Genomic DNA, 43,475 nt, shown 5'->3' with positions numbered 1-43,475 from the left:
TGTTCAAATGGCGATTCAGCGTTTAATTGGTTTTGGGAAAAAAGAAGAGTTTAAGGAGATTTTGGCAATTTTAAGAAGGCAGAAGCCTGATAGGATAAGGGTTCTGTGAAATTTGTCGTGTACAGAGATAAATTATAAGAAAACTTTGGCATGTTTAGCTGTAGCAGTATCATTTACCGGTTGTACCACGATTGCCGATTTAGCAGGTGCAGATTCTGCAACTTTAAATCTACAAGCAACACAGTCGTATAATGCGATGTTAAAGGACGCGCAAAGTAAACAAGTATTGGATACGAAGTCTGCAACATATCAAAAAGTAAATCGCGTCTTCCTGAAAATGAAACCTTTCGCTGATCAAATGAACCAGACTGGGCAGGCTTTTGATTGGAAAGTGGCAGTAATTAAATCAAAAGAAATTAATGCCTATGTCGCTCCGGGCGGAAAAGTGGTGTTTTATACTGGTATCGTTGAAACCTTAAAACTGACGGATGATGAAGTTGCAGCCATTATGGGGCATGAGATGGTTCATGCTTTAGAAGAGCATTCAAAAAATAAAATTGGTGCAACTGCATTAACGAATCTTGCTGTCGGTATTGGTGCGCAATACGTTGGAAATGCAGCAGGTGGTTATGGTGCGACCTTATTGGACTTGGGGAGTCAATTTGGCGTTGGACTGCCATATTCACGTAATTTAGAAAGCCGCGCAGACAAAGGCGGTCTCGTGATGATGGCGAAAGCGGGTTATAACCCAGAAGCTGCAATTTCACTTTGGACAAAAATGAACGCGAATGACAATCGTGGTAATGACGCACTGAGCAAGTTTATGTCAACGCATCCAAGTAACAATGACCGGATTGCAGCCATGAAAAAAATGATGCCTGAAGCGCAGCAATATTATAAAAATGCATCGCCAGCAGTGGTACGTCGTTAATTTATTTTGATGATTGTCTAAAGTTTCGAGACTAAAGTTGCATTTTGGTGAGCTATACACGGTATGTGGACTTGCTAAAATGCAAACTTGAAAGAGGAGTGTAGTGCAGGATGCAGAAAAATATTTCCACCACAATTTTTTATTCATTATTGTTTGCGATGGGCGGCGCACCAACCATCGCCATGATGATTATTCGTGGACAAACACAAGATCCACAAGTGATCTATCAAGCACTAATTGGTTTATCTGTCATTATTGCTTGTATTTTGGTGCCTATAGTTTTAATTCAAAATGCTTATCTATTTCTTAAACGTAATGACGTCGTGCTTGAGCAAAAAATTAAGCCCGTGTTACATGTATATTTGGTGTTGAATGTAATTTGCTTGGCGTATTGGTTGATCATTCAGTTTTTGGCTAAATAAAGTTACATAAATACTATTATAAGTCGCTATATCTTCGTTTTCTGCTTCTGACCTTCAGAATATAATGTCACAATTATTTACTTATATTTTAACGGTCTGGAGTAATTTCAGTGAAGAAAATAATTCTAACAAGCTTATGCGTAGCAGGCGTATTGACTGTTTCTGGTTGTGCAACTGTTGCAGATATGGCAGGTGCTGATACTGCGACATTAAATGCTCAGGCAACTCAAAGTTATAACCAAATGGTTACCGACGCACGTTCTAAAAATCAGCTCGATACCTCTTCGAGTACATATAAGCGCATTAATACTGTATTCCAAAAACTGCGTCCTTATGCAGATCAAATGAATCAAACCGGTCAGGCTTTCCAATGGCAACTGGCTGTGATGAAATCAGATCAAGTTAATGCCTTTGTAGCACCAGGAGGTAAAGTGGTGTTCTATACAGGTATTGTAAATAAATTAAACCTGACTGATGCTGAAATTGCAGCAGTTATGGGACATGAGATGGTGCATGCTTTAGAAGAACATGCGAAAAGTAAGTTGGGTGCGCAAGCCTTAACGGATTTAGCGTTAAATATTGGTTTAAGTGCAGCAGGTAATAATGTTGGTCAATTGGGTACAGCTGCTGCGCAGTTGGGTAGTCAAATTGGTGTAGGTTTGCCATATTCACGTTCATTAGAAAGTCGTGCTGACCAAGGTGGTTTAATGTTGATGGCACGTGCAGGTTATAACCCGCAGGCGGCAATTACACTTTGGGAAAAAATGAACAAACTTGAAGGGGCTGGTGGTTCGTCTTTCCTTTCTACTCACCCTTCAAACTCACAACGTATCGAAGCTATGCGTAAAAACTTGCCAGCGGCACAACAACTCTATAACCAACGTAAATAATTGTTTGGTGTAAAAAAAAGCAGGCTTCGGTCTGCCTTTTTTATTTATAAATCGTCTAACATTGAATTGCTTTTTTGAAAGCAATAAAAAGGCAAAGTAAAAACTTTGCCTTTTTGGTGTAGATCTAAAAGATCTTAGTGATGGTGACCACCTGCACCGTGTACGTGACCGTGGTCAAGTTCTTCAGCAGAAGCTTCACGGATTTCAACGATTTCAACTTCGAAAGTTAAATCTTGGCCAGCAAGTGGGAAGTTCGCATCAACGATTACGTTGTCGCCTTCAACAGATTTAACAGTAACGATTTGAACGCCATCATCAGTTTGAGCTTGGAATTGCATGCCCGCTTGGATGTTGTCTACGCCTTGGAACATTTGCGCAGGAACTTCTTGAACTAGGTCTGGGTTGTATTCGCCATAACCTTCAGCAGCAGGTACATTTACAGTGAATTTTTCACCAACTGTTTTACCTTCAAGTGCTTTTTCAAGACCTGGGATGATGTTGCCAGCGCCGTGCAAATACGCTAGTGGTTCACCTTGAGATTGGTCAAGAGTTTCACCCTCAGCATTAGTCAATGTGTAGTGGAAAGAAACCACAGAGTTATTTGCAATAGCAGTCATGTTATTGATCCATTCAATTTTTTAAGGGTTACATCATAAAGTGAAATTGCATTTTTGTAGACTAAATTTATCAAAAAAATGCAATTTTTGGACATTTATAATGCTTTCATCTTAAATAGGGACGATTATTTGAATTTCAATGCAATTTTATTTTTGGTGCAATTTTTCGTGTAACAAAATCTTTAGCTGTCAGCAAACCTGCATGGGTATAACCATAAATCGTCGCTTGATGCATACGATAAAGGGAAACGTACATTGATTTTGCAACAAAGCCTTGTACATTGACTTGACCTAATAATTCACCGACCGCTTTATGTTTACTCAGTGAAACCAACGAACCTTTGTCTGAGAATACAAACATAGGGAGCTGTTCTCCGCGTAAACGTGCCTTTAAGCAGTCTACTAGGAACGATGCTTGCTGACTTGCAACCTGCGCTCTCGGGCCTAATACAGGCTCATCTGCGCGCGGTTGGCAGTGTGCACAATCACCAAAGGCGAAAATATCTGGATGTGCTTTGGTTTGTAAGGTGGCATAAACACTGAGACGGCCCATACGATCTTTTTCAAAGCCATCTAATTTATGAATTACTTCAGGGGTTTTTATACCAGCTGCCCATACTTTGAGTTCAGCATTAATGCTGCTGCCATCATTAAAATAAACTTTTTCAGCATCTACTTTTTCAACACGCTTCGCAGTTAATACTTCAACTTTCATGCGTTCTAGTTGTTGTTTGGCATGCTCAGCCATTTTTTCCGGCAGGGCAGGTAAAATTCTATCTGCACCTTCAATCAGATTAATTTGAACACTTTTCGGATGAATTTTGTTTAAACCATATTTATAAAAATTGTGCTTGGCTTGCACAAGTTCTGCTGACAACTCTACGCCAGTCGCGCCTGCGCCAATAATGGCAATTTTAAGTTCACGTTGAGCATCGCTATTTTGTGCATCTAGATACAGCTGTAGAAGGTCTTGTTGAAAAACTTCAGCTTGTTGCAAGCTGTCGAGGTAATGACAATGTTCATAAACCCCTGGTGTGTTGAAGTCATTTGAAACAGAGCCTACCGCAAGCACAAGTGTGTCATAAGCTAAATCAAGTTGCTCATTTTGGGCTTCGTATTTACCTTGCTGGACTTTACTGAGTTGAATTGTTTTTTTGGATGGATCAACGTTTTCAAGTTTAGCTAAAACAAATTCATAATGATGTTTTGCCGCATGTGCATAGTAGTTAATTTCTTCATCACTAATTGACATCGTTCCTGCTGCAATTTCATGTAGCAGTGGTTTCCAAACATGGGTCAGTTTCATGTCAACCAGTGTTATACGTGCTTTTTTTTTCTTACCGAGTAAGTCGCCTAGTTGTGTGACCAGCTCCAGACCGCCCGCACCACCACCGACAATAACGATATGATGTAACTTGGAATTATCCGCGTTATTCATTGATATACCTATTTATTATTTTAAGAAAAGGAAGATGACAAGAGTATGCCATCTTCTTTTTTAGCTGAATAACGAATTGTCTTACAAGTTACATAATCACATCACTGACCAATTGGGTAGGTTTTCAGTTCAGTAGTTTCATTTGAAAAAATACTGAATAAGCTTTTAATCCACATAAAGAAACGTTCAAAAATATTAGCTTCTTCAATTTGAACATTATCTTCAATATCAAAGGTATTGATTAATTTATTATTTTGATAGACCGAAACAGTGGCTAATTTCATCACTTCAGCAAGTGGCGCAGTGAGTTCCTGTTTGTTCATTTCTACATTCATTTTGGTTTGCGTTTCATGCAGTGGTTCAATAGCTTGAATTTGTCCATTGCCTGTATTGAGCATAATGCGTTGTTGAAGTTGATCAAATGCTTGAAGATCAATGGCATAAGCCTGATCGTATAAAGAGGTGGTGATAAGTTTAGGTTTTTTGGTTTCAACTTTAAACATTTTCAAGGTTGATTTCACTACAGGCAATTCAGCAATCAATTGTTTATCTTTAATCGCAACTTCATTACGTGTGTAGGTATAAGCTAGGTTCATTAAACGATGAGCAACTTCAGCACGTTTAATTCCGCTTTTAGCACCCATGACTACCACAATTAAACGACGCTCTGGTGCTTCTATATTTGCCATAGGTCGATTGGCGGTAAGTGCTAAATTGTAGCCAGCTGCTTTTGTAAAGCCCGTTTTAAGACCATCTACTGAAGGATCTTGTTTGAGTAAAATATTGGTGGCGCGATGAAATCGCTGGTTATAGCTAAAACTTTGTTGTTTTGAATAATAAAGATAATCTGGTGTTTCGGTAACCAGTGCTTGAGCTAAACGCGCAAGATCAGCTGCTGAAGAGTAATGATCAGGCATGGTAATGCCAGCTGGATTTTGAAAGTGTGTATCCTTCATACCTAAAGCTTTTGCTTCTTTGTTCATGCGATCAATAAAGCGAGGAACATCACCTGAAATACGTTCCGCTAAAGTAACGGCTGCATCATTTGCAGACATAACCACTAAACCAGCAAGCAACTGATCTACAGATATTTGCTCACCTTGTTTAAGGTACATTTGCGATTCATCCCATTGCACGATTTGTACCACAGGCGTTGCGGTTAAAATTTCATCTTTACGTAGATGGCCAGCTTGAATTTCTTTTAATGCGATATAACCCACCATCATTTTGGTTAGGGATGCTGGTGCACGTTGCACATGACTATTATGCTCCGCAATCACTTGGCCAGATTGAGGGTCTAAAATGGTCCAAGCTTCTGCTTCGACAGTTTCAGGCATAACATTTAATAGGGTGGCATTTGCTATCGTGGAGCATAGAAAACTAAGCAACGCGATGAGGTAGATCACGGGTTTCAATGAGGTTCCTTAACCAACCATTCCGTTGGTGGTAAAACGAAAAAATTTTTAGGCATGCTATGCCTTTTTTTTTCTGCTGACTAGTCAAAATTGTAGACAATTGCGACAGTTCCGCATTCAGTTGTAAAAAATGTTAAGCTAATTGATAAGTTATCTTTCAATTATTTTATATTGCCCATGATGTTGCATTATCAAATCGAATTCGACGATTATCGTCAGCATTTAGTCCATGTGACTGCGCGTTTTCTAGCGAACCCTACGCAAGTGCTTTCTTTGCCTACTTGGATACCGGGAAGCTACCTGATTCGCGAATTTTCAAAGCATATTGAAGCTGTTCGTGCTTATGATGAAGATGGTCGATTATTACAAATTGAAAAATTTGAAAAGAATAAATGGCGCTTATTTAATACCGACCATGAGCTAATTACAGTTGAATACGATGTATATGCTTATGACTTGTCTGTACGTGGTGCTTATGTTGATCAAACACGTTTGTATGTCAATCCAGCATGTGCATGTTTAGGTCTGGATGGGCAGGAAAATACGCCTATTGAAGTCGAAGTATTTTTACCTCCAGAACTTAAACATTTCCAATTGGCAACTGGTCTAAAATCGAAGAGCTTTGTAAAAGGTCGCTATACTTTATATGCGGACAATTATGCTCAATTAATTGATGCACCTTTTGAATTAGCAGAACAAACGCGTTTTAGCTTTGAAGCTAGCGGTATTCCGCATGAGTTTGTGGTATCTGGTCAGCATGCAATGAATGCTGAGCGTATGCAGCAAGACATTGAAAAAATCTGTACTACAGAAATTAGCATGTTTGGTTCAGCACCATTCAAAGACTATACCTTTATGACCATGGCGACAGGCAATAGCTATGGTGGGCTTGAGCATCCAAATAGCACAAGTTTGATTAGTCCGCGTGATGACTTGCCTAAAGCAGATGAACCTGTTGAGCCATCTGCAGATTATCAACGTTTCCTAGGTTTATGCAGTCATGAATACTTCCATTCATGGTTGGTAAAATTTATTCGTCCAGAAAATTTTGTGAATTATGATCTTAACAAGGAAAGTTATACGTCTTTGTTATGGATCTTTGAAGGATTTACTTCATATTATGATGACTTGATTTTGCTGCGTAGTGGTGTGATTAATCAAGATTCATATCTGAAATTGTTAAAAGCACAGATTGATCGTTATTTGCAAAATCCAGGCCGTGGAATTCAAACGGTGGCTGAGTCGAGTTTTGATGCTTGGGTGAAATTCTACCGTCAAGATGAGAACTCAAATAATGCGGGCACGAGCTATTACAACAAAGGCTGTTTAGTTGCACTTTGCTTAGACCTTGGCTTACGCTTACGTGGTTCGAGCCTTGATGCTTTAATGCGTAAGTTGTTTGAAAATGCGCAAAATGGCATTCAGGTAAATGAACGTACAATTTTCAATTTATGTAATGAATTGACGGGCGATAACTGGTTGGAGCAAATCAACCATCTGATTAATACTACTGATGAGCTGCCACTTGATCAATTATTCCCTGAGTTTGGGGTGTCATATACATTCAAGCAGGACAAATCGCTCCCATTCGGCTTGAAACTTGCGGATAAGCCAGAAGGTGTATTGGTGCAACAGGCGCGCCGCGACTGCGTGGCCGCAAAAGCAGGCCTTTCTGCAAATGATGTGATTATTGCTATTGATGGTATAAAAGCTACAACGAAATTATTGGAAAAATTTGCAAAACGTGAAGGTCGCTTTATCGTGTTTGCATTCCGACGAGATGAGCTGATGCAGTTTGAACTTCAAGGTGGTATTACTGAACTTGCAGAAGTTGAATTAAAGGTTGATGATCAGGCCAAAGCTGAAAAGTGGTTGAATATTTAATTCAATCAATTAACGAAATAAAAAACCCATATTTTTATGGGTTTTTTATTATCTATTGAGCGTCATAACATTTTTAACTTGCTCACATGGCTTTGATAAAAACTTAGATTTTTTGATTTTGCTTTTAAGTCATCTACAAGTTGTTGGGTAATAATCGTTTCTATAAGCTTAGGATCAATTTTAGTCGAAGTTAATTCAACATCTGTGAGTTGTGAAATAGTCTTTCTTTGAATGAATTGGTGATCCAAATAAGCTTGAATAATGTCATCTGTTTTTGAGTCCTCACGGCAAACAGAAATTACGACTCGACCAGTTTGAATTGATTCAGACAACATGGTTGAACTGTCGTCCTCGGTGACAAATATGAATTCGCTACGTTTGAATACATCACAAATTGAGGTTGAGGATTGAGGGCATACGAGTTCAATATTTTTACTTTGTAAATAACTGATGGTCTTAGAAGTCAGTGTTGGTGTACGTCGTGAGCATACCACCGTCGCTTTAAATTTATGTAACTCTGAAAATTGAACAAAATTTTCAATCATCTGAATAAAATCAAGTTCAGTGAATGGATATTCATGTGTAGGGCCGCCAATAAGCAGACATGCTTCATGATTTGAAGGGATATTGACTAAACGGGTAATTTTAGAAGGTACGGCACCCGTTGGAATAATAATCTGTCTCCCCCGCATGATTTTCAGGGATAGTCGTTATGGTCCAATCAATTAAACGCCAATTAAATTTTCTTGTTCCACCTGCATAGATGAGAGGGATGTTAAAGCGTTGCGACAAGTATGCTGCATAAATTAAATTCGGCATACCTGAGCATACGATAACATCTGTATGCTCCAAATTTGGTGTTGGAAATTTAAAAATAAGACGCGCCGCAGCTGTATATAAACGTGGGAAGTTCGATAGTTTTTTAAAAAGACTTACAAGATGTTTTGATAAAAATGGAATCTGAAATAATTCAGCTTGCAGGAAAAACCTTTTTTCAATCATTTCAGACACAGCAATAGACGGATTCAAATGACCAACACGGTTATCATGAATTACAAGCACTTTATTTCTATCGCGATTAAATGGCGTGTTCATAATTTCTGTTTAAATATTCAACGTTTAAATTGTTATAACTGATTTTAAACATAAAATATGAAAATAATCTTAAATAATTGTTACGTTCCTAAACTTTTGTGAAAAATAAAAAAGCCCACGAATGTGAGCTTTTAATAGTTTTTAAATGACTGGATTAACGACCATTACGTCCGCGTGCACGTGGCGCTTTGGTATTTGGGCGGGTTGTACCATTGGTGCGACGTTTTGGCTTTTCATGTTCTTCCATTTGCCAAATACGTTTAGTACCAGACTTTTTAACAGAACCATCTTTGTTCTTACGAACCATTGGCTTACCACCTGTACCACCAGGTTTTTTCACATAAGAACGTGAACGATATGGTTCTTCGGCAGGCACATTTTGGAAGTCTGGATAGAGTAAGGGTTCGATCTCTTTTGTTTCGCCTGGTTTTAGTTGCATCTGAACTAAACTAATGCCACCAATTTGCGTACGAATTAAACGTAAAGTTGGGAAACCAACCGCAGCAGTCATACGACGTACTTGACGGTTTCGACCTTCACAAATAGAAATTTCAACCCAAGACGTTGGAACTGAAGCGCGGAAACGAACAGGAGGATCGCGCTCCCATAACCATTCAGGCTGTTCAACTTTATGTGCTTTGGCTGGAAGTGTCATGCCATCCTTAAGCTCAACACCTTTACGAAGTTGCTCTAAAGCTTCTTCAGTAACATCACCTTCAACTTGCACCAAGTACGTTTTAAATTTTTTATTGGCAGGGTTGGTGATGTATTGATTGAGACCACCATGATCTGTGAGGAAAACCAGACCTTCCGAGTCCATATCTAGGCGACCTGCTAAACGCAAAGTAGGGTCGTCTACGAAGTCCGACATGGTCATGTGTGCTTCGTCTTTACGGAATTGGGAGAGCACGTCATATGGCTTGTTAAGAATGACGATTTTCATAAAAAATGACTTCTTTAAATGTATGAATATGGAAAATATGGTGATTTATTAAACAGAGAAATGATGTTATTTCTCATATAAATCTCCAAAAAAGGTAATTTCAATTAATCTATTATGCGATAAGAAAGGAGGAAAGTATTGCCTAATCGGTAAATATTTTCAAAATCGCGAGATATAGAGGGAGAACCTAGATAATGGGTTATCAGAAGATCGTTGTTCCTGCGGATGGTAGTAAAATTACCGTAAATGCAGATTTATCACTGAATGTACCAAAAAATCCAATTATCCCATTTATTGAGGGAGATGGAATTGGTGTGGATATTACACCAGCAATGAAAGCAGTGGTAGATGCTGCTGTGCAAAAAGCATACGGTGGTAAGCGCTCTATTGAGTGGATGGAAGTTTATTGCGGCGAAAAAGCCAACAAAATTTATGGCACGTATATGCCTGAAGAAACACTAGATGCCTTAAGAGATTATGTGGTTTCTATTAAAGGGCCATTAACCACACCTGTCGGTGGTGGGATTCGTTCACTTAATGTTGCACTGCGACAAGAATTAGATTTATACGTATGTGTCCGTCCAGTTCGTTGGTTTGAAGGTGTACCTTCACCAGTGCAACACCCTGAATTAACCGATATGGTGATTTTCCGAGAAAATTCAGAAGATATTTATGCGGGGATTGAGTGGAAAGCAGATTCACCCGAAGCGAAAAAAATTATTAAATTTTTAAAAGAAGAAATGGGTGTTACCAATATTCGTTTCGAAGAAAATTGCGGGATAGGCATTAAACCGGTGTCTAAAGAAGGCACACAGCGACTGGTGCGTAAAGCCATTCAGTTTGCTATTGATAATGACAAACCGAGTGTCACTTTAGTGCATAAAGGTAATATCATGAAATATACTGAAGGTGCATTTAAAGAGTGGGGCTATGAGGTTGCACTAGAGCGATTTGGTGGTGAACTTTTAGATGGTGGGCCGTGGGTGAAAATTAAAAACCCAAAAACTGGCAAAGATATCATTATTAAAGACGTTATTGCGGATGCATTCTTGCAGCAAATTTTAATGCGTCCTGCCGATTATTCAGTCATTGCGACATTAAACTTAAACGGTGATTATATTTCAGATGCTTTGGCGGCTGAAGTGGGTGGAATAGGTATTGCTCCAGGTGCAAATATTGGTGGGGCGGTGCAAGTATATGAAGCAACGCACGGTACAGCCCCAAAATATGCAGGACAAGATAAAGTGAATCCAGGTTCGATTATTTTGTCTGCGGAAATGATGCTCCGTAATATGGGCTGGATTGAAGCTGCCGATTTAATTATCAAAGGTATATCTGGTGCGATTGCAGCAAAAACGGTCACTTATGATTTTGAGCGCTTAATGCCAAATGCAACGTTATTGCGTTGCTCAGAGTTTGGGCAAGCGGTGATTGAAAATATGGAATAAATGCTTACATAGCGTGAAAAGACTCGTTTAGGCGGGTCTTTTTTTATCTCAAATTTTAAATATTCATTTAAAAAGAGGATGGGAAGTGTATGTAGCTACATACAGAAATAGATTTTCACATTGCTAGAATGTAACAAGACGTTTTGAAAAGCACCTATCCCGTGAATATTCGTAATTACAAAAAAGCTGTGATATTGATTTCTTAGTAAAAATTTCATGACGATTTTACAATGAAGTATTTGGACACATTTACTGGCTTGGCTTTGCAGGGATTGGGGGTACATTGGTTGATGTTCTTCAGTAGAAATACTTGATGACTCATCATGATGAAAAAGGAGAAATGAAATGTCTCGTAAACAGCATCAACAAAACCAGCAATCTGATCAGCAGCAACAACAAAATGATCAGCAACAGCAACAGCAACAGCAACAGCAACAAGACAACCAGCAGCAAAAGAAACAAAAACAGCAACCACATCAACGAAATCAAAAACAGCAACATTATTGATTTGACTGAGCTGTCATTTCAATCATTCGCGAGTGCTTTTAAATTTATCGATAGCAACAATCTTTATGGCGGACGAGAAGGAGAGTAATTTGTCTCAGAAAAAGAAATCTCTTAAAAAGGAAATTAAAGCGAGGTTAAACAAAATTTCAAAACATAATTCTGTTTTGAAGAAACTACAAAAACGACTGAAAAAGTTATAGTCCTAAACCATTCATCAACTGAAAAGCCTGCCTATCGCAGGCTTTTCTTATAGGTTTGCACTATATTATTCAAAGTACATTAACTATTTTTAAGTTCAGAGTGTCGGTGTTTTCGTGTGAAGTAAAACAATTGCAGTGTACCCATAAGAAGGACTGTAGCGGCAATAATGAACTGCTGGTGATAACTCACGCCATAATGTTGTAACAAGCTAAAGCTTAGTCCACCTAAAAGTTGAATACTTGCAAAACACAGTGTCGCAATACTCCAAAGCTTTTTATATGCAGTGCCATAAATTTGTAGAATGGTATAAGAAGTAAGAAAGACTACCGCAGGATTTAATAAGCCTGTAAAAAACGATGACATAAAGGTGAATAGTGGGCTGTCATTCAAAACTGCAACAAATATTCCAAGTACATATAGGCTATACAGCACCTTTAATGCACCAATATTACCTAACCTTTGAGCGAGTAAATAAGCCGAAAATGCGCCCAGCGCACTCCCTGTGCCATATAAAATCCAATTGAGATTAATTCCAAGTGGAAATAAATGTAGGGTATTGGTGAGATAATCAATCCAAAATAGTGAATGGGGCACGTATGCAAATGCACTGGTGCTATATACGATGAGTAGGCAATAGTACAAAGCGCTAATCTTTTCTGAATTTTGTTGTGCCAGCGTTGGTGCGTTTAAATATTGTTTAAAGCCTTTTAGTAAATAACTGAGTATTACGCAAATGAATGTGGCAAAAGAAAATAAAATGATCCATGCGTACTGTGTGGAAATGTCGTGAATATAAGGAAGGAATAAGGTGGCCATGAGTACACCTAAACCGATACCACTAAAACCAATAAAATTGATTCTGAATCGATCTTTGAGCTCACAGCATTGCGCAACCACACTCGGTGACAGGATCATTAATAGTCCACCGCTGATCCCTGAAATAATACGCCATCCCATATACCAGTATTCAGAAAAACCTGAGAAAGCGCAGCTTAATAAGCTGATCGTTCCTGCAATAGCTGCAATCTGAATGTAACGTGTCATACTTCGATCTTGAGGGAGTTTCATTGCCCAGAAAGCACCGGCAAGATAGCCTAATAAATTGGCACTGCCTAGAATACTTGCGAAACTCGTACTCCAGCCAAAAGCTTCACGGGTTGAGGGAAGTAATGCAGTATATGAAAAACGAAGAATACCAATCCCTAGGCACATGCTAAGGCAAAGAAATAGACTGAGTCTTATTTTGTTTGAGGACATCCTGTACTCATGAATTTTTTATGATTGGTTAAAAAGTAACATAAATAAGATATTGAAAAGTAAACCAAGCTCAAAATTTGACTAAAGTCTGAGTCAGTCTATGTGCGACATGGTAAAAATCAAGGCTATAAAAAAACCGCACTCTAGTGCGGTTTTTTTAAGTAAATACTTAAAGCAATGTGTCTATTAACGCATTTTTGCCAAGAAACGACCTAAACGAGTAATTGCTTCACGAAGTTCATTTTCAGCAGGTAAGAACACCACACGGAAATGATCTGGAGTTGGCCAGTTGAAACCTGTGCCTTGTACTAAAAGAACTTTTTCAGCTTTCAAGAAATCCAACATGAATTTCTCATCATCTTGAATTGGGTAAATTTCAGGATCTAATTTAGGGAAGCAGTACATTGCGCCTTCAGGTTTAACACATGATACACCCGGAATATCGTTTAGCATTTCCCATGCGATATTGCGTTGTTCGTATAAACGACCACCTGGGCGAATAAGGTCATTAATTGACTGATAGCCACCTAATGCTGTTTGAATTGCATACTGTGCTTGATGATTGGCACATAGACGCATTGAAGCCAACATGTCTAAACCTTCGATATAATCAAGCGCTCGTGATTTATCACCGGTAATAGCCATCCATCCTGAACGATAGCCTGCAATACGGTACGCTTTTGATAAACCATTAAATGATACGCAAAGCTGATCACCAGCTAAAGCTGCGACAGAAACATGTTCAATGCCGTCGTATACGATTTTGTCGTAAATTTCATCCGCGAATAAAATCAGGTCGTATTTTTTAGCAAGGGCAACAATTTGCTCAAGTACATGACGTGGATATACAGCACCCGTTGGGTTGTTCGGGTTAATAATGACAATACCACGTGTATTTGGCGTGATTTTGCTTTCCATATCTGCAATGTCTGGATACCAGAAATTTTCTTCATCGCATTTATAGTGAATAGCTGTACCACCTGATAGGTTTACCGCTGCTGTCCATAGTGGATAGTCAGGCATTGGAACCAACATCTCATCGCCATCATCCAATAAGCCTTGCATTGCCATAACAATAAGTTCAGAAACACCATTTCCTACATACACGTCATTGACGTGCATGTTGAGAATGCCTTTTTGTTGGTAATACTGGCAGATCGCTTTACGTGCTGGGAAAATACCTTTTGAGTCGGTATAGCCGATAGCGTTTGGCAGATTTAATGCCACATCGTTAATAATTTCTTGTGGTGCTTCAAAACCAAATGGGGCTGGGTTGCCGATATTCAGTTTAATAATTTTATGCCCAGCTTCTTCCATTTCGTTGGCCGCTCGCAACACTGGCCCGCGAATGTCGTAGCAAACGTGCTCGAGCTTAGACGATTTCTTAATTTCGCGTGGGGTGTTGATAATGTTCGGCATTTTTATAGTCTCGGAAGGAGTGGAGGTCACTTTTGCATAACGATATAAATAGCTTTTAAATGTCTCGGTTGTTACTAAATCGAGATGATGTTCATCTCTGAGTAAGGCAACAATTTTTTCATGCGTAAACCCTGCCTGTTGATATTGTTTAATCGTGGGCAGTAGATTTTTAAAAATTACGCTTTTTTTCTGCGACATTTTTTAATCCTGAGCAAGAGTAGGACTAAGCCTAACACTAAATTTTCTGACAAAAAAGCATTTAATTTTTAAATTTGCTCACCTTGATTTTTTATTTGCTTACTTTTTGCTTTTAAGGACATTATATAGATTTTGTAAATTGTTGAATAAAGACTAGAAATTTAGGATTGGATAACGTAAATATAGGATTATCCTATTTTAAATAGCACGATATAAAGGGACGTCATTATGGGAAAACTCAATAAAACAGAAAGGGAATGGCAACGAGAATTATCGCCTGAAGAGTTTCGCATTACGCGTCAGAAGGGGACTGAGCAAGCATTCACAGGCAAATATTGGAATACTAAGCAACAAGGAACTTATACCTGTCGTTGTTGTGGTGAGCCGTTATTTTCTTCGGAAACCAAATACGATAGTGGATGTGGTTGGCCAAGTTTTTATAAGCCAATTGAGCCTTCAGTGGTTGATGAAAATGTAGATACGACGCACGGTATGGTCAGAACTGAAATTGTTTGTCATCATTGTGACGCACATTTAGGGCATGTTTTCCCTGATGGACCACAGCCGACAGGTTTACGTTACTGTATCAATTCGGCGTCATTAGAATTAGAAACAAAAGAAAAAAATGATGAGGAAACTTATCCATGACCACCATTCACCAGTTTGAAGCAGAATTACTGGACGGTACCAATAAGTCCTTTGCTGATTATGATGGCAAGGTTTTATTAATCGTAAATACAGCCAGTAAATGTGGATTTACACCGCAATTTGCGGGTTTAGAGAAAATTTACGAACAATATAAAAATCAAGGCTTAGAAGTTTTGGGATTCCCGTGTAACCAATTTGGTGGGCAAGATCCAGGCTCAAACGATCAAATAGGGGCGTTTTGTCAAAAAAATTATGGCGTGTCTTTTCCGATGTTTGCCAAAGTAAATGTAAAGGGGCCTGAAGCGCATGTGATTTTCCGATACTTAACCAATAATTCTAAGGGTGTATTGGGTAATGGTATTAAATGGAACTTCACCAAGTTTTTAATTGGCAAAAATGGGCAAGTTATTAACCGCTATGCACCGACAACTAAACCTGAAACATTAACCGAAGATATTGAAAAAGCCTTAGCTCAAGCTTAACGGCTTAAGTATATTTTATGATAAAGGCGCGCTAGCGCCTTTATTTTTATCTAGATGTTTTATACTGACTTCTGTTTATTTGAAGGCCATAAAATTGTTTAAGCGACGGATTAAATATCACATTTGTATCGTATTGTGTGTTTCAACTTTATGTATCAGTGCAGCTTGGGCAGAAACCAATCTTGATCGCACAAAAGATACTCGGGTTAGTGAGCTATTAAAACTGTTGAAAACGCCTGTAGCAGAATATGAACCAACACGTGTTGCAGATGTTGTTGATCCTAAACTTAAGAGAAAAAAATATGTTGTTTCTTGGGTGAATGCACCGCTATATAAAGGTTCTCTAATTGAGAAAAAAGACTATAAACATCCTGTAAAAATTGAACTCACTGTCATTGCATCAACAGGTTATATTGGCAGCTCGAAGATTATTGCAAGTTCTGGTTCGAAAAGTTTTGATTTGAAAGTTCAGAAGTCTCTATTGGTTGCACGACTTGAGCCAATCCCCATGGTTGATAAAAATCTTAGCTATACAGTTGAACATGAATTTAGTATGACTCCACCGCAATAATTGGCTTGCCGAGTGTTATTTTTGACGTTTATGAATAAGGGGATTTAAAGCCCTGATCAGTTTTAGTGTACGGCTCTAAAACAGATTTATATTGTATTGCTAAGTTTAAAGCATTAAAAAATATCAGTTAAGTCATTAGCTAACGCAATTAAGTTAAGTAAACCTTAATAAAAAATTACAATCAAAAAATATAAGTTAATAAAAAAATCACATAGAGAAATTTAAAATGAAAAGATAAATGCTAATAATTATCATTTATTATATGGGCGTATTTTTTAGGATAATTCTCCCAATGTTAAAAATGAAGCAGCTTTGTGTGATGATGGCCTGCATTACTCAGGGGTTTACATATGCTTATGCCAGTGAAGGGACTGAAACGACTCATTCAATTGCAAATGCTTATAACACTGCTGTGCAAACTTTAGATGCAATTAATGTGGTTGTGAGTGCGGATGCATCTGCAAATGGCTTAATGAAGCCTTATGCAGGTGGGCAAGTCGCTACTGGAGGTAAAGTCGGTATTTTTGGTAATCAGAAAAATTTAGAAACGCCATTTAATATCACCAGCTATACCAATCAATATATCCAAGATCGCCAAGCAAAAAGTGTCGGGGAAGTTTTACAAGCCGATGCAGGGGTTCGAACTGCAAAAGGATATGGGAATTTTCAAGAAGCTTATTTTATCCGTGGTTTTGCACTCGCATCCGATGACACGGCATACAATGGTCTTTATGGCATATTGCCGCGACAATATATTCCAACAGAGCTCTTTGAACGTGTCGAAGTTTTTAAAGGTGCCTCAGCATTTTTAAATGGAGCAATTCCAGGTGGAACGGGGATTGGTGGATCAATTAACTTACTGCCTAAACGTGCCAGTAATGATCCTTTAACTCGCGTTACTATAGGTACAAACTTTAATGGTGGCTATGTAGCTTCGGATGTATCCCGTCGTTTTGGTACTGATGATAAATTCGGTGTCCGTGTAAATACTGCTTACCATGATGGTGGAACTGAAGTTGATAAAGAAAATAAAACTTTGGGGTTGGCTGCTCTTTCTGCTGATTATAAAGGTGACCGATTCCGTTTATCTGGCGATTTAGGCTATAACAATAACCGTCTTTCTGAAAACCGTCCGAGTTTACGTTTAACTAATGCAGTTGCACAGATTCCGAGTGCTTCACAATATGCCAATTATCATGGTCAAGCATGGACGTATTCAAACGAGGAGGACATCTTCGGGAGTGTACGCGGAGAATATGATCTTAGCGATGCAACTACAGCCTATGCAGCCTATGGTTTTCGTAAATCGGAAGAAGCAGGTGTCTATTCTAGTCAGCAATTAAGTGACACCGAAGCAGGCCCAGCAAAACTTTCTGCATCAATGATTCCACGTAAAGACACCAATCATAGTGCTGAAATTGGCTTAAAATCTAAATTTGAGACCGGTGCTTTTAAACACCAAGTAGTAGCTTCTAGTTCGATCTACCGTGCTGATAAGCGTTATAGCTATGGTTATGCGACCAGTTTGAACGATAATTTTTATGATCCAATTTATCCTGAAAATTCCAATATTGATAAATGGTTAGGCAAGGCTGGAGCATTTCCAAAAGCTGGTTTAAGTACATTTAAAAGTATTGCCTTGGGTGACAATATTTCAATGCTAGGTGATCGCTTGACCGTCATGCTCGGTGCGCGTTATCAAGAAGTGGATCAAGATGTATATTCTTACGGGACATATAAATACAACATTAATAAGCATCAGCTCACTCCAGCATTAGGGCTAAGCTATAAATTAACACCAGAATTATCAATGTATGCCAATTACATTGAAGCTTTGGTGCAAGGTGAAGCAATTTTAGATAGTGAAGGTAATAATTATCTTGCAGATCCATTTGTGTCGAAACAAAAAGAACTTGGTCTGAAATACGAAAACGGTCAGGTAGGTGGAACACTGAATTATTTCTTTACAGATCGACAAAAGGCTTCAGTCAATACTTCCGGTTCTGCACAAATCAGTCAAGCGACCAATATTCACCAAGGTATTGAGTTTAATGCCTATGGTCAACTGACTGATTCAATCAAAATATTGGGTGGGGCAACGTGGATTGATACTGAACAAAAAGACACCTATCAAGGGTTATTTGAGGGGCATCGTGTGATTGGTGTTCCTGAGTTCCAAGCGAATGTGGAAGCAGACTGGAAATTGCCAACTGAGCAGGACATCAGCTTAAATGGTCGTGTGGTGTATACCGGTTCAACCTATGCGAACAATGCCAATACGTTGAAACTAAACGATTGGACGCGTGTTGACGTGGGGGCGAACTATAAAACTCAAATTAATACAGTGCCTACCACTTTGAATTTTAGTGTCACAAATGTAATGGATAAAGATTATTGGGCTTCTGCTTCAGTCAATGATTACACGTATTTATCAATTAGTGAGCCTCGAACTTTTAAACTCAGTGCAACTTTTTACTTCTAAGTCTGCATAATGTCGACTTAAAAGTAAAAAATGCCCCAAATGTGGGGCATTTTTTACATCAAATAGATTGATTTAAACTGTTTAAAGTACAGCTTTCAAGCGACGAATAACTTCTTCACATTGAGCAATATCAGCAACCAATGCTAAGCGGACATGATTTTCACCTGGATTACCTTGTGCTGTATCACGTGACAGATAACGGCCTGGTAATACCTTAACATGTGCTTTTTCCATTAAGATTTTGGCAAAAGCTTCGTCATTGTCGACTTTTAACCAGTAATAAAAACCTGCATCGGGTTTTTGCAAAGGTAGTAAGTGACCTAGCTCACGTTGGAATAAATCAAATTTAGCACGGTATTGGACGCGATTTTCTTCGACATGTGCTTCATCATCCCAAGCGGCAATAGATGCAATTTGGTGTTGTACAGGCATGGCTGCGCCGTGATAAGTACGGTATTGAAGATAAGGTTTTAACAATGTAGCATCACCGGCAACAAAGCCCGAACGCATACCCGGCAAGTTTGAACGCTTAGACAATGAGTGGAAGACCACGCAGTTTTTAAAATCGTCACGACCGATTTCAGCACAGACTTCGAGTAATCCAATAGGTGCTTCATCAAACCAGAGTTCTGAATAGCATTCATCCGAAGCAATCACAAAGTCATATTTGTCTGAAAGGGCAATGAGTTTTTTAAACTGCTCTTTTGACAGAACTGCACCTGTTGGATTTCCCGGTGTACAGACAAATAACAACGCAGTTTTTTCCCAAACTTCTGCAGGAACTGCATCAAAGTCACCTAAGTAGTTGTTTTCTTCTGTGCAGTTAATGAAGTATGGTTCAGCACCTGCAAGTAAAGTTGCGCCTTCATAAATTTGGTAAAACGGATTTGGCATCACCACATAAGGTGTATCTTCACGTTTAACCAAAGCTTGTACAAACGAGAAAATCGCTTCGCGCGTACCAGAAACAGGCAGAACGTTGCTATCGGCACTAATGGTATTCAGTTTGAAACGACGCGTTAACCAATTGGCAATACTGGTGCGAAGCTCAGGCAAACCTTTACTGTTTGGATAAGTCGATAAGTGCTGGAAGTTGTCAATAATTGCTTGCTTCACAAACTCAGGTGCAGGATGTTTTGGTTCACCAATTGAAAGCGGAATTAAAGGCAAATCTGCTGGCTTCACATCCTGAAATAACTTATTGAGCTTTTCAAAAGGATAAGGGTGCAATAATGACAAACTGGAGTTCATGGAATTGATACCGATCAATTTAAGTTAATGATGACTACAAACTTGATTTGATGCTTCGTCTAAAGCTAACTTTAATTGTGCAGCAAAGGTTTCAGCTTCAGCATCGCTCATTGGTGAGCCATCTTTTTTGGTGACATAAAAAATATCTTCAGCACGTTCACCCAACGTTGCAATTTTCGCAGAGTGAATATCTAGGCCTTGCATCATAAATAAACCACCAACTTTGGCAAGTAAGCCAGGGTGGTCAAGCGTTGCAATTTCAACCATATTTTGCTGTAGGGCTTCGTTTACTGTAATGCTAACGGTATTTTCAATGTCAAAGTGACGCAGTTGACGTGGAATACGGCGCTGCATTAAACCTGGATACTTATCTGATTGGCTCAAGGCCTTTTTCAATGCTTCAATTACAGTATTTTCACGTTCAGGGTCGGTAAGTAATGTCCCGAAGCGATCTAGTACCACATAAGTATCTAAACTAAATGCTGTTGAAGCTGTAATAATTCTTGCGTCTTGAACATCGAGATTCATACGGTCAAGAATGGCAACCGTCGTAGCGAATAAATTTGGCTGATCTTGTGTGTAAATAAAGATCTGTACTGCATCTTGAGCAAATTTACGATGAGCACGCATCAGTACTAATGGTTCAGCATTGTTGCCATGTTGTAAAATGGCACGGGTATGCCATGCAATTTCATCGGCAGACTCTTTGATGAAATATTCATCGCCTAATTCTTGCCAAACTTTTTCTACATCTGCCAAAGCGAAGTCATTCACCAATAACTCGCTTGCGGCAAATTTTGTGTCCTCAATCAGCATTTGATAGTCGACTGGACGACCTAAGCCTGAGCGAATCACATCACGTGCTTGAGTGTAGAGTTGGCGCATAAGCGATGCACGCCATGTATTCCAAAGTGTTGGGTTGGTTGCATTGATATCTGAAACTGTCAGTGTGTAAAGATAATCAAGATGCTCCATATCCCCCATTTTTTCTGCAAACTCTTGCACGACATCTGGGTCGGAAATATCTTTTTTCTGTGAAGTTACAGACATGACGAGGTGACTTTGGATTAACCACGCGACTAAATTACATTCACGTTCAGTAAAGCCATGGGCACGACAGAATTCAATCGCGTCAGCAGCACCGAGCTCACTGTGATCGCCACCACGACCTTTGGCAATGTCATGGAAAATGGCAGCAAGATAGACAATGTCACGACGTGCTAGGCGTTGGAATACAGAGCTTACGACAGGGAAGTCTTTAGCGAACTCAGGTTCTTTAAAACGATTTAGATTACGCAGTAATAATAGGGTGTGAGCATCAACCGTGTAGATATGGAACAAGTCATATTGCATCAGGCCCATAATTTGGCCAAAGGCAGGAATATAGTTGCCTAGGACTCCGTAGCGCTTCATAGCAACCATCGTGTCATACAAGCGATATGGCGAGCGAATGATTGCCATAAATAAAGCTTGATGCACTGAATTATCACGATAATTTTGATTGATGCGTTTTGCAGCTAAAGTCAATAGGCGTAAGGTGCGTGCACGAATACCTTCAATTTCAGGACGATTCGCCAACAAATAGAAAATTTCTAAAATTGCGCTTGGATTTTCAGAGAAAATTTTGTGGTGTTGAACAGCGAGTTTGCCATCCACCAATTTAAAATTCTCGTTAATTTCTTCAATTTTACGTTCGTAGTCAGGCAGACGGGGAGTAATCACCGATTCATTAAAATAGGCCAACAGCATTTCATTAAGCGTTGAAACCTGCTGGGCACTACGGTAGTAACGTTTCATGAATTGTTCGATTGGATAATTTGGCGATTTACCTTCTTCGCGGTGATAGCCAAACATAGCCGCAATATCGCGTTGATAATCGAACAATAAGCGGTTTTCATCACGCTTGGTCAAACGATGTAGATGATGACGAATTTCCCAGAGGAAACTTTCAGTTTCTTCAAGTACACCTAGTTCGAATTCAGAAATAAAACCTAAATGTACAAGGTCATAAATACGGTTAACACGGAAATGGCGTTTTGCAATCCAGCCAATTTGGTTGATATCTCGAATACCACCTGGTGCATTTTTAATATCGGGCTCTAAATTGCTTTCGGTATTGTTGTGTTGAGCATAGCGTTTGGCTTGCTCTTGCATTTTGGCATCAAAAAAGGTTTTATCGGTCCATGTTTGCGACACGATTCGACGTGGCCATTTGGCTAAATGCTCATTACCGACAATTAAACGTGCTTCAATTAAGGCTGTTGCAACAGTTAAATCATTAGTCGCTTGAGCAACGCAGTCGTTAATGGTACGAACACTAATGCCCGGTTTGAAATTGCCGACATCCCAAAGCGATGAAATAAAGGTTGAGATGAGTTTTTCTTGTTCTGGACTGATTTCATCTTCTGACAAAATCATAATATCGACATCAGAATAAGGCAGCATTTCGCGGCGGCCATAACCACCGACTGCAAATAAGCCTAAGTCTGTATTTTCTAATTCAGCATGTGTCCAAAGAAATTTTAATGCTTCATCAATCAGGTTTGAACGTGCCAAAATCACGTCACGAATGGACTGTCCATTTTCGAAACATTCCTGAAGCTGATTTTCAACATCTGTACGCCATTGGTTGATGGCCTGAATGTCGTGGTTACTTTTAATGTAATTCAGCAGAGGAAGCGTATTAATCATGAACAGTGGTCCGTTATGGTGTTACAAACTTAGTTTTGTTGAACACTGACTTGTTGCGCAGTATGTTGAGCAAGTTCACGTGCTTGATCGGTTGTTTCCGCACGTGCTGTTGCTACCCCCATACGACGGCGTTTAAAGCCTTCTGGTTTACCAAAAAGACGTAAATCGGTGTTGGGGTTAGCCAATGCAAGATTTAAGCCATTAAAGGATAAATTTTTATCATCCACGCCTGCATAAATAACCGCGCTGGCAGCGGTACTGTGACGAGCTGTGTTGACAGGTAAGCCAAGAATAGCCCGTGCATGTAATTCAAATTCACTTTGGAATTGAGATGCAAGGGTGACTAAACCGGTATCGTGTGGACGAGGTGATACTTCACTAAACCATACTTTATCGCCTTTGACAAACAGTTCCACGCCAAATATGCCACAGCCGCCTAAAGCAATGGTTACTTTATTGGCAATACGTTTTGCTTCTTCAAGTGCCACAGGTGTCATGGCCTGAGGTTGCCAACTTTCGACATAGTCGCCAGCATCTTGACGATGACCAATTGGGTCGCAGTATGAGGTTTCAATTTCACCAGTTTCGGCATTTTTAGAACGAACGGTAAGTAGGGTAATTTCAAAATCAAAATCAATTTGTGATTCAACAATCACCGTGCCTTGATTCACGCGACCACCGGTTTGTGCATATTCCCAAGCAGCATCAACTTCATCAAAACTCTTTACTCGAGATTGTCCTTTTCCTGAAGAAGACATAACTGGCTTTACAAAGTTTGGATAGCCGATGTCGTCACAGGCAGCACGAAAAGCATCTAATGTATTTGCAAAGCGATAAGCAGAAGTCGGTAAGCCTAGCTCTTCTGCAGCAAGGCGGCGGATGCCTTCGCGATTCATCGTGAGATTCACTGCTTTTGCAGATGGGATTACGGTGGCAATATTTTGTTCTTCAATTTCGACCAAAACTTGTGTCGCAATCGCTTCAATTTCAGGCACGATTAAATTGGGTTTTACTTGCGTAATTAAGGCTTTTAATACTTCAGGATCGGCCATATTTAAGGTATGGGAAAAATGTGCAACCTGCATAGCGGGCGCATGGTCATAACGATCAGCAGCATGAACTTCGACACCTAAGCGTTGTAGTGAAATCACAACTTCTTTACCAAGTTCACCAGAACCTAACAGTAAGACTTTAAAAGCTGAAGACTGAAGTGGAGTACCAATAGTTACGCTCATGTAAATCATCCATGCTTGATTTTATGGGGTTTTAGCATAGCAGAACTGTTTGCCGAGTTTAGATTTCATTCACATAAATAAATGATATTGTCCAACAATTTTTTTTATATCGTTTTATTTGAAATTAGACTTTTAAATATTACAGCGTAGTGAATTCAGTTTAGTGTAAGTAAGCCTAAAGAAAATCTGAACCTTAGGCTTCATTTCATTACCGATATTTGAATTAGATTTAGAAGTGAAAAGGTATGTAGGTATAAACTAAACCATATGCCAAAGCTGCAGTTAAGGTAGCAAGGACAATACGCTTAAACTTAAAGTACAAACCAGTGAGTACAGCAAAACCAACCAACATGGCGAAGCTTTTATTGGGTGTTTCAAGCAGTGGAGGTAAAGTTGCAACCACTAACATAGAGCTAATGGCAGCAATGCCAATTGAGCCTAAGGCAATTTTTAACCATAAAGCGCCACGCTTTTGTGAGCCTTGCTGAAACTTCTGAATGACATAAAATGGCCCAAAACGAGACGCAAAGTTAGCAATACCGACTAATATGCCCACCAGAATAATTTCAAGATTCATGATGCTTCTCCCATGTGTTCTGGGTCTGGTTGTTTAAGAACGTAATGTTTAAACAGACCAGCAAAAATACCGGATGAAATACCAATGAAAATTGCTGCAGATAAATCAATAAAGTAACAAGCAATCGCAGAGACAATAATCGTTACTGCAACCACAAAGCTATGTTTTTTCTCAAAGGCAGCGAGCAAGAAGCTGAGGAACAGTGCAGGAAGTAAAAAGTCGAGCGCAGCTTGTAAAAATTGTGGAAGGTTGCTGACTTGATCGGCAAATAAACCACCTAAAAAAGAGCCTGTTGCCCATGACAGCCAACTAAATAAGCTGAGTCCTAACATCCAAGATTCTGACCATTCTTGACGACGTTGCGACAGTTTGATCATACCTGATGCGAAAACTTCGTCGGTTAAACCCCAAGCCCAAACTGCAGTTTTCTTTAAGTTGAGTCGATCTTGAATTAGGTTTTGTAAAGCAGGACCGTAGAGCAAATGGCGTATATCGAGAGCAATCACAGTGAGTGCAGTCATCCAAATGGATGTTCCACTTCCCAGTAACGCAACGACGAGAAACTGACTGGCGCCTGCATACATAGAGCATGATAAAAATAAGGCTTCCCACGCAGTGAAACCAAATTGAGTCGCAGAAACCCCAAATGCAAAAGAAACAGGAAGATAGGTAAAGATAATGGCTTGACTATCTTTAGCACCTTGCCAAAAACCCGCAGGCTTAACTACCGGAATATTGTGTTCAGACACGACACACCTTTGAAAGAGTTGAACAACAGGTCAAATGATGATTGAGTATTGTACGTGAATTTACTAGCATATTGCCGAATATGTTTATTGATACGAGCCTGATATGCAGAGGTTGAATATGCGTGGGATGCTGATTGTTTCATTATTGTGCAGTACAGTGTTGTTACAGGCCTGTGGCAATGACAATACGAATGAACCAAAAGCGGAAATTAAGCCCGCACCAAAGCTCACTAATGATGCGACTGTCTATGCTGGCCAAGCATGGAAATTGATAAATGCCGTCGATCCAATTGTTTATGCAAAGCAAATTGATCAAATTGAAGAAAAGGTACGTAAGCCAGCACGTAAGCTCAGTACAGATTGGCGTATCAATGTGAAAATGACCGACTCTGTGACAGAAGGTAAATATGCACTGTGTCGTAAAGCATTAACCAGTTTAGAAATCTGGGCGCGTGAAATGATAGACAACAGTTCGTCTGTAGCGCAAAAGCAAGCAGATTATGAGCGTGACAAAGCACAATGTAAGGATGCAATAGATAACCCAGCACTGGGTAACACGGATCCGAAAAAAGTAGGTGTTTAAATTTTTATAATCCTAAAAAAGCAGTGGAATCTCATCCGCTGCTTTTTTTAATTAAAAAATAACCTTTAAAAACATTCGCTAAGTTTGCCATTGCTTAGGCGTTTTTAAATAGGTAAATACTTGAAATAGTTTTCTCTTATTAATTTAAGGTATTGATTTATTATCAATTTTATAATATTTACTGCGAAAATTTATCTTTAACTTAGATGTTTAAAATATTAATAATACAAAATAACAATAATGTGATAAAAATTGAAAATTATCACTATTTGATAAGATGTGTAAAAATAATACTCATAAAGCAAGGTGTGTGAAAGTAAATTATTTAATTAAGAAAGAGTATTAAGATGAAAAAAGTATTCGTTGTAATCAGTATGATGATGGCATTAACAGCATGTCAAAATATCCAAAAAACCAATGAAGTTGCTAAAGATACAAACTCACATGTTGGTAGCCAAGAAGTTGCTGCGTGTACCAATGGTTTTGATAGTGTAGATGTGTGCAAATTATTATCTTAATGTGTCTGGATGAACCAAAAAGAATGTTCCAAATAGAAGCATAATATATATAACGATAAATAGTGGTGCGTTAAGTTGCACTAAAACAACCCAGTATCAGTGATCATGCGCAGGAAGTGCATGAGCAATCTGATGCAGTTGTTGTAGATCTAAAATTTCAATTTTCTTAAAAGCAACTTTAAGCACATTCATTTTCTCAAGCTGTTGCAATTCGTGATTTATACTTTGTCGTGAGCACATCAAAAGTTGCGCCAATTGTTCCTGTGAAATTTGAATAGTGCGTTGTTGTATTTCGAGGTGGTTGCCATAGCCATTCAGCATATACATTAAACGCTGTGCTAGACGCTGGCTTAAGTTTTGTGTTTGTAAAGAAATGAGTTCCATAAAGGCATATCGCAGTTTTTGACTGGTTAATTGGGCAATGTGATACCAAAATTCGGGGGATTGCTTGAGTAGTTGCTGTATAGCATGCGCTGGAAGTTGCAAAATAGTGGATTTACGAGTGGGAATCGCATCGTGAGAGCGGGGCAATTGATCCACTAGGGATATTTCGCCAAACCACATAATTGGTTCAGCAATCGCAGCTACGGCTTCCTTACCATGTATATCAATATAGCCTAAACGTATGGCACCGTTGAGCACTGCATAAATGCCATCAAAAGGGTCGCCAGACAGGAAAATACGTTGATCTTTGTCTTTTTCGAAAACGAGAGCATGTTGAATGATATAGTGTTGAAAATGTTCAGCTAGGCCAGCGAACCAATAATTATTCTTTAGTTGCGTGAGTTGTTGGGCATTGAGCACATCATATCCTTATTTTTACTATTGCATTTGTCAGCTGGCTGACAACTTAATTGTTCTGCATTTTATATAGTGAAATGAGAAAGTGAACAAGGAGTGGTCTCATGAGTAAATTAGAAACTTTATTAAGTCAGTATGCGGCATATCATCTTGACCATAAAAATGTATTAACACATTTTGTCGGTATTCCGCTGATTGTCTTTTCAATTATGTGTTTAACGGCGCGTCTAGGTATCACAGTTGTGGGTTTTGAAATTACAATGGATGATGTCATTGGTTTAGCGATTGGTCCACTGTTTGTATTGGCGGAATTAGTATTTTTAATGGGCTTCCGTAAAGAACTTGAACAACGCATGTTAACTCAAGCGCGTAAGCAACGTGCAGAAATGGATGCTAAATCGTTACAATCTGCACATCCATAAGATTTGATATACAAGAGTAAAAGCGTTATGTGGATAAAATTATCTATGTGATAAATGCCTTCAATCTATACATACACATACATTTAAAAAAGCCGGTATTTACCGGCTTTTTTACAGTCAAATTTTGTTTTTGCAATTCTGAGTTATGTTGTATAAACCGGCTATACATTTGAATGAGTCAAATGGGCAAGTCAAGTAGAATTAGGATTTAATGGCTGCTTTATGTTGTTCAGTTGCGATTTTGTGCGTATCTACTTTTGTTTTGATGTCTGCTTTTGCAGTTTTTGTTGCTGCTTCAGATGTTTTCGCTTCTTTGCTGGCTTGTTGTGCAAGCTGATGGGCTTTAGCTGCATCTTGTTTCGCCATTTTTTCATCTTTTAGTGATTTGCTATGTGCAAGTTGATCAGCTTTTTTAGCATCACGCTTTGCCGCTTTTGCATCGTGGTTGGCAACTTTTGCAGCGTGCTGTGCTACATGGGCTTGATATTTAGCATCTTTGGAAACAGTGACGCAAGTTCCGCCCTTATGATTTGCCCCTGTGCCTCCTGTTACTGTAGTGCCTTGAGGGCATGCAAAGGCTGTAGCGCTAAGCATTGTGAAGATACCTGCTGTTAGGATTGTACTGATTTTTTTCATTGCTATTTTTCTTTGAAAACAGGCATTAGCGCCTGTAAAAGAATTTAAAATGTTTCATTCAAAAAATAAGTATTTGGGTTGTTGTACTTCAGCATTAAATAATAGTGGCTTTGTCTGTATAATTTTGTTTTTAAGATGCTTTTAAGTTTTTAATCTACAACTAAGATTCAAACAAATTAAAAAAAACACCTCGTAGTTACAAGTGCTAAATGACATATTTTAAATTAGTCAAAATGAAAAGTGTGGTCAAAAAATAATACTTTCAGCATATTAAAAAGCCAGCAAATTGCTGGCTTTTTAATAGATTAAACTTAGACGTTGAAGCGGAAGTGTAGAACATCACCATCTTGAACGATGTAAGTTTTACCTTCTAGACGCCATTTACCTGCTTCTTTAGCGCCAGCTTCACCGTTGTATTGTACGAAGTCGTTGTAAGCAACACATTCAGCACGGATAAAGCCTTTTTCAAAGTCAGTGTGAATAACACCTGCTGCTTGAGGAGCTGTCGCACCGATTTTTACAGTCCATGCGCGAACTTCTTGTACGCCTGCAGTGAAGTAGGTTTGTAGACCAAGTAAGCCGTAACCCGCACGAATTACTACGTTTAGGCCAGGTTCTTCCATGCCTAATGCTTCAAGGAATTCAGCGCGATCTTCATCTTCAAGTAGAGAAATTTCAGCTTCGATTTGGTTGCAAAGTGGAACAACAATCGCATTTTCTTCAGCTGCTAATTTTTGAACAGCTTCTAAATGTGGGTTATTTTCAAAACCATCTTCAGCAACGTTGGCAATATACATTGTTGGTTTAAGTGTTAAGAAACCATAACCACGAACTAATTTACGTTCATCTTCATCAAGATCAGCGGCACGAGCAGGCTTACCTTCATCAAGTAATGGTAAAATTTTGTCTAAAACGGCTTTAGTTGCAATAGCTTCTTTGTCGCCACCTTTTGCAGATTTTGCAAGACGCGTAATTGCTTTAGAAACCGCCTCTAAGTCAGCAAGTGCAAGTTCAGTATTGATGGTCGCGATATCATCAAGCGGATCAATTTTACCGTTAACGTGAATTACGTTTTCATCTTCAAAACAACGTACAACGTGTGCAATCGCATCAGTTTCACGGATGTTAGCTAAGAATTGGTTACCGAGGCCTTCACCTTTAGAAGCGCCAGCAACAAGACCTGCAATATCCACAAATTCCATGGTGGTTGGTACAACACGTTGAGGTTTTACAATTTCTGCAAGTTTGTCCATGCGAAGATCAGGTACTGGAACGATACCTGTGTTTGGTTCGATGGTACAGAATGGGAAGTTTTCAGCAGCAATCGCAGCTTTAGTTAATGCATTAAAAAGCGTTGATTTACCAACGTTTGGCAGGCCGACAATACCACAGTTAAAACCCATGAAATAACTCACACAGTATTATAAAAAAATTGGCACTGATTTTACATGAAAGCACTGACAAAGTCAGGTGATATGCAGAGTGAATTCGGGCTCGGCAAATTTGCGCCGTAAAAATCATGATTTAGGCGTTTCAATGCGGTGTTAGGTGACAATACATTAAGCAATTTGGCGTGAAAATGACATTGTGTTTCAATAAGACACTGACTAAAGTATCTAACTAAAATAGCTGGCTTATTTAAAAGTCAGTTACAACAAAAAATCGGAGCATTTATGCGGACTCTTTACCAGTTTCCACTCTCACATTTTTGTGAAAAGGCGCGCTGGTTGCTTGATCATAAAGAATTAGATTATGTTGCGCATAATTTGATGCCAGGTGTGCATCGTGCATTTGCTCAGTTAAAAACAGGGCAGAACAAATTACCTATTTTACGTGATCAAGACATATGGATCGCGGATTCAACCCAAATTGCCTTGTATTTAGATCAGACTTATCCTGAACATAGTTTAATACGCTCTGATACAAAACTGCGTGAACAAGCTTTGGCGATCAACGAATTGTCTATTGAACTTGGACAGCATGTTCGTCGTTGGGGGCTTGCACATGCGTTGAATGAAAGTGAAGAATCACTTGATATTTTGATTGGTGAGAAGGGATATTTACGTCAATTTGAAAAATATTCTAAACCTATTATTAAAGCTTTAGTTTCAAAAGGTTATCAACTTGATACGGATAAGGTTGCGGCATCACGTGAACGATTGGATGAAATTGTGGTTGATTTAAATCAACGTCTAATTGAACAAGGTGGGCGCTATTTTGTTGGCGATCGATTAGGTTTGGCTGATATTGCAGTGTGTTCAATGTTGGCGCCGTTATTAGAGATTGTTGGAACACCGTGGGAAAAAGAGCATGGTGAAACCTTGTCAGAAGAGTTTAAAGCTTACAAAGCCTATTTGAGCGATTTGCCTTTAGGTCAATATGTGCAACGTATATACCAAACAGAACGTAATGCACGGGTAGATTGGCGTGGCGTATAAATCTTTAGTGTAAAAGCTTTGAGTCATACTGTTTTAAAAAAGCACGCCTAATGGCGCGCTTTTTTTATAAGATATTCAATGTTTAAATATAGCTCTGTTGTTGAATATCAATAATATTCAACACTGGGTTGATACTATCGGCTTGTAATGTGTTTAGCGGCATAACTGGGTAGAGGATATTTCCTATCGTATCTTTAATACTTGGGATGATGGTGGAGATATCAAAATCACCTTGAGCAGAACCTAAATTTTCCAATAGGTCACTAATATTCGGTAATTGACCCGAGAGGTTTTCAGTCAATTGGTTGAATTGATCCGTGAAAGAACCAAAATCAATTTTTTCAGGAGCAAGATTGCCGAGCAAATCGCCAATATTTGGAATGGTGAGTTGATCGAGGAACTGAGTCGCTTCACCGTTACTGTCCATCAGAGCAATGACTGGTTTCAATGAATCAATCACTTGATTTAAATCAGTTTAAAGCGTCAGTAAGGATGGATTGTTAACCACATCCAAAATGGTGCTCACGCTATTTAATACATCATAAATCGCTTTGACGGTTTGAGCCTGATCCGTATTGATGACATCACTTTTTGCCAGTAAATCTAAAAGCGGATTAAGTCCTTTGATCACCCCTGAAATGGTCTCAGAGATATTCCCTTGGTTAGCTGATGAAATGGCGGTCACTAGATTGGTCACACTTCCAATCACAGTCGGTAAAGCATGACTCAATTGTTCCATATCAATAGATGAGTTGTCTTTATCGATTGAAGCTAATAAAGGTAGGAGTGCGCTGGTTGCACCTTGTGCAATTTGCCCAAAGTCGATGTTTCCAGAAGACGAACTCCCAATCATTTGAATAATGGGTTGCGCATATTCTAAAACTTGGCTGAGTGTATTAATAATTTGCGTTGAATCTGTTGCCCCTGTTGCGCTTCCAAGCATAGCAAGCAGTGGTTTGATGGCATTTACAGCGCTATTGATATTGTCTGGAAGATTACCTTGGTTATTGGTACTACTCAGTAAACTTTGCAAGCTGTTGACAATTGTAGGTAATGATTGAACCAACTGATTCATCTCTGTCGAGCCAGCGTTGCTACCTAAATTTTGTAGGAGTGGTTGCAGTGTTGTCATCAAAGTCTTGAGTGCATCCGAATTTAAACCGTTATTGGATGTAAGACTTTGAATCGTGCTAATCACTTGCGGAAGTGATTTAGTCAGTGCGCTAAAATCAAAAGACTTTGTGCCACCTAAATTACCCAATAATCCTGTCAGCGTATCTGTGATATTGGTTAAAGGTTAAGCGGGTTAAGTAGGTTACTGACTGTGCTGCTAATTGTACTGAGTTGTAAGGATGGGCTAAGTACAGAACTTAATTTTGAGCTGAGTGAACTTAGTGATTTAATTGCCATGTTTATTCTTCCGTTTTTGTTTTTTTGTATATTTATGAACCGCCGCTATTTTTTTAATGTAATTACCAAACCTAGTAAATAAGTGAAAAAAAGCAAAATGTGAAATAGAGCGCACATTGAAAAATAGAGTAAAAATAAAAAATTGAAAAATATAAAATAAAATATATTTTCCTTTTATCTAAAATTGATTTATTCAGATCAATGGAATGCATCGAGAAGCTTTATTGGTAGGTTGTCTAAAGACGTCATTTAGAATATAAAAACTAAACTTTGATGAAAAAACATTCATTTAATCACGATATTTATGCAAATTATTATGTTTATAATGCGTATGAGCTTTATTATTTTTAATAAATTATGCTATACATGAGAAAACTTGCACATAAATGCTGATTTTAAAATTTACAATAACATTGAAAATGACAACAGACGTTTGATGAATTGAGATCATCAACACTGTTTTCAAAAATGGCTGGAGTAGACTGATGGAACTAGACCGTTTTGATAAACAAATTTTAGAAATTTTGACCCATGAAGATGTCAATTTAAATGAACTGTCAGAGCGGGTGAATTTATCGGTCAGTTCAGTTCATCGTCGGATCAAACAATTGATTGATCACAATATTATTAGTGGTTTAAAGCGTGAAATAAATTATCAAAAACTCGGCTTTAGTCTGCATGTCTTGCTGCAAGTCTCTTTAAGTAAACACGATACCGATACATTTGCTAAATTTTTAGAAGAACTTGAAAGTATTCCAGAAGTGATCAATGCTTTTTTAGTGACAGGGCAGTCGGCAGATTTTATTGTTGAAGTCGTTGCGCGTGATATGGAAAATTATAGTGAAATTTTACTCAAACGCATTGGTAAAATTGAACACGTGGTTGCACTACATTCAAGCTTCGTCATTAAGCAATATAACGTCTTTAACTGTAATGGCTTATTGAATAAAGTTTAATAATATATGGAATATGAGAGAGTATTTCGCAACTTTCAGTAATAAAAAAAACGCACCGATGGGTGCGTTTTATATTTAACAAAAAAGAAGTTATAGAGCTTCTAATTCAGCCATCACTTCATCTGTAAATTCAACGTTGGTGTACACGTTTTGAACATCATCAAGATCTTCAAACATATCAATCATTTTAATGATTTTTTTCGCTTGTTCGATATCAGAGATTAAAGCTTTAGTTGAAGGGTTCATCACAACTTCAGCGTTATCAGATTTTAGACCTGCCGCAGCAAGTGCATCTTGTACATCACCAAAAGTTTCAGGTGTTGTGATGACTAAAATTTCTTCTTCATCAACTTCGATATCTTCCGCACCAGCTTCTAAAGCGACGTCCATGATTTTATCTTCTAAAGAAACATCTTCAAAAGTAATCTCACCACGTTTGGTAAACATGTAAGCAACTGAGCCAGCAGTACCTAAGTTACCGTCTGTTTTAGAGAAACAGTGACGAACATCTGGAACTGTACGGTTCAAGTTGTCAGTCATTGTTTCAATAATTACAGCAACACCGCCTACGCCATAACCTTCATATGTTACTTCTTTTAGATCAGCATTTTCTTCACCGCCAACACCACGTTGGATGGCACGGTTGATGGTGTCACGTGTCATGTTTGCAACTAATGCTTTTTCAACAACAGCACGTAAACGTGGGTTAGAGGCAACATCACCACCGCCTAAGCGTGCAGCTGTAACGATTTCACGAATAAATTTTGTGAATACTTTAGCGCGGCTCGCATCTTGTTTTGCTTTACGATGCTTAGTATTAGCCCACTTGGAATGACCCGCCATGCGAAATATGCTCCTTGTAGATTGGCCTTATGCCTATCAAATTGAGCAAATTCTACCATAATGGCTTTTTTGTGTGAAAGTACTGGATTTGAGGAAATGAATAGGTGGAAAAAAAATATCCAGTAGAATGAAAAAAATCATTCAAATTTGTAAATATGTTACTCATTTTTCTAATGTTGATAATATTTCTAAATCAGGGTGGGAGGGTTGATATAAATGCAACACTTAAAATTATTAAGATGCATTTATATCAATCAGCGTTTACAGAGTAACTTAATCTATATTTTTAGGTTCTGGAATGACGATATCTAGGCTTACATTTTCTTTATAGAGTTTTTTGATTAGTGCTAAGTCATGGTCAAGTTCGGTGGGATGAATCTTACCGAAAATACCACCTTGTTTTGTTTTTGAATTGGCATACATCAATACAATTGGCACGCCAGCAGCTTTAGCGATATGCCAAAAACCAGTACGAATAGGCTTACGTGCTTCACCACGCGCAGCACGCGTTGCTTCTGGTGCAATTACTAGGTTGAATTTTTCATTTTTTTCAAAATGCTCAACCATTTGAGTCACGATATCTTTATTGGCTTTTCGGTCAACTGGAATACCGCCAATGGCTTCAAGTACAGGTTTAAATGGGCCTTTAAATAGCTCTTTTTTAATCAATGTGTGAATTTTAATGTCATAGATTTGGCATAGCGCAAGAGAAAGAACTGCATCCATCATCGAGGTGTGCTCAAAGCCCACAATAACTTGTTTGTTCTCTAATACATCAGGTTCAACGTGGTATTTCCAGCCCGCAAGTTTAAATGCAGATTCGCCAATAAATTTTTTCAACATAATGAGTGAAACGGTGATTTTGAAAAGGTGTAATTTCTGCTTGTTTGTGAAATCAGTCAAGAGGCTTTATGTCAGAAAATCGATTGTTTGCTTATTCAAATTATTTTGCTCAGCTTGTACTGATAGAAAATAGCAATAATTGAATTAATTTTTATACAGCAAACATATCATCATAGATAAAAATACTCTTAAAAATTGTCGAAATATGTCTATTCAGGAAATGAATAACTTATTAGACTTTTGTCGTAGGATTAAATTATTAATCTGATTGTTTGAACCCTTTCTGAATATGGAGAATGCCAAATGATTTCATCTACAGCTGTATACTTTGCAATTGCGATGTTTGCTTTGGTTGTTCTTTGGTCAATTGTGGAGGTTTATCTTGATATGAAAAAGCCAGAACAGGCTGAATCGTAATTTTGTATACTTTTTAAATTACTTTTCACTCATTTCTTTCAGTCATCAATCAACCTATTTAATTTAGTTATTATTTATTAAATAATCGTTTTTAAATATAAAAAGTAAATCCATTTTTAACATTTTTCTTTTCCATTACGAGCAAATTTTAATTTATTTTCATCTTACTACCTAAGCTAGCTTATTTCTCGTAATTCATTTTTGAAGTCAAAATTCAGTTTTTAGAGTGCAAAATGAATGGTTTGTATACATATTAGACTGCTGAGAAATTGAATTTTGAATTATTTAATTTGATATTTTTGAGACATTAAAAAACCCCTTACGATTAATGCACGTAAGGGGTTGTTTTATATGGTGGGCCCACACGTTACCATACTTTAACTTAAATCATTGTTTTAACGAAGTTTATTTTTAAAAAGAAAAAAAGATACAAAGTTGGATACACGGGTTGTTTTTGTTGTTTTTTGTAAAAAATTAATTTCACCTAGATCAATAATACCTTGAATCAATTCCATTCTGCTAATAATTGCATATATAGGGATTTTTTAGTTTTATGATTTATATAATTGCTTAATATCCCAACTGACAAAACTGACAAAACGATGTTCTGTCAGTTTTGTCAGTGCCATTTCAGCTCATTTCGTAAATTTTTGGATTTATCCAATAGCGTTTTGTTGGTCGTCCACCTTTTACTGTCGCCTCAATCTCTTCAACGTGTACCCAACATGCATCATTTAAGATATCAACAGCTTCATATATATTCTGCATGTCTGTTAATGATTTCCAATTTTTACGAAATAGCTCTCTTGCACTAAAACCGTCTGTACGCCATTTATCTGACTCTGGAAGTTTTTTCAATTTGTTAGCTAATGTACTTGCTCTAAAGTTAGAAGAATGTAGTACAAGTCCATAAATTCTTCTTGCATGACTTTCTAAATATTCACACCACTCAATTGCCATTTCAATAGCACTCTTACTAACTCCACCTACACTACCTAAATTAATGCCATCAATAACATGAAATAGTAATGCCAATCCTGCCAAGAGTTTTGGATATTTAGATAAATGTTCTTGGATTATCGGATGCTCCTCTCGAGGTATTTTTTCCTTATGAAGTAATGTCATCCATTCCCTAAAAATATTTTGAGCCTCATCTGAAAACACAAAATAAGGTTTTTTGTTATAGTTATCCGAAGTATAAGCACCTATATCATGAAGAGAAACTTCATTAAGTTCATCCATACTTTCAAATATTGAATAAACAGCATTTCGTGCATCTTTATTTGGGATTCGATCAACATATTCCCAGCTTTCAACATCAGGATACACAATCAATTGGAAGCGCTGGATAAGCCCATCATTTCCTAAGCCTTTTATTGCTGGTTCTAGGTATTTAATTAATTTATCAGGTTGAATTCCTCCCATGACGGTTAAGCAATGATTTGGAATAAATTGCGGTCCTCTCCCAATTCGATCAACTTGATATGATCCGGTCCCATTCCAGCCTTCCAGAAAGAAAGGTTTGCATAATCCACCATCTTTTTCAAGAAATGCAAATAATCCAACAAGCTCATCACGGAATACTAAAATTCCATTTGGATTATTTACTTCCAAGTCTGATAAAGCTTCTATCGTTGTATCATCAGTTTTATACCGCTTTTCTGGTATATCCTCTTTATTAGCTACTTCATTTTTTTTATTGGCTTCAATTCTAAGCTCTTGCTTAGCAATTTTTAAAAATAACTCTTCACGCTCAATTTCATCTTTTATTTTAGTAAGTTCTTTTTTTAGTTCTTTGAGCTCCTGCTCCGCAGATAATTTTTCAGCTCGCATCTTAATAACTAACTCGTCATTTGAGCAATTAAAATTATGATTTATTTCAATTTTATCTATTTCCATATCAAAATCTTTAGACTTACTTGTTTCTTTTTCTTTATCTATTAGTTGTGAAATTGGACGAAGCCCTGCTTCATAGGCTGGTGATTTCTTCATACTAGGTGTTCCAACTATTGCACTCCATAGATTTGACATCACTCTCCAATCCCCTAAAGGTTTAGGTTTAATCGTCACTTTTGTACCTAGTACCGAACCTAGTGATGATAATAGTGTGACTGCAACAAAATCTACTGGCATTTTATCTGCACGTTCAGCCTCATCAAACACATAATCAGCAAGATCCATTGGTAACATACTTTTGGTAATTTTTTTTACAGGCAACAATTCAGCTCTAATTGGTTGTGGCTCTTTCCAATCAATTAGTTGAGTGCTAGCGATAAGATTATTTATCTCATTCTCTAATTCTTTGGTACATGTAAAAGAGTCTACAGGTAGAGATAAACCAATAATTTTAATATTTAAACTAACAAGACGCCTTTTTAGATCCCTCACATGATCACAAGTAGTAACAATACAAACCTCATTAAATTTTTCTTTAATCTGCTGAGCTTTATTTTGACTTAAATTATTTACTAATAATATTTTATATTTTGAGTCTGATAGTTTATAAGCAGTTTGACTATCTTCCGTTACTAAAAGCACTGACTTACTTTTTTCATTAAAAATGATATTACCATTCCCAATATTTATTTCATTACCTTTAATTAAATTTATGAATCGTAATCCAATAATTTCACCATTTAAATCTCTCAACGGTATAACTGGCATGTCCTCTAGATTCGGATAGTTCTCTAAATTTCTAGTAGCCCTTTTGAATTCTTTAGGCAGTAGGCCATAAATCCTATTCATAGCATTTGCTGTTTCAGTTCCCTCCTGAATTACCATTGAATCATATTCAAAGTAATCAGCAGCATTTGTGCTTTCTGCTTCTTCAACAGCTATGCTTGTATTGTTTGAATATTTTGAATTCATTTTCCGCCCTCCAGCTCAGAATCTGAAGGATTCAAACTTAAAACCCATTCTTTAATTTCGATTTCACGATAAAAAACACGAGCTTGTTTTTTATCTCCAAATTTTATTGGCTTTGGAAATGAAGAATCTTTTTGTTGCAAGTTATATAGCGTATTTCTACTAATTTTTAGAATACGGCAAACATCTTTAATCTTCAAAAGCATTTGTGAGCTCCAATAACAATGCTAGAGCCATCATGGTTTTTTTGAATTTATAAGCCCTTATGTTTTTTTAATATTTTTCCAAAAAAAACCTAAACAATTGAAATAAATTATTTTATTTTTAATATTTCTTTAACTTTAGCCTTTGCGGCATCATCACTTAGTACATCTAAGTCGGTGTAAAAAATTTGAATTAATTTAGAAATTATATTTATATTGTATGGTCTCTTATCTGGGGAAATCTCTGCCTTTCCATCAATATCCCACATGCTTTTAATAAAGAATGTTCTATGCGATGTATTATCAACTCGTGGAGATTTCATATTTAATATTTCTGTTTCTATTTTCTTGTAAAAAAAATCAAGCAGATCACTATCCACAAATTCAATATAATCAATTAATTTATTATATATTTTTTCACTTAGTAAAATATCATTATATTTTCTTAAAAACTTATATTCTGGTATTTTTATATCATCTTCCATACCACTTAAAGGAGAAATATAATTATTATTTTTCATATACTCCAAAAAATCTTCAATATCTTTATTATCATATTTTTTTGCATATTCTTTTAGTTCATGAAATCTTACATCTATCATTTCCATATCTATAACAGCAATTATTTTTTCTTCTCTCAAATAATTCAAAATCTTATTAACATAGCTTGAACTTAAATAAAAAACTGTTGTCTTAGTTTTCGATAGAGGCGATGCATTTAATAAATTTGTCATTTTATTTTTTGCTGACTCAAGTTTATTGAGCCAATTTTTCAATTCAGTGCCACTATATACCAAACCACTATCTAGTTTTTCCTTATATTTTATTGAGAAATAATATTTTTTAGAAAAAAGAATTAAATCACTTAGCTTTAACTCACACTCCAATATTTTTTTAAAAGACTTATCCTCCAACAATAAATAAATTTTCTCAACATGGAAATCCTTTTCCTCATTACTAAGGTAAGTTTTAAATTTTAGATTATTACTTATAAATTTAATTTTAATAAATTTATTATTAATTTTGCTATATTCTTTTAGAAATATAGCTACTTCCTCTTTGTCTTCTTGTGTAACTCTTTCCATTTAATTATCTCAAATTGAAATTCTGCGTTACTGATTTATAAACCAGTATAAAATTTCTCAATCAACTGGCGTGTCTTGACCAGCAAATTGCTAAACACGTTCTCCCGTTCAAACAGCTTAACCTTATAGTTAGGCAAGTCCTTCAACTCTTCTTTACGTGGTAGGCGTTTGGTGAACTCATAATGCTCCAGAACCTGCTTCATGGCTTCTGGTTTCAGGTTTTCTTCTTTACAAAGATGCTGATAGGCCTGTTCTTTTTCAGCATCCCAGAATTCAGCAAAAGCTGTTTGGACGCTTTGGCCGTTGATCATCTTAGGCATGTTTTCTTCAATGAATTTTTGAATGAGGTCTTGCTTATCGTGCAAACTAATATCGCTACTGATTAAATCGTAAATTTGCGCTTGGTACTTCTGACGCTTGTCCTCTGAGTCTGTATCAACAACAAGCTGTAGCAGATTAATGATATAACCAACATTAATGCGGTCACTGTGCAGTAAATCCAGTTGAAAATCGACATCATCCAGTACCGATACTTTTTCTTTCTTGGTGGTCTTTCTAACGGCACGGCATAGGTCAGCATACTTAGAGGCGAAATTCGCAAAGTGCTGTTTATCCAGTTGTGTTTGGTCTTGATCGTACTCAATAAAAGTTTGTAATTGCGCGTTATAGCGCATCACTTCACGGAAAGCTTTAATAAATTCCAGTTGCTGTTCTTCAGTAACAAGATCATCGACTGATTGGTAATTGGGCGTTAAGGCAAACAGTTTGCTCACCGCTGCTTGGTAATCCTGTTCGATATCCGCATAGCTTGGAACAAGGACGATCTGGGTCGTTTCTTTATTGGAAAATAGTGCCAGCGCTTCATCCGTTGCACGTTTTAGGTTACGGAAACAGATGATATTGCCAAATGGTTTTTTATCATTATAGACACGGTTGGTACGAGAGAATGCTTGAATCAATCCATGATATTTTAGATTTTTATCGACATACAAGGTATTTAGCGGCTTAGAGTCAAAGCCCGTGAGGAACATATTGACCACAATTAGAATATCAATCTGTCTGTTTTTTACGCGCTGTGCAATGTCGCGGTAGTACGCATAAAATTGATCACCAGAATTGTAATTGGTTTTGAACTGTCGGTTGTAATTGGCAATGTATCGATCTAGCTTATCCCGACTGGATGAATTGACCTGAGTTGGAATATCTGCGGCTTCTTCGTGAATCAAGCCAGTTAAGTCATCAGTCGGTACAGCCTCATTTGCCGCATAGGAAAAGATGGTGGCAATAGTCAACGGTTTAAATATCCGACCTTGTGCTTCATCTTCAATTTGCTTTTCAGCCTGCACCTTTTCAAAGAGGTCGTAATATTGGGTCAGTGTTTCGACCGAACTGACACAGAACATTGCGGTAAATTCACGATTACGAGTTTTGGTATCGTGAATATTGACAATGTAGCGGGCAATCATTTCTAGGCGTTGTGGGTTGTCATACAGTTCTTTGGTATCGATGCCTTCTACGTCTTCCTCATAACTTTCATTCGTCGCCATGCCTTTGGCGGTGTATTTGCCACGATAATCAATCTGGAACTGCAAGACGTTACGATCACGGATGGCATCCACAATCACGTATTTATGCAAACATTCATTAAACAGGTAATCTGTGGTCAGTTTTAAACCTGCTTTGCTTTGGCTGTTCTTTTCAAAAATAGGCGTACCGGTAAAACCAAACATTTGAGCATTGCTGAAGAATTTTTTGATGTTCTGATGGGTCTCACCAAATTGACTGCGATGACATTCATCAAAAATAAAGACCACTTTTTTATTTTTAAGATAATCAATCGATTCTAAATAACGTTCAGTGCTTATTGCCCGATTGAGCTTTTGTATGGTGGTCACAATCAGTTTGTCATGACGTTGATCGAGCTGTTTTACCAAGGTCGATGTGTTATCGGTGCTGTCGACGCTGTCGGCTTTAAAAGCATTAAATTCGCGTGAGGTTTGCGTATCGAGGTCGTTACGATCGACCACAAACAAGACCTTTTCAACATCGGGCATTTGCATGATGATCTGACTGGCTTTAAATGAGGTCAGGGTTTTGCCTGAACCTGTAGTGTGCCAGATATAGCCGTTCTGATCGGAGTGTTGCACATGCTCCACAATTTTATGTACTGCATAAATCTGATAGGGACGCAGCACCATCAGGCTTTTGGTGGTTTCTAGCAGCACCATGTACTGAGTCAGCATTTGGGTCAGATGCTGCTGATTGAAAAAAGCTTCGGCAAAGTCGACAATTTCATTGATGTGTTTGTTATGGACATCCGCCCATGGAAAGGCAAACTCGATACCTGTGGTGCCGTTGGAGTAATAACGGGTATTGGCACCGTTACTAATCACAAACAGCTGAATAAAACCAAACAGCCCTTGTCCTGCCCAATAGGCTTCTCGGGTATAGCGTTGTGTCTGATTAAATGCCTCTGCAATCTCCATACCACGCTTTTTAAGTTCAATCTGTACCAATGGCAAGCCATTGACCAAAAGCGTGACATCAAAGCGACTGGTACGCCCATTGTGATCACGATGGTCGATGGTGATTTGATTGGTGACTTGGTATTTGTTCTTGGTTGCGTCATCAGATAAAAAAAAGATATGACCACTAGAACCATCGTCAAATTTGACAGGGAATAAGTCACGTAAATTTTTAGCCCGTTCAAAGACTGTGCCAGTATTCAAATGGCTAATGACTTGCTTCCATTCAGCATTTGATAGGGGAGGAAGTGCATTGGCACGTTCAATTTGTGCTTTTAGGTTTGACAGTAAAGCGGCTTCATCTTTAATGGTGACATTGGCATAGCCCAAGCCATTGAGCTGTGTAATAAGTTCATTTTCAAGTTGTGCTTCGCTTTGTACTGTCATTTTTTGCTCTGATACGCATTAGATATAAAGAATTATTTCCACTCAGTTTCGACACGATTTAAAATTTTTTGAGTGAACACAATGAGTTTTGTTACATCATGTAGATCGAATAAGTTAAATTTCCAAGATATTCCCCAGTATTGATTATTTTTTCCTTCGTACCATTCTTTTTCGATAGGGTAAGGGTTTTTCTTAAGCTGTATTTTTACGTTTTTCATAATTTCATCTGTTGGATTTTGAATATACATATTGATACTGCAACCCATTGGTGATGTATTGATATGTAGATTTAAAACCGTATCTGACCAATCCTTCCAATTATTTCCAATGAATCTAAGAGCAGGTGTACCATTCCAAGTATGTCTTCTTACATAAGGCTCATATTCTTCGCCTAAAGCTATCTGTAAGGCATTATTTACATGGTCAATGATTTCTTGATAAACATTTTCTCGTAGATCAACGAGTTCTTGTATTTTTTGCATGTTATCAATAACAAATTTTAAGCTTTCCATATCTGTTTCCAATGATTCATTAAAACTATCTAAATGTAGTAAAAAATCTCGTGCAAAAACTCCCCATTTATTTAAAGGATTATTAATAATTTGCATTCCTAGTGTTTGTTTTAATTGGGTTGTAAAATCTGAATATGACAGCCCAAGCCAACCTTCTATATTTGTGTAGCCATTTGGACTAAAAACTAAAGGAACAAGTTTCTTTTCAATACCTGTTTCTTGTTTTATTTTATTGATATCTTTAAGTTTTTTATTTGCCCAACTTAAATACTCTTTAAATGGGTTATTTTGTGTGTGATAAACTTTAACTTCTACTACGATTAAAGCTGTATCCGTTTCTAACCATAGATCAATAAATTTTCCTTTATCTGTGATTTGTTGAGTGACGATCTCTAATACTTCACCAAATTCAAACTCAGAATATTTTTCATTTTGTTTGATAGCTTCGATAAACCCATCATAAAAACCTGAATTTAGGCTGTGTTTTTCATTTGGATCTAGAAAGAATGCAATCAGTTCTGTAATCGGATTTTCATGATGACTTTTTAAGGCTGGGCAGAGTAAAACTTGAAGTGCGACATAAACCACCTAATTAATTTAAAGGGTTTATGGAGTATATAAAATTGTCATACCATCATCTTAACTTTGAAGATCGTACTGCATTAATGCTTGAGTCAAGA

At 37.7% G+C, this 43,475-nt stretch carries 39 protein-coding genes and 1 pseudogene; 15 read left to right on the top strand and 25 right to left on the bottom strand.

All coding sequences use genetic code 11. The annotated features are described in order from the left end of the window. Nucleotides 1–127 precede the first annotated feature (127 nt). From FTT84_RS07990 to FTT84_RS07980, 3 genes are all read left to right on the top strand, one after another. A complete protein-coding gene (locus FTT84_RS07990) occupies nt 128–931 on the top strand; it encodes a M48 family metallopeptidase (RefSeq protein ID WP_067762622.1) in 804 nt (267 codons plus the stop codon). Between the two features lie 110 nt (nt 932–1,041). After that, on the top strand, nt 1,042–1,353 hold the full coding sequence (locus FTT84_RS07985; protein ID WP_180057424.1) for a hypothetical protein: 312 nt from the start codon (nt 1,042–1,044) through the stop codon (nt 1,351–1,353). Between the two features lie 110 nt (nt 1,354–1,463). Then, entirely contained in the window at nt 1,464–2,243 is a 780-nt protein-coding gene (locus FTT84_RS07980) for a M48 family metallopeptidase (protein WP_067762620.1), read from the top strand. Nucleotides 2,244–2,377: 134 nt separating this feature from the next. On the opposite strand, the gene slyD is transcribed toward FTT84_RS07980, so the two are convergent. The 3 genes from slyD to FTT84_RS07965 all read right to left on the bottom strand — a co-directional run bounded on the left by slyD (nt 2,378) and on the right by FTT84_RS07965 (nt 5,713). Continuing rightward, the gene (gene slyD / locus FTT84_RS07975; RefSeq protein ID WP_067762619.1) at nt 2,378–2,860 is read right to left on the bottom strand and encodes a peptidylprolyl isomerase; all 483 of its coding nucleotides are present in this window, start codon (nt 2,858–2,860) and stop codon (nt 2,378–2,380) included. A 136-nt stretch (nt 2,861–2,996) separates the two neighbouring features. Next, a complete protein-coding gene (locus FTT84_RS07970) occupies nt 2,997–4,298 on the bottom strand; it encodes an NAD(P)/FAD-dependent oxidoreductase (RefSeq protein ID WP_067762618.1) in 1,302 nt (433 codons plus the stop codon). Between the two features lie 101 nt (nt 4,299–4,399). Beyond that, complete coding sequence (locus FTT84_RS07965) at nt 4,400–5,713, bottom strand: D-alanyl-D-alanine carboxypeptidase PBP6B (RefSeq protein WP_067762617.1); 1,314 nt, start codon at nt 5,711–5,713, stop codon at nt 4,400–4,402. A 180-nt stretch (nt 5,714–5,893) separates the two neighbouring features. Between FTT84_RS07965 and FTT84_RS07960 the strand changes: the two genes are divergently transcribed. Next, nucleotides 5,894–7,597: a M61 family metallopeptidase gene (locus tag FTT84_RS07960; protein ID WP_180080738.1), complete on the top strand. Its 1,704-nt coding sequence runs from the start codon at nt 5,894–5,896 to the stop codon at nt 7,595–7,597. Nucleotides 7,598–7,659: 62 nt separating this feature from the next. Here FTT84_RS07960 and FTT84_RS07955 read toward each other — a convergent pair whose 3' ends face one another. The 3 genes from FTT84_RS07955 to FTT84_RS07945 form a co-directional block, all read right to left on the bottom strand. Then, complete coding sequence (locus FTT84_RS07955) at nt 7,660–8,289, bottom strand: ELM1/GtrOC1 family putative glycosyltransferase (RefSeq protein WP_180080718.1); 630 nt, start codon at nt 8,287–8,289, stop codon at nt 7,660–7,662. Next, nucleotides 8,243–8,692: a hypothetical protein gene (locus tag FTT84_RS07950; RefSeq protein ID WP_180080719.1), complete on the bottom strand. Its 450-nt coding sequence runs from the start codon at nt 8,690–8,692 to the stop codon at nt 8,243–8,245. The genes FTT84_RS07955 and FTT84_RS07950 overlap by 47 nt, the downstream gene beginning before the upstream one ends. 154 nt (nt 8,693–8,846) lie before the next feature. Next, nucleotides 8,847–9,635: an rRNA large subunit pseudouridine synthase E gene (locus FTT84_RS07945; RefSeq protein ID WP_067762614.1), complete on the bottom strand. Its 789-nt coding sequence runs from the start codon at nt 9,633–9,635 to the stop codon at nt 8,847–8,849. A gap of 194 nt (nt 9,636–9,829) precedes the next feature. Here FTT84_RS07945 and icd point away from each other — a divergent pair, with 194 nt between their 5' ends. Beyond that, on the top strand, nt 9,830–11,083 hold the full coding sequence (gene icd, locus FTT84_RS07940; RefSeq protein ID WP_067762613.1) for an NADP-dependent isocitrate dehydrogenase: 1,254 nt from the start codon (nt 9,830–9,832) through the stop codon (nt 11,081–11,083). A 345-nt stretch (nt 11,084–11,428) separates the two neighbouring features. Then, on the top strand, nt 11,429–11,590 hold the full coding sequence (locus FTT84_RS07935; protein WP_155857597.1) for a hypothetical protein: 162 nt from the start codon (nt 11,429–11,431) through the stop codon (nt 11,588–11,590). Nucleotides 11,591–11,869: 279 nt separating this feature from the next. On the opposite strand, the gene FTT84_RS07930 is transcribed toward FTT84_RS07935, so the two are convergent. Both FTT84_RS07930 and FTT84_RS07925 read right to left on the bottom strand, forming a co-directional pair. Then, complete coding sequence (locus FTT84_RS07930) at nt 11,870–13,048, bottom strand: YbfB/YjiJ family MFS transporter (protein WP_180080720.1); 1,179 nt, start codon at nt 13,046–13,048, stop codon at nt 11,870–11,872. A 186-nt stretch (nt 13,049–13,234) separates the two neighbouring features. Continuing rightward, nucleotides 13,235–14,665, bottom strand: coding sequence for a pyridoxal phosphate-dependent aminotransferase (locus FTT84_RS07925; protein WP_180080721.1), 1,431 nt, complete (start codon nt 14,663–14,665; stop codon nt 13,235–13,237). A 228-nt stretch (nt 14,666–14,893) separates the two neighbouring features. On the opposite strand from FTT84_RS07925, the gene msrB reads away from it, so the two are divergent. From msrB to FTT84_RS07905, 4 genes are all read left to right on the top strand, one after another. After that, a complete protein-coding gene (msrB, locus tag FTT84_RS07920) occupies nt 14,894–15,313 on the top strand; it encodes a peptide-methionine (R)-S-oxide reductase MsrB (RefSeq protein ID WP_067762610.1) in 420 nt (139 codons plus the stop codon). Next, on the top strand, nt 15,310–15,795 hold the full coding sequence (locus FTT84_RS07915; protein ID WP_067762609.1) for a glutathione peroxidase: 486 nt from the start codon (nt 15,310–15,312) through the stop codon (nt 15,793–15,795). The genes msrB and FTT84_RS07915 overlap by 4 nt, the downstream gene beginning before the upstream one ends. A 94-nt stretch (nt 15,796–15,889) precedes the next feature. After that, a complete protein-coding gene (locus tag FTT84_RS07910; protein ID WP_180080722.1) occupies nt 15,890–16,366 on the top strand; it encodes an energy transducer TonB in 477 nt (158 codons plus the stop codon). A gap of 292 nt (nt 16,367–16,658) precedes the next feature. Further along, a complete protein-coding gene (locus FTT84_RS07905) occupies nt 16,659–18,848 on the top strand; it encodes a TonB-dependent siderophore receptor (protein ID WP_180080723.1) in 2,190 nt (729 codons plus the stop codon). An 81-nt stretch (nt 18,849–18,929) separates the two neighbouring features. Here FTT84_RS07905 and dapC read toward each other — a convergent pair whose 3' ends face one another. From dapC to FTT84_RS07880, 5 genes are all read right to left on the bottom strand, one after another. After that, entirely contained in the window at nt 18,930–20,099 is a 1,170-nt protein-coding gene (gene dapC, locus FTT84_RS07900; protein ID WP_180058214.1) for a succinyldiaminopimelate transaminase, read from the bottom strand. Nucleotides 20,100–20,123: 24 nt separating this feature from the next. Next, nucleotides 20,124–22,790, bottom strand: a complete 2,667-nt coding sequence (glnD, locus tag FTT84_RS07895) for a [protein-PII] uridylyltransferase (protein WP_180080725.1) — start codon at nt 22,788–22,790, stop codon at nt 20,124–20,126. A gap of 29 nt (nt 22,791–22,819) precedes the next feature. Further along, nucleotides 22,820–24,034, bottom strand: a complete 1,215-nt coding sequence (purT, locus tag FTT84_RS07890) for a formate-dependent phosphoribosylglycinamide formyltransferase (protein ID WP_180058215.1) — start codon at nt 24,032–24,034, stop codon at nt 22,820–22,822. A gap of 220 nt (nt 24,035–24,254) precedes the next feature. Beyond that, nucleotides 24,255–24,602 carry an L-valine transporter subunit YgaH gene (gene ygaH / locus FTT84_RS07885; RefSeq protein ID WP_180058216.1) on the bottom strand — a complete coding sequence of 116 codons (348 nt, stop codon included), beginning with the start codon at nt 24,600–24,602 and terminating at the stop codon, nt 24,255–24,257. Then, on the bottom strand, nt 24,599–25,351 hold the full coding sequence (locus tag FTT84_RS07880) for an AzlC family ABC transporter permease (RefSeq protein WP_373684998.1): 753 nt from the start codon (nt 25,349–25,351) through the stop codon (nt 24,599–24,601). Before FTT84_RS07880 ends, ygaH begins: the two co-directional genes overlap by 4 nt. A 103-nt stretch (nt 25,352–25,454) precedes the next feature. On the opposite strand from FTT84_RS07880, the gene FTT84_RS07875 reads away from it, so the two are divergent. Both FTT84_RS07875 and FTT84_RS07870 read left to right on the top strand, forming a co-directional pair. Further along, nucleotides 25,455–25,934 carry a hypothetical protein gene (locus FTT84_RS07875; protein ID WP_180058217.1) on the top strand — a complete coding sequence of 160 codons (480 nt, stop codon included), beginning with the start codon at nt 25,455–25,457 and terminating at the stop codon, nt 25,932–25,934. Nucleotides 25,935–26,281: 347 nt separating this feature from the next. Beyond that, on the top strand, nt 26,282–26,452 hold the full coding sequence (locus tag FTT84_RS07870; protein ID WP_180080727.1) for a hypothetical protein: 171 nt from the start codon (nt 26,282–26,284) through the stop codon (nt 26,450–26,452). A gap of 96 nt (nt 26,453–26,548) precedes the next feature. Here FTT84_RS07870 and FTT84_RS07865 read toward each other — a convergent pair whose 3' ends face one another. Further along, nucleotides 26,549–27,256 carry a Crp/Fnr family transcriptional regulator gene (locus FTT84_RS07865; RefSeq protein ID WP_180080729.1) on the bottom strand — a complete coding sequence of 236 codons (708 nt, stop codon included), beginning with the start codon at nt 27,254–27,256 and terminating at the stop codon, nt 26,549–26,551. 101 nt (nt 27,257–27,357) lie between these two features. Here FTT84_RS07865 and FTT84_RS18230 point away from each other — a divergent pair. Further along, a pseudogene (locus tag FTT84_RS18230) lies at nt 27,358–27,487 on the top strand (Mpo1-like protein); the annotation flags it as partial. Between the two features lie 389 nt (nt 27,488–27,876). Here the strand turns inward: FTT84_RS18230 and FTT84_RS07855 are convergent. Beyond that, the gene (locus FTT84_RS07855) at nt 27,877–28,311 is read right to left on the bottom strand and encodes a hypothetical protein (RefSeq protein ID WP_257222873.1); all 435 of its coding nucleotides are present in this window, start codon (nt 28,309–28,311) and stop codon (nt 27,877–27,879) included. Nucleotides 28,312–28,622: 311 nt separating this feature from the next. Next, nucleotides 28,623–29,714 (bottom strand): redox-regulated ATPase YchF, encoded by a 1,092-nt coding sequence (gene ychF, locus FTT84_RS07850; RefSeq protein WP_180058219.1) that lies wholly within the window; start codon nt 29,712–29,714, stop codon nt 28,623–28,625. 270 nt (nt 29,715–29,984) lie between these two features. Here ychF and FTT84_RS07845 point away from each other — a divergent pair, with 270 nt between their 5' ends. After that, nucleotides 29,985–30,749, top strand: a complete 765-nt coding sequence (locus tag FTT84_RS07845) for a glutathione S-transferase family protein (RefSeq protein ID WP_067763299.1) — start codon at nt 29,985–29,987, stop codon at nt 30,747–30,749. A gap of 82 nt (nt 30,750–30,831) precedes the next feature. On the opposite strand, the gene FTT84_RS07840 is transcribed toward FTT84_RS07845, so the two are convergent. Further along, nucleotides 30,832–31,209, bottom strand: coding sequence for a hypothetical protein (locus FTT84_RS07840; RefSeq protein WP_180058220.1), 378 nt, complete (start codon nt 31,207–31,209; stop codon nt 30,832–30,834). 15 nt (nt 31,210–31,224) lie between these two features. Further along, a complete protein-coding gene (locus FTT84_RS07835; RefSeq protein WP_180080733.1) occupies nt 31,225–32,010 on the bottom strand; it encodes a hypothetical protein in 786 nt (261 codons plus the stop codon). A gap of 634 nt (nt 32,011–32,644) precedes the next feature. Between FTT84_RS07835 and FTT84_RS07830 the strand changes: the two genes are divergently transcribed. Then, nucleotides 32,645–33,115 carry an Lrp/AsnC family transcriptional regulator gene (locus FTT84_RS07830; protein ID WP_067763303.1) on the top strand — a complete coding sequence of 157 codons (471 nt, stop codon included), beginning with the start codon at nt 32,645–32,647 and terminating at the stop codon, nt 33,113–33,115. A gap of 90 nt (nt 33,116–33,205) precedes the next feature. Here the strand turns inward: FTT84_RS07830 and FTT84_RS07825 are convergent, their stop codons facing one another. The 7 genes from FTT84_RS07825 to FTT84_RS07795 all read right to left on the bottom strand — a co-directional run bounded on the left by FTT84_RS07825 (nt 33,206) and on the right by FTT84_RS07795 (nt 43,383). Then, nucleotides 33,206–33,958 carry a YebC/PmpR family DNA-binding transcriptional regulator gene (locus FTT84_RS07825; protein WP_067763305.1) on the bottom strand — a complete coding sequence of 251 codons (753 nt, stop codon included), beginning with the start codon at nt 33,956–33,958 and terminating at the stop codon, nt 33,206–33,208. A 273-nt stretch (nt 33,959–34,231) separates the two neighbouring features. After that, complete coding sequence (locus tag FTT84_RS07820; RefSeq protein ID WP_180058222.1) at nt 34,232–34,801, bottom strand: 1-acyl-sn-glycerol-3-phosphate acyltransferase; 570 nt, start codon at nt 34,799–34,801, stop codon at nt 34,232–34,234. A gap of 1,047 nt (nt 34,802–35,848) precedes the next feature. Next, complete coding sequence (locus FTT84_RS07815; RefSeq protein ID WP_180080735.1) at nt 35,849–38,086, bottom strand: YfjI family protein; 2,238 nt, start codon at nt 38,084–38,086, stop codon at nt 35,849–35,851. Continuing rightward, on the bottom strand, nt 38,083–38,289 hold the full coding sequence (locus FTT84_RS07810) for an AlpA family transcriptional regulator (RefSeq protein WP_104500627.1): 207 nt from the start codon (nt 38,287–38,289) through the stop codon (nt 38,083–38,085). Before FTT84_RS07810 ends, FTT84_RS07815 begins: the two co-directional genes overlap by 4 nt. A 107-nt stretch (nt 38,290–38,396) precedes the next feature. Next, entirely contained in the window at nt 38,397–39,371 is a 975-nt protein-coding gene (locus tag FTT84_RS07805; RefSeq protein ID WP_168398649.1) for a hypothetical protein, read from the bottom strand. Nucleotides 39,372–39,406: 35 nt separating this feature from the next. Then, entirely contained in the window at nt 39,407–42,283 is a 2,877-nt protein-coding gene (locus FTT84_RS07800) for a type I restriction endonuclease subunit R (RefSeq protein WP_180080737.1), read from the bottom strand. Between the two features lie 32 nt (nt 42,284–42,315). Further along, a complete protein-coding gene (locus tag FTT84_RS07795; protein ID WP_373684999.1) occupies nt 42,316–43,383 on the bottom strand; it encodes a PD-(D/E)XK nuclease family protein in 1,068 nt (355 codons plus the stop codon). Nucleotides 43,384–43,475 lie beyond the last annotated feature (92 nt).

The sequence above is a fragment of the Acinetobacter sp. YH01019 genome (genome assembly GCF_013420285.1).
Lineage (GTDB): Bacteria > Pseudomonadota > Gammaproteobacteria > Pseudomonadales > Moraxellaceae > Acinetobacter > Acinetobacter gandensis.
Note: the sequence above shows the minus strand (reverse complement) of the source record. Positions and strands in the feature narration are given on the sequence as shown.

Bases quoted from the DNA above. Each gene is read 5' to 3' on its own strand.
- FTT84_RS07815 (WP_180080735.1), bottom strand. From the start codon at position 38,086: ATGAATTCAAAATATTCAAACAATACAAGCATAGCTGTTGAAGAAGCA.
- FTT84_RS07820 (WP_180058222.1), bottom strand. From the start codon at position 34,801: ATGTTGAAAAAATTTATTGGCGAATCTGCATTTAAACTTGCGGGCTGG.
- FTT84_RS07950 (WP_180080719.1), bottom strand. From the start codon at position 8,692: ATGAACACGCCATTTAATCGCGATAGAAATAAAGTGCTTGTAATTCAT.
- msrB (WP_067762610.1), top strand. From the start codon at position 14,894: ATGGGAAAACTCAATAAAACAGAAAGGGAATGGCAACGAGAATTATCG.
- FTT84_RS07805 (WP_168398649.1), bottom strand. From the start codon at position 39,371: ATGGAAAGAGTTACACAAGAAGACAAAGAGGAAGTAGCTATATTTCTA.
- FTT84_RS07970 (WP_067762618.1), bottom strand. From the start codon at position 4,298: ATGAATAACGCGGATAATTCCAAGTTACATCATATCGTTATTGTCGGT.
- slyD (WP_067762619.1), bottom strand. From the start codon at position 2,860: ATGACTGCTATTGCAAATAACTCTGTGGTTTCTTTCCACTACACATTG.
- FTT84_RS07855 (WP_257222873.1), bottom strand. From the start codon at position 28,311: ATGAAAAAAATCAGTACAATCCTAACAGCAGGTATCTTCACAATGCTT.
- ychF (WP_180058219.1), bottom strand. From the start codon at position 29,714: ATGGGTTTTAACTGTGGTATTGTCGGCCTGCCAAACGTTGGTAAATCA.
- FTT84_RS07845 (WP_067763299.1), top strand. From the start codon at position 29,985: ATGCGGACTCTTTACCAGTTTCCACTCTCACATTTTTGTGAAAAGGCG.
- FTT84_RS07875 (WP_180058217.1), top strand. From the start codon at position 25,455: ATGCAGAGGTTGAATATGCGTGGGATGCTGATTGTTTCATTATTGTGC.
- FTT84_RS07810 (WP_104500627.1), bottom strand. From the start codon at position 38,289: ATGCTTTTGAAGATTAAAGATGTTTGCCGTATTCTAAAAATTAGTAGA.
- icd (WP_067762613.1), top strand. From the start codon at position 9,830: ATGGGTTATCAGAAGATCGTTGTTCCTGCGGATGGTAGTAAAATTACC.
- FTT84_RS07925 (WP_180080721.1), bottom strand. From the start codon at position 14,665: ATGTCGCAGAAAAAAAGCGTAATTTTTAAAAATCTACTGCCCACGATT.
- FTT84_RS07870 (WP_180080727.1), top strand. From the start codon at position 26,282: ATGAAAAAAGTATTCGTTGTAATCAGTATGATGATGGCATTAACAGCA.
- FTT84_RS07930 (WP_180080720.1), bottom strand. From the start codon at position 13,048: ATGTCCTCAAACAAAATAAGACTCAGTCTATTTCTTTGCCTTAGCATG.
- FTT84_RS07935 (WP_155857597.1), top strand. From the start codon at position 11,429: ATGTCTCGTAAACAGCATCAACAAAACCAGCAATCTGATCAGCAGCAA.
- FTT84_RS07905 (WP_180080723.1), top strand. From the start codon at position 16,659: ATGTTAAAAATGAAGCAGCTTTGTGTGATGATGGCCTGCATTACTCAG.
- ygaH (WP_180058216.1), bottom strand. From the start codon at position 24,602: ATGAATCTTGAAATTATTCTGGTGGGCATATTAGTCGGTATTGCTAAC.
- FTT84_RS07800 (WP_180080737.1), bottom strand. From the start codon at position 42,283: ATGACAGTACAAAGCGAAGCACAACTTGAAAATGAACTTATTACACAG.
- FTT84_RS07985 (WP_180057424.1), top strand. From the start codon at position 1,042: ATGCAGAAAAATATTTCCACCACAATTTTTTATTCATTATTGTTTGCG.
- FTT84_RS07830 (WP_067763303.1), top strand. From the start codon at position 32,645: ATGGAACTAGACCGTTTTGATAAACAAATTTTAGAAATTTTGACCCAT.
- FTT84_RS07955 (WP_180080718.1), bottom strand. From the start codon at position 8,289: ATGCGGGGGAGACAGATTATTATTCCAACGGGTGCCGTACCTTCTAAA.
- glnD (WP_180080725.1), bottom strand. From the start codon at position 22,790: ATGATTAATACGCTTCCTCTGCTGAATTACATTAAAAGTAACCACGAC.
- FTT84_RS07945 (WP_067762614.1), bottom strand. From the start codon at position 9,635: ATGAAAATCGTCATTCTTAACAAGCCATATGACGTGCTCTCCCAATTC.
- FTT84_RS07825 (WP_067763305.1), bottom strand. From the start codon at position 33,958: ATGGCGGGTCATTCCAAGTGGGCTAATACTAAGCATCGTAAAGCAAAA.
- dapC (WP_180058214.1), bottom strand. From the start codon at position 20,099: ATGAACTCCAGTTTGTCATTATTGCACCCTTATCCTTTTGAAAAGCTC.
- FTT84_RS07960 (WP_180080738.1), top strand. From the start codon at position 5,894: ATGTTGCATTATCAAATCGAATTCGACGATTATCGTCAGCATTTAGTC.
- FTT84_RS07915 (WP_067762609.1), top strand. From the start codon at position 15,310: ATGACCACCATTCACCAGTTTGAAGCAGAATTACTGGACGGTACCAAT.
- purT (WP_180058215.1), bottom strand. From the start codon at position 24,034: ATGATTTACATGAGCGTAACTATTGGTACTCCACTTCAGTCTTCAGCT.